This window comes from Micromonospora sicca (assembly GCF_003172935.1).
Classification (GTDB): Bacteria; Actinomycetota; Actinomycetes; order Mycobacteriales; family Micromonosporaceae; genus Micromonospora; species Micromonospora sicca.
The window spans coordinates 1-44,443 of the sequence record NZ_QGKS01000485.1; the positions used below are offsets into that span (position 1 = coordinate 1).

The following is a 44,443-nucleotide window of genomic DNA, read 5'->3' on the forward strand; positions in this document are numbered from 1 at the left end:
GGCCTGCGGCGGCGGGGCAGGCCGAGTGGTCCGGATCGGTGGTGCGGTGGACGGTCGGCTGCCGGGCGAGCGGCCGTACGCGGGAACGGGCGGGTGGATCGGCGGCGCGGTCGTGGCCGGCGCACCACTCCGGAGCGGTTCCGGGGCGGCCGGGAACTGCGGGGTGTCCACGGTGTCCTGCGGTTCCGGGACGACGCGCGGAGACGGACCGTCGAGCGGCGACGGTGCCGTGACCGGTTGGTCTCCGGTCCCGTCGCCCGGGGCGCCGCCGACGGAGAGCGGACGGGGCTGCTTCGGCGCGGACGGGCCGGGGAGCAGGGCGCCCGCGGCCATGGGGAGGTAGCTCAGCGAGGCGACTGCGACCAGCATGCCCGCGCGTCGGATCCGCCGGCGACGGTTGCCGGTGACGTCGACGAACACCGGTTGACCGGGTCGGGACAGGACGATCGGCGGTGTGCGCTGTGGGCGATCGGGCAACCTATCGAACGACATGTCAAGAGCCACCGGTCGTGGTTATGAGGAGCTTGTCCGGGTATGTCCTGATCCCAGACACAGGTGCTCGGCGAATGTCTCACCATTCGCATATCCGGAAAGATACCCCAGAGAGCACCAGACAGGACGACAAGGCGTTGAGTAATGAAACAGGATGAAGAGCGACAAGGGTTCGCCACGTCGGGATCTCAGGCGGATACCGACAGGCCGCGGCCGTGCGTCGCTCTCGCGGTGACGATCTCGGCGGCCCGATGTTCCCGCCAGCGCCGCTGGGCCTCCCGGTTGCACAGCCGGCACACCCGGCGGTAGCGCCCCGTCGCCTCGTCGATCTCCCGCTCGTGACCGTTGCGGCACCGCGGTTCCTGCCGCCGGCCCCGGCAGCTCTCCGCCCGGGTGGCCTGACGCAGGTGGGTGGGCTCGATGCAGTCCAGGCTGGCGCAGCGGTGGTCGACGTCCAGCGCCGGGTCGTAGCCGCCGACGAAGACCACGTACGCGGCGATGTGCGCCCACGCCCGGCCGGCGACCTTCTGGTGGACACCGCGGCGGGCGCCGTACCCGCGCACGATCAGGCAGCCGTCGTCGCGGCGTACCGAGCGGTCGACCAGGTGGGAGCGCAGGCTCTCCTCGGTGAAATGCCGGGACAGGCCGGGCACCCTCGACAGCATCGCGTCACTGTACGCGGCCTGCCGTCCGCCGCCCGGGTTCAGCCGCCCGCGGGGAGCCGCAGAGCGGGACCGGTCGAGTCGCGTACGACCAGGGTGTGGCCGGTGGGGCGACGGCGGGGGCGCACCGAGCGGGGTTTGAGGGCGAGGGTGAGCGCCATCCGGCCCATGTCGGTCATCGGCAGTCGTACGGTCGTCAGGCTCGGCGCGAGGTCGGCGGCCACGGACACGTCGTCGAAGCCGACGACGGAGATCCGGTCGGGTACGGGGATGCGGTGGGCTCGCAGCGTCGACAGCACCCCGATGGCCATCGCGTCGTTGAGCGCGATGATCGCGGTGGTCTCGGGGTGGTCGCGCAGGATCTGCTCGGCGGCCACTCGGCCGCCGTCGCGGGTGAAATCGCAGTGGACGACGGGGAGGCCGTCGAGGGAGAGGTCGCGCTGGCGCAGCGCGGCGGACACCCCGGCGAGCCGGTCGGCCACTGTGGTGAGTCCCGCGGTGCCCGCGGCGACTGCGATCCGCCGGTGGCCGAGCTCCAGCAGATGCGTGGCGAGCGCGCGTCCGCCGGCCTCGTTGTCCGGCATCACCGCGTCGACCCCGAGCGAGTGCCGTCCGATGACGGCGACCCGCCCCCCGAGCTTCTGGAAGGCCGACAGTTCGGTCCGCGCCTCGGCCTCGATGCGCGGGTCGTCGTAGCCGGAGCCGGCGATCAGGATGATCCCCACCCGCTGCGCGATGAGGTGCCGGAGCTGGCGGAGCTCGTAGTCGGGGTCGCGGCCGGAGTGCGAGATCTGGACGAGCAGGCCCTCCTCGGCGGCGACCTCGATGACGCCGCTGGCGATCTCCGAGAAGTACGGGTCGTCGACCTGGTGGACGATCAGGCCCACCGTGGAGCTGGCGCCGCCGGCGAGGGTGCGGGCGTAGGGGTTGGCGACGTATCCGAGTTCCCGGGAGATCTGCCGGACGCGGCGGGCGACCTCTTCGCTGACACCGTCGCGGCCGGACAGGGCTCGGGAGGCGGTGGCCAGCGACACGCCGGCACGCTCGGCCACGTCGATGAGGCGCAGCCGGGGACCGGGCTTGGGCATCCGCAACTCCTAGGGGACATCGATCCGCACCGCGCTCTTGCCTGTGGCGCAAGGCACAGCATAGGCTACGAAAGCGCTTACGTAAGCGCTTACGTACTCGTGGTGAAGCAGCTGCCCGGCCGGCACTCGCCGACCTGACCTCGGCCGTCCGCCGGTGTGGACAGCCATCCGTCCTGTCCAGACGTGATCCCAACTCCAGCGGCACGAACCCGGTTCGCACGCCGCACGCCAGCGCTTCCGAAAGTGCCCGCCACCGCGCACCGACGAAGGGAACACCTCCCATGAGAAGACCGAGACGGCTCGCCGTCGCCACCGCCGCCCTGCTGGCGGCCGGCCTGACGGCGGCCGCCGGGGCGAGTCCCGCCCAGGCGGACCGGGACCGCCCGCACGACGTCCACCCGGCCCTGCGCTCGCACCTGGTCGCCTTCTACGACTTCGACCACCCCGTGGAGGGCGACGTCGCGCTCGAGCGCGACCAGGGCCGCTCCGGCACCGAGATCGAGCTGATCAACGGTGGCTCGGCCATGCGGGTGCCCGACCAGGCGTACAAGGGCAGCGGCAACGCGTTGCAGACCCGGCAGGTCAACCCCGAGGTGACCGGCAACGACGACTGGAAGGCCGGGACCTGGTCGGCCAGCGGCGTACGGACGCTGCGCGCGTTCAGCGGCGCCGAGGGTACGACCGTGATGGGCTGGTTCAAGCGGGAGATGGACGGCCCGGCGCTCAACTCCACCACCGCCAACCCCACCGACCGGTTCAACGCCATCGGGTTGGCCGGCGTGCTGACCGGCGACTCCGACGGCCACGGCGTGCGGGCCCTGCTCGAGCTCATCGACGTCAACGGCGAGCTGCGACTGGTCGCCCTCGGCCGGCGCCTCGACGGCGGCAACTCGCAGACGTTCGCCGCGAGCGAGGACTGGCGGACCCTGCTGCCCAAGGGCGAGTGGGTGCACCTCGCCGCCACCTACGACTTCACCACCGGCACCATGGCGCTCTACCGCAACGGTGAGCCGGTCGACGGCTTCTACACGCGCAACGACGACCCGTGGCAGGTGTCGGGGCCCGGCCCGCACGTCACCACCGCCTCCGACCCGCGCGGCATCAAGATCGGCGGGAGCTTCCCGCAGAACACGCTGGAGCGGAACCCGTGCGACTGCCGCATGGACGCCCTCATGTTCCTCGACAGCGTGATCCCGGCGGGCGACATCGCCAAGCAGTACCGCTACATGGCCCGCTGACCATCCTCGGCACCGTCCCACCGAGAAGGAGAACCCGCGTGTTCATTCGCGCTGGCAGCACCGGCAGGCTCCGTAGAGCCGCGCTGACGGCCGGAGTCACTGCCGCCACCCTCGTCCTGTCCACCCTGGTCGCGGCGCCCGCCCGGGCCGCCGGGGCGATCTACGACCCGATTCCCGAGATGCCGACCCAGTCCCGGCTGGGCCTGGTCCTGCAGGGGTACGCCAGCTTCCCGCAGTCGTCGCCCAACCCGGCCCCGGTCGACCAGCGGCTGATGCGGAAGGCCCGGATCAACACCATCACCGAACTGCCCGACGGCTCCGGTCGCCGCGCGGTACCGGACCTCAACGGCAACCTCTACCTCGTCGAGAACGGCGTGCCGCACGTCTACCTGGACGTGGCCGCGACGTTCGCGCCGCAGTTCTTCTCCGGCCGCGGTCTCGGCCAAGGCTTCGGGTACGTCGCGTTCCACCCGGACTTCGGCCGCAACGGCCGGTTCTACACCATCCACACCGAGCAGGCGTCCCTCGCCACGAGGACCCCGGACTACGCCCAGCCGAACACCATCTACCAGGGCGTCATCACCGAGTGGACGGCGATCGACCCGGCCGCGGACACCTTCTCCGGCACTCACCGGGAGGTCCTGCGCATCGGGTTCGGCGGCCAGATCCACGGCATCCAGGAGATCAACTTCGACCCGACCGCGAAGCCGCACGAGAGCGACTACGGGCTGCTGTACCTGGCGGTCGGCGACGGCGGGCAGGGCGCGCGCAACACCGACCCGCAGAACATGGGCATGCCGTACGGCAAGCTGCTGCGTATCGACCCGCAGGGCAGCAACTCGCCCAACGGCCGGTACGGCATCCCGGCGGCCAACCCGTTCGTGGGGCAGGCCGGCGCGCTCGGCGAGATCTACGCCGTCGGCTTCCGCGACCCGCACCGGTTCAGCTGGGACCGGGCCACCGGCCGGATGTACCTGGGCCACATCGGCGAGCACGCCGTCGAGTCGATCTACGAGGTCCGGGCCGGCGACAACTTCGGCTGGAGCGAGCGTGAGGGCTCGTTCGTCTTCGACAAGACGGCCACGAACCCCTGCGACAAGCTCTACCCGCTGCCCGCCGACGACGAGAAGTACGGCTACACCTACCCGGTGGCCGCGTACGACCACGATCCCGCGCCCGGGTGGAACTGCACCTCGGACGTCGGTGTCGCGGTGGCCGGCGGGTTCGTCTACCGCGGGCACGAGCTGCCGGCCCTGCAGGGCAAGTACGTCTTCGGTGACCTCGTCGACGGCCGCATCCTCTACACCGAGGCGCACGAGATGCGCCGCGGTCAGGGGCTCGCCACGATCCACCGGCTGGCCCTGTTCACCGCGGCGGGTGCGCCGGTCCGGATGCAGGACCTCTCCGCGCCCGGCGCGCCGGGCGACCCCAACCGGGTCGACCTGCGCTTCGGCACCGACGCGGCGGGCGAGCTCTACATCCTCGCCAAGGCCAACGGGAAGATCTGGAAGGTGGTCGGCACCAGGACGGTGGCGGACGGCGACGTCGGCGACACCAAGCTGGTCCACACCGGCGGTGCGGAGAACTGGGCGCCGGTGACGCCGTCGAAGTGGCAGTTCGACGGCGACGAGGTGATCCTCGCCGAGGCCGGCGCCAGCCGGCCGGGTCCGCGCCGGCCGTTCGAGTACGCCGTGCTGACCGCCGGGCCGGTCTGGTCGTCGGTCGAGATCGAGGCCCGGGTCCGGCTCGACACGCCGGTGGAGGTCACCAACCGGGACGTCATCATCGTCTTCGGTTGGCAGTCGGACACGCAGTTCTACTACGCCCACCTGTCGACCGACAACACGATCTACCCGCACAACGGCATCTTCAAGGTGAACAACGCCGACCGGGAACGCATCGAGGTCCAGTGGAACGGGCGGTCGCGCGGGGCGAACCCGGCGATCACCGACGCCGACTGGCACAAGGTGCGGGTCGTGCACCTGCCGGCCACCGGGGAGATCGCGGTGTACGTCGACGGGAGCAACGATCCGCTGATGACCGCGAAGGACACCACGTTCGGCTCGGGTCGGGTGGGCTTCGGCTCCTTCGACAACGTCGGCCGCCTGCGTCACCTCACGGTGCAGGGGACGCCGGCCTGAACCACCCGGTGGGGGACGGCGCCGGCCAGGCGTCGTCCCCCACCGCCGTGTCGGAAGCCGCCCGGGTCCCCGAGAGCGGTTCCCCGACAGGGGCGGGCCGTCAGCTGCCGCCGAGGCGCTGTGCCATGACGCTGCCGGCCTCGATCAGCCAGGTCGTCGGATCGCCCAACGCGGCCGCCACCGATCCGGCCAGGTCGACGAGTGCGACAGCCTGGGCGACGGAGCCGGGCACCGGGCCGGTCACCTGGCCGGCGGCCACGCCGACCGGCACCCCGGCCGCGTCGGCCTGGTCCAGCAGCGAGCCCACGACCTTGCCGGTCAGTGAGGTCCGGTCGAAGTGCCCCTCGCCGGTGATGACGACATCGGCGCGGGCGAGGGCGTCCGCCAGTCCGACCAGGGCGGCGATCGTCCGGGCCCCCGGCATGATCCGGGCACCCCAGAGGGTGGCCAGGCCGTAGGAGGTGCCGCCGGCCGCGCCGGCGCCCGGCTGGTCGGGGTCGCCGCCGGTCAGCTCGGCGAACCGGAGCAGGGCCCGGTCCAGCAGCCCGATGTCGGTCGGCCGTGCGCCCTTCTGCGGGCCGTACGTGGCCGCGGCCCCGGTCGGCCCGGCCAGCGGCGCCGTCACGTCGACCAACAGTTGCGTCCCGCCGGGCGGCGGCGGGAGCAGGCCGCCGGTGTCGACGCGGGCCAGGTTGACCAGCGCCCCGCCGCCGAGCGGCAGGTCCCGGCCCCACGCGTCGCGCAGTCGCAGGCCCAGGGCACGCAGGGCGCCCGTCCCGGCGTCGGTCGACGCCGAGCCGCCGAGCCCGATGACGAGACGGCTGGCACCGGCGGCGAGGGCCGCGCGCGCGACCGCGCCGAGCCCGTACGTGTGCGCGCCCAGCGGATCCGGGGGGCGCAGCAGCGGCAGCCCGCTGGACTGGGCGAGTTCGAGCACGGCCGTCCCGTCGGGCAGCAGCAGCCACCCGGCGGCGACGGGCCGGCCGTCCGGGCCGGGCACGGTCACCGTCCTGCGTTCGCCGTCGGGCCGGGCGGCGGCGAACGCGTCGACGGTTCCCTCGCCGCCGTCGGCGAGGGGGAGCAGGCGTACCTCGTCGCCCGGCCGCCGGGCGAGCCAGCCCCGCGCCAGCGCGCGGGCGGCGTCGTCGGCGGCCAGGCTGCCCTTGAACGAGTCGGGCGCGACGAGGACGCGCATCAGTCCGCGAGGACGAGCTGGAGGTACCGGTCCTTCATCGTGGCCAGCACCTGGTCCGGGTCGGTGGCCCACACCTCGGCGTTGAAGATCTCCACCTCGGTGTCGCCGCAGTAGCCGGCCTCGGCGACCGCGCGGGTGAACGGCGGGAAGTCGATGTGCCCGTCGCCCATCATGCCCCGGCCGAGCAGCACGTCGGCCGGGAGCGGGGTGAGGAAGTCGCACACCTGGTAGCTGGCGATCCGCTCACCCGCCCGCTCGATCTGCCGCCACACGTCGGGGTCCCACCAGATGTGGAACGTGTCGACGACGACCCCGACCTGGTCGACCGGGAACTGCTCGGCGAGGTCGAGCGCCTGCCCCAGGGTCGACAGGACCGCCCGGTCGGCGCAGTACATGGGGTGCAGCGGTTCCAGGGCCAGCCGTACGCCGCGCTCCCCGGCGTACGGGGCCAGCTCAGCCAGCGCGTCGGCGACCCGCTGACGGGCGCCGCGCAGGTCGCGGGAGCCGGCCGGCAGGCCGCCGACCACCATGACGAGGCAGTCCGTGCCCAGGCCGGCCGCCTCGTCGACGGCGCGCCGGTTGTCGTCCAACGCCGCGCGGCCGGCCTCGCCGGTGGCGGTGAGGAACCCGCCGCGGCACAGCGAGGACACCCGCATCCCGGCGTCGGCGACGATCTTCGCGGCCCGGGCGACGCCGATCTCGGCCACCGGTTCGCGCCACAGCCCGATCGCCGGGATGCCGGCGCGGACGCAGCCCTCGACGGCCTCGCGTACCGACCACGACTTCGTGGTGCGCTGGTTGAGCGAGAGGTGCGCCAGGCGGGGGTCGACCGCCGGCGGCGCGGCGGTCACGCGGTCACCCCGGCGACCGACAGGTACCGGCGCATCCGCTCGACCGCCAGGTCGGGGTCGAGCAGCAGGCCGGCGGCGTCGGCGAGGCGGAACGCCTGCACCAGGTGCGGCACGCTGCGGCCGCTGTGCAGCCCGCCGACCATGGTGAACCCGGGCTGGAAGCCGTTGAGCCAGGACAGGAACGCGATGCCGGTCTTGTAGTACTGCGTCGGCGGGGCGAAGACGTGCCGCGACAGCGGCACGGTGGGGTCCAGGATCTCCCGGAAGCCCGCCCGGTCGCCGGCGTCGAGGCGCTGCAGCGCCGCCGACGCGGCCGGCGCGACCGCCGCGAACGCGCCGAGCAGCGCGTGGCTGAACCGCCGGTCGTCGCCCGCGATCAGCTCCGGATAGTGGTAGTCGTCGCCGGTGTAGACGCGGACGGCCGCCGGCAGCAGCTCGCGCAGCCGGACCTCGCGGTCGGCGTCGAGCAGCGACACCTTGACGCCGTCGACGACGTCGGCGTGGGTCTGCACCAGCGACACGAAGGTCTTGGTCGCCGCGTCGAGGTCGGCCGAGCCCCAGTACCCGGCGAGCGCTGGGTCGAACATGTCGCCGAGCCAGTGCAGCACCACGGGCGCCGTGGTCTGCGACAGCACCTGATCGTAGACGCGCAGGTAGTCGTCCGCGCCGGTGGCCAGGGCGGCGAGCTGCCGGCTGGCCATGACGACCGTGGTCGCGCCGCACTCCTGCACGAAGGCGACCTGCTCGGTGTACGCGGCGACCACCTCGTCCAGGCTGCGCGGCACGCCGGTCAGCTGGTCGGTGGCCGCCCCGGCGACGATCCGCCCGCCGCACGCGGCGGCCTCGGCGGCGCTGCGCCGGATCAGCTCCCGGGTGGCCGCCCAGTCGAGCCCCATCCCGCGCTGCGCGGTGTCCATCGCCTCGGCGACGCCGAGCCCCCACGACCAGAGGTTGCGCCGTACGCCGAGGGTGGCGTCCCAGTCCAGCCGGGCGGGCCGGCCGGGGGCGTTGTCGGCGTACGGGTCGGCGACGACGTGCGCGGCCGCGTACGCGATCCGGCTGCTCGCCGGCGCCGCGGGCCGCTGCCAACCGGCGGGCTCGCGCAGCGTCAGCCGCTCGGTGGCGCCGTCCGCGCCGGGCAGGGAGATGCTGGCGGTCACAGGCCGATCTCCTCGATCTCGACCCGCCGTCCCTCCCGGGCCGAGCGGAGGCCGGCCTCGGCGAGCTGCACGCCGCGGACGCCGGCGAGGAAGTTCCACGGGAACGGCTCGTCCTCGACGACGTGCCGCAGGAACGCCTCCCACTGCACCTTGAAGCCGTTGTCGAAGTCCTCGTTGTCGGGGACGGTCTGCCACTGGGACCGGAAGTCCTCGGTGGCCGGCAGGTCCGGGTTCCACACCGGCATCGGCGTGGCGCCGCGGTGCTGGATGCGGCAGTCGCGCAGGCCGGCGACCGCGCTGCCGTGGGTGCCGTCGACCTGGAACTCGACCAGCTCGTCCCGGTACACCCGCACCGCCCAGGAGGAGTTGATCTGCGCGGTGATGCCACCGGCCAGCTCGAAGATGCCGTACGCGGCGTCGTCGGCGGTCGCCCGGTAGGTCTGGCCGTTCTCGTCGACGCGCTCGGGGATGTGGGTGGCGATGTGCGCGGTCACGGCGGTCACCGGGGCGAAGATCTGCTCCAGCACGTAGTGCCAGTGCGGGAACATGTCGACGACGATGCCGCCGCCGTCCTCGGTCCGGTAGTTCCAGCTCGGCCGCTGGGCGGTCTGCCAGTCACCCTCGAACACCCAGTAGCCGAACTCGCCGCGTACCGACAGGATCCGGCCGAAGAACCCGCTGTCCACCAGCCGCTTGAGCTTGCGCAGCCCGGGGAGGAACAGCTTGTCCTGCACGACGCCGTTCTTGACGCCCTTCGCGGCGGCGAGCCGGGCGAGTTCCAGCGAACCGGTCAGCCCTTCGGCGAGGGGCTTCTCGGTGTAGATGTGCTTGCCGGCCTCGATGGCCGCCCGGATGGCCTTCTCCCGCTGCCCGGTGACCTGGGCGTCGAAGTAGATCTGGTGGGACTCGTCGGCGAGCGCGGCGTCCAGGTCCGTCGTGTACGAGGTCAGCCCGTGCCGGGCGGCGATCTCGGCGAGCCGGGCCTCGTTGCGGCCCACCAGGGTCAGCTCGGGCCAGATGCGGCTGCCGTCGCGGGCGGGCAGGCCGCCCTGCTCGCGGATGGCGAGCAGGGACCGGACGAGGTGCTGCCGGTATCCCATCCGTCCGGTCACGCCGTTGAGGATGATCCCGATAGACGTGCGCTCCACGTGTGTGTCCTTCCAGGTCCGGTGGTTATTCGGCGGTCGTCGTCGCTCCGAGCAGATCCCGGATGCGGCCCGTGGCGCGGGCGAACTCCGGCGCGGCCATGGTCTGCCCGTAGTCCCGCTCGACCGGCAGGTCGACGTTGATGACCTCGGCGACGGTGCCGGGGCGAGGGGTCATGACGATCACCCGGTCGGCCAGGTAGACGGCCTCCGCGATGGAGTGGGTGACCAGCAGCACGGTCGTGCCGGTCTCCCGCCAGATCCGGCGCAGCTCGACGTTCATCTGCTCGCGAGTGAGCGCGTCGAGCGCGCCGAACGGCTCGTCCATGAGCAGCACCGGGGGGCGGTGCAGCAGCGCGCGGCACAGGGCCACCCGCTGCTGCATCCCGCCGGACAGCTCGTTCGGGTACGCGTCCTCGAAGCCGGTCAGGCCGGTCATCGCGATCAGTTCCTCGACGCGCTGTCGTGCCTGGGTCTTCGGCATCCGGCGCATCTCGGCCTGGATCAGGATGTTGCGCCGCGCCGTGCGCCACTCCAGCAGGGCGGCCCGCTGGAAGACGTACCCGATGTCGCGCCGCGGCCCCCGGACCTCCTCGCCGTGCAGCCGCACCTGGCCGGACGAGGGCCGCAGCAGGCCGGACACCAGCTTCAGCAGGGTCGACTTGCCGCAGCCGGAGGCGCCGACGATCGAGACGAACTCGCCCGGTTCGATGCGCAGCGAGACGTCGGTGAGCGCCGTGACGTCCTTCTTCTTGGTGTGGAAGCGGACGGCGACCTGGTCGATGTCGACCGCGGCGCCGGTCGCCGTGGCGTCCGTGGGCCGCTGCATGGCGGTGTTTCCGACCGTCATCGAGGTCATCCCTTCGGCGCGAAGCTCGCGTCCCAGTAGGTCGCCGGCGACTCCGCCTTGGTGATGACACCGGCGTCGGCGAAGACGCCGATGGTCTTGTTCCAGTCGGACTCGTCGTTGACGCCCGGGGCCTGGCCCTTGGTGGCGTCGGTGTGCAGCAGCTGGAGCGTGGCGTTGAACTGGTCGGTGAGGACCTTCGTCGAGGGAAGCTGCTGCGAGGCGCCCTGCATGGCCTCCACCGCGCCGCTCGGGTTGCCCTGGGCGGCGGACCAGGCCTCGCTGCTGGCCGCGACCATCCGCTTGACCAGGTCCTTCTTGCCGTTGATCGTGTCGCCCGAGGCGAGCAGGCCGTTGCTGTAGAAGGTCAGGCCGTGCTCGGCGAACTTGAGGTAGGAGACCGGCTTGCCGGCCTTTTCCTGCATCGTCGGCCCCTGGTCGGTGGCGAAGCCGAGCAGCGCGTCGGTCTTGCCCGACATGACGGCGGCCATCTTCCCGGCGGGGTCGGTGTTCTGCAGGGTGACGTCGGTCGGGCTCATGCCGTTGGCCTTGAGGAAGGCCGGGAAGGTCTTGCTCAGCGCGTCGCCGGCGGTGGATGCGATGGTCTTGCCCTTGAGGTCGGCGGGCGAGCTGATGTTCTTGTCGCTGAAGAACTGCACCGACGACGGGGTCGTCTGGAGGAACACCCCGACGCTCTTGACGTTCATCCCCTGGCTCACGGCGGACAGCAGTGCGGGCGTGTCGGCCCAGCCGAAGTCGGTCTGACCGGCGGCGGTGGCCTGGACGGTCTTCTGCGAGCCCTGGCCGGCCTGGATGGTCAGGTCGATGCCGTGCTTGGCGAAAATGCCCTGCTTCTTGCCGAAGTAGAACGGCGCGTGTTCACCGTAGGGGTACCAGTTGAGAGTCAGGGTGACCTTGTCGAGGCCCTGGGCGTTCTTGGCCTGCTCGCCCGAGTCCGAGCCGCAGCCGGCGGCGACCAGCAACAGCGCCGGCATGAGCGCGGCGGCGAGGGTGCGCAACTTCATGCGAGGTTTCTCCTATTCAGAGCGACGTCGTAACGGCGTCGGTACGGCGGCTTGCGTGCCAGGGAAGGACGAAGTACTCGAGCAGTTCCACGACCACGAACAGGACCACGCCGAGCAGCGACATGATGAGCAGCCCGGCGAAGAGCATGGGGGTGTCGAGGTTGCCGTTGGCCTGGAGGATGACGTAGCCGAGGCCCTCGTTGGCGCCGACGAACTCGCCCACCACCGCGCCGGTGACGGCCATCGTCGCGGCGACCTTGAGGCCGGCGAACAGGTGCGGCAGCGCGGCGGGGAACCGGATCTTCCGGAAGGTCTGGGCGGGACCCGCGCCCATCGTGGCCGACAGTTGCAGCATCTCGGGGTCGATCGACTTCAGGCCGGTGACCGTCGAGATGACGATGGGGAAGAAGGCCATCAGGACCGCGACGACGATCTTCGGCGTGAGCCCGAAGCCCAGCCAGACGATGAACAGCGGCGCGATGGCGATCTTCGGGATGACCTGCGCGAACAGCAGAAGGGGGTAGAGACTCTTCTCGATCGTGGGGGAGTACACCATGACGACGGCGGACAGCACACCGACCGCGATCGCGATCGCGAAGCCCAGCACCGTCTCATAGCTGGTGATCCAGGTGTGGTGCGCGAAGTAGCCCGACTGGGCCAGGACGACGTCCAGCGTCCTGCCGGGCGAGGGAACCAGGTACGGCTTGACGAGGTTCGCGGCGGTCACCGCCCACCAGACGACGAAGATCGCCACGAGGACGGCGGCCGGGCGCCAGGTCTTGCGGACGAACCGGGCCACGGTCGTCCCCGCCCCGGCCGGGCGGCGCGCGGTCGACGTGGGACCGCTGGGGGAAGCCGGCCGCTCCCGTTGCTCGATGGTGCTCTGCGCGGCCATGACCCTCCGTTCTCCCTGGCTGGCCGGCGATCCCGGGTTCACAGCCGCTGGGTAGGCGCGTGCCGTCGGCGAGCCGGGGAGGGGGATCCGCCCGGCCCTGAATGCGCTTTCAGTAAGCGCTTTCAGGCTGCTACGGTAACCACGCCGAAATAATCCGGTCAAGAACTTCCGCAGGGGAGACTCGATGCAGCCACGGACGCACGTGACGTTGGAGGACGTGGCCAGAGCCGCCGACGTCTCGCTCGCCACGGCCTCCCGGGCACTCAACGGCACCCGGGTGACCCCGCACCTGCGCGACCGGGTGCTGGCGGCGGCCGAGCAGCTGGCGTACACGCCGAACGCGCACGCCCGGGCCCTCGCCGGCGCCTCCCACCGCACCGTCGGCGTCATCTGCCACGACGTCAGCGACCCCTACTTCGCCGCCGTGGCCGGCGGGGTCATGCGGGTCGCCGGGGACAACGACCTGCTGGTGATGCTGGCCAGCACGTTCCGCGACCCGGAACGCGAGATCGCATACGTGTCGATGCTGCGCGCCGAGCGGGCCCCCGCCATCCTGCTCATCGGTTCCGGCTTCGAGGACCCCCGGTGGGAACGGGCCCTCGAAGCCGAGCTGAAGCCCTACCTCGACGGCGGAGGCCGCGTCGCGGTGGTCAGCAGGCACCGCAGCCTGCGCGTCGACAGCGTCCTGCCGGAGAACCGGGCCGGGGCCGCCGCCATGGCCCGCGCGCTGCTCGAACTGGGACACCGCCGGTTCGCGGTCCTCACCGGCCCCCCGATGCTGACCACGGTCGCCGACCGGCTCGGCGGGTTCCGCGACGAGCTCAAGAAGGCCGGCGTGACCCTGGCCGTCACCGACATCGTCGAGGGCCCCTTCACCCGCGACGGCGGCTACGGCGCGATGAGCGAGCTGCTGGCCCGCGGGCTGGAGGCCACCTGCGTGTTCGCGCTGACCGACGTGATGGCCATCGGCGCCTGCGCCGCCCTGCGCGACCACGGCCTGTCCGTGCCGAACGACGTGTCCGTCGCCGGTTTCGACGACATCCCCGCCGTCCGCGACCTCACCCCGCCGCTGACTACGGTGGCGCTACCGCTGCAGCAGCTCGGCGAGAAGGCGATGGAACTCGCGCTCACCGAGAACACCGGGCGGCGCCGCCGGATCCACCGGATGGGCGGCGAGGTGGTCATCCGAGCCAGCACCGCCAAGCTCACCTGACGACGACCTCCGCACCGAAAGGCGGCTCCGTGACCCTTCCCGCCACCGTGCTGGCCGGACTGACGATCGACTCCGTCGAGACGTACGCCGTCGCCCTGCCCACCGTGCGCTCCTTCGGCGTGTCCGGCGGGTCGGTCGCGGTCGCCGGCACCCCCAGCATCCGCGTCCTGGTGAAGGTCAGCGCCGACGGCGTCACCGGCTGGGGTGAGGCGACACCCATCCCGGCCTGGACCTACGAGACCGCGGAATCCATCGTCACCACCATCGACCGTTACCTGGCGCCGGCGGTCCTCGGCCGCCCCTGCTGGGACCTCGACGGGGTGACCACCGCCTTCGACCGGGCCGTCAACCGCGGCTTCACCATCGGGGCGCCCCTGGCCAAGTGCGCCGTCGACGTCGCGCTGCACGACCTGCTCGGCCGGGCGCTCGGCGTGCCGGTCGGGATGCTGTGGGGCCAGCGCCGCCGGGAGACCATCGCGTTGGGCTGGATCGTCTCCGGGCAGACCGCCGGTGAGGTCGCCGACTGCGTGGCGGAGGGACACGCCCTCGGATACCGGGCCTTCAAGGTGAAGGTCGGGCTGCACACCGAGGCCGAGGACGTGGCCGTGGTGCGCGCGGTCCGGGCCGCCGCGCCGGACGCCGCGCTGTGGGTGGACGCCAACCAGGGGTACACCGTCGACGCCGCCCTGCGGGTGGCCCGCCGCCTGGCCGACCTGGACGTCACCACGTTCGAGCAGCCGTTGCCCGCCAACGACATCGCCGGGCTGCGGCGGCTGCGGGACGCGTCGCCGGTGCCGGTGGCGCTCGACGAGAGCCTGCGCCATCCCAGCGACCTGGCCACCTTCGTCAAGCTGGACGCGGTGGACGTCGCCATCGCGAAGGTGCAGCGCAGCGGCGGCCTGACCCTGTCGCGCCGGCTCTGCGCGCTCGCCGAGGACAGCGGGGTACGGCTGATGGGATCCGGGCTCACCGACTCCGACCTCGGCCTCGCCGCCTCGCTGCACCTGTTCTCGGCGTACGGCATCGACACGCCCGTGGACCTCAACGGACGCCAGTTCGTGACCTCGTCGTACGCCACGGGCGCGACCGTCGAGGTCGGCGACGGGGTCGCCCGGGTACCGACCGGCCCCGGACTCGGCGTGGACGTCGACGAGTCGGTGGTGCGGGACCTCGCCGTGAACGTGCTGAACAGGTAGCCGGCCGGTCAGCCGCGTGCGGCCCCGAGACCGAGCAGGACGGCGAGGCCGAGGGCGCTGCGCGGGGCGTACGGCACCCGCCACAGCCCACCGTGCGCCGCGGCGTACGCCTCGTCCTGCCACGGGTGGGCGTGCGCCGGGCCGCCGCCGGTGCGCAGGTCGTGCACCAGCAGCGCGGCCATCAGCGTGTTGCTGGTGGCGGGTTCGAACACCTCGATGCCGAACCGGTGCGCGCCGGCGTACGCGGCGGCGAGCGCCCGGTTGCGCAGCACCGACCGGGTCCGCGTCGGCGGGGCCACCTTGAACGACACCATGGTCCCGGCGTCCCGCGCCACCGTCGCCCGCCACCGCTGCAACCGCTTCGCCAGGGCGTAGTTCGGGCCCTGCTGCGGCACCAGGCTGTCGTTGATCCCGGGGTCGGCGCCCGGCGGGTAGTTGCGGTGCAGCAGCCGACCGCCGGAGAGCACCCGCAGGGACCGGCGGGCGACGCCGCGGGCGGCGTAGCCGTGTTCCGCGTGACGGACCGCGTCGGCGGGGACGGCGAACACGTCGGTGGGGGTGGCGAGGAACGCCAGCGCCACGTCGGCGCGCTGCTGCTGCAGGTGCCGGGTGAGCGCGTCGACGGCCATGGCGACCCGCACGTTGGTCGCCCCGTCGGCGTAGACGTAGTTGCCGAGCACGAGCCGGCCGTCGAGGCCGAGCAGCCACTCGGCGGCCTGCGGGAGGCGGTGCAGCAGGTCCGCGCCGGCGCCGGCGGCGAGCGCCTGGTCGTCGTCGGCGGTGCCGGGTCGAACCGGCAGGTGCAGGCGTCCGGCGTACCGGTGGGCGGTGCGCAGCAGCCGCCGCCAGATCTCCGGACGCGGCAGGTCCACCGCGACGACGTCACCACCCCAGCGCAGCACCGACGGCAGCGGGCCCATCTCCGCGCCCGCCCCGAGCACCACCACGCGTTGGTCACGCAGGTCGAGCCACTCGGGGTTGGCCAGGACGGCGCGTACCGCCTCGGCGCAGGACGGTTCGACGACGCCGGCGGTGACCCAGGCGTCGAGCCGGCGGCGCAGGTCGTCGCCGCGCAGCCGCTGCCCCCGGTAGGGCAGGGAGAGTTCCCGCTCGGCCGCGCCGGTGCCGGTGACGGTGGCCGTGTGCAACGCCGGCGCGGCGGGGGCGGTGAAGACCTCGTCCAGCGCGGTCTCCGGGCCGTCGTCCGGGACCACCCGCATCCGGGCGTGCAGGGAGGCGAGCCCGTCGCGGGCGACGGTCACCGCCGCCTCGCGGGAGAGCAGCCCCGCCTCGACCAGGCGGCGGAAGTGTCCGAGGTAGCCGTGCCGCCAGTTGGTCTCGTGTTCGGCCGACCGCGCGCCGACCGGGTCGACGGTGCGCAGGCCGTCGGCGACGACGGCGCGGCCGAGCGCGGACGTGCTGCGCGTGCCGTCGGCCATGGGGAACACCACCCCGGTCGTACGTTCCACGGCCACTGCCCTCCTCGTCCGGCGCCCGGCGCGGACGCCGGCTGCCACTCTGCCGCATCCGGTCGTGGTGTGCACCGTGGCGTCCCGCCGCGGCTCCCCGACGGCACCGTCGTCGACCGGTAACCTGCCCGCCGGCCGGCCGCTCACCCGGTCGACGTGGTCGCGCCGGTCGCCTCGTCGCTGGCGAGGCGGGCGTGCAGGTGCATGTCGTGCCAACCGTCGACGTGGTACCCCTCGCCGCGTTTCGTGCCTTCCGCGGCGAAGCCGGCGCGCTGCGCCACCCGGCACGACGGGAGGTTGGCCGTCGAGTGGCTCAGCTCCAAGCGGTGCAGCCGCAGCGTCCCGAAGCACCATTCGGCGAGCGCGGCCAGCGCCCGCGGGGCGACGCGCCGGCCGCGCGCGCCCGGCAGCACCCAGTACGACACCTCCGCCAGGCCCTCGGCGAGGACGACCCGGCGCAGGCTGAGCTGCCCGACCACCCGGTCGGCGTCGACGATCGCCCAACCCGCGCCGGTCTCGCCGCGCCACCGGCCCGGCCAGGCGGCTATCCAGTCCGCCGCCTCGCCGTCGGTCATCGATCGGCAGTGCCAGCGCTGGATGGCCGGGTCGGCGTAACCGGCCACCACGGTGGGGCGGTCCGCCGGTTGCCAGGGCCGCAGCAGCAGGCCCTCGGCGGCGATCCGGGGTTGCGGCGACGCGGCCATCCACCCGGGCGGCACGGCGGGTCCGACGAGCAGCGGCACGGGCCGACTCTAGGCTGCCGTCGGCGCCGCCCGGGACCCGCCTGCCGCGACCGTCGGCGGCCGGATCACCGACGCCGGGCGGGCACCCGGGTGGCCGGCCGGGTGCGTTCGGCGTCGACGCCGACCAACTCGGCGAACCGGGGGTCGACCGCGAGCAGCGGACGGGGTCCGAACAGCGCCATCCCGGTGAGCAGCTCGTCCGTGCCGCGCTCGCTCCACGCCGGCCGGCGCTCCGGGTTCAGGTCGGCGTGGGCGCGGCGGTGCCGGCGCAGCAGCCGCCGGGCGGCCGACCCGGTCTCGGGCACCTCACACAGCCACCAGCCGGCCAACGCCGTGGCCAGGCAGCAGAGCAGCAGGCCGGCCACCGACGCGGGGCCGCCGGCCGTACGCCCCTCGACCGCGCTGTCGAGCAGCCGGGTCACCCCGACCGCGGCCACCGCGAACACCGGCAGGGTGCCGAGCGCGATCCGCCGCCGCTGCGCCGGGGTCAGCAGCCAGCCGTCGCGCACCAGCCGGCCGACCAGCCGCCGCAGGGCCCGCCCCACGGCGGGGTCGGCGAGCACGGCCGCCCAGGTCTGTGGCCTGCGCAGCGCGGCGTGCAGGGCCCGGACCAGCGGGGCCGAGCCGGCCGGGGGTGGACCGTCGACCGACAGCGTCGACAGCTCACCCCGGCGTACCGCGCCGGCCCGGCGCAGCGCCGCCACGCCGACCTGGCAGGCCAGCCCGGCCCGGTGAGGTACGCCAGCTCGACGGTGGTCAGCGGCTCCCCCCGGGTACGCCAGCCGGTGAGCGTTCTGATCGACAGGGCGACGGCCAGCGCCCCGGCGACCGCCGCCACATAGTCGAGGAGGAAGAGTGGACCGCTGACACCCCAGAGCATGGCGACAAGTGTGACTCCTCTGACGATGGCCGGCCTCGTCGCCGGCACACTCGGGGCGCCTATGTGGCACGATCTGGCAGGTGACCAGCAGACCTGCTGCGGCGCAGCGACTGAGCGACCTCGCCCGGCTGCGCCGCGTCCGGGACCGGATCGACCGGGAGTACGCGCAGCCGCTGGACGTCGAGGCGCTCGCCCGCGGCGCGCACATGTCGGCCGGGCACCTCAGCCGCGAGTTCCGGCGCGCCTACGGCGAGTCGCCGTACGGCTATCTCATGACGAGACGCATCGAGCGCGCGATGGCGCTGCTGCGTCGTGGTGACCTCAGCGTCACCGAGGTCTGTTTTGCGGTCGGCTGCGCGTCGCTGGGCACCTTCAGCACTCGTTTCACCGAGTTGGTCGGTGTGCCGCCCAGCGTCTATCGGGACCAGGCGGCGCGTGCGACGGCGGGGATGCCGCCGTGCGTGGCGAAGCAGGTGACCAGACCGATCAGGAATCGAGAAGCGCCGGCCGCCGAGCCGCACCTAGCGTGACTGCCATGGACATCACCATTCACACCAGCTTCCTCCCGCACACCGACCCGGACGCCTCCCTGGCCTTCTACCGCGACACCCTCGGCTTCGAGGTCCGCAACGACGTCGGACAGGGCAAGATGCGCTGGATCACGGTCGGACCCGCCGACCAGCCCGACACGTCCATCCTCCTGGCGCCGCCGGCCGCCGACCCCGGCGTCACCGACGACGAGCGCCGCACCATCGCCGAGATGATGGCCAAGGGCACCTACGGCTGGATCCTGCTGGCCACCCGCGACCTCGACGGCACCTTCGACAAGCTGCAGGCCGGCGACGCCGAGGTCGTCCAGGAGCCGATCGAGCAGCCGTACGGCATCCGCGACTGCGCCTTCCGCGACCCCGCGGGCAACCTGATCCGCATCCAGGAGCTGCGCTGAGCCGTCCGGTCATCGCAGCCATGACCTGCGAGCTGATGCGTGACGGCCGCTGGTCGGTCTGCCGCCCCGGCCGGCGCGCCGCGTGGCCGAGGCCACAGGGGCTGCGCGGGCCGAAGCGGCGTGGATACTTGGTTCCTGCGCCGAGCGCGACCCCGGCCGGTGTCAGCCGGACGGGTGTCGGGCCACCCCGGCCGACACCGTCGATCAGATGAGCAACGACCGTTGCCGCGACCGCGCCGACCACCCAGAACCAGAGATACCGCTCGAAGCTGGTCAGATCGGGCCGGGCGACGTCGACGGACACCGCGACGGCGGTCCCGCGTAACAGATGGAGACACGATGAGCACGGCCACGAGGACGGACACGCAGTCACCCGCTCTGCACGTTGCCGACAGCCACGATCTGATCCGCGTGCACGGCGCGCGCGTGAACAACCTCAAGGACGTCAGCATCGAGATCCCGAAGCGCCGGCTGACGGTGTTCACCGGCGTCTCCGGCTCCGGAAAGAGCTCGCTGGTCTTCGGGACCATCGCCGCGGAGTCGCAGCGGCTGATCAACGAGACGTACAGCGCCTTCGTGCAGGGGTTCATGCCGACGCTGGCGCGGCCCGAGGTCGACGTGCTCGACGGGCTGACCACCGCGATCATCGTCGACCAGGAGCGGATGGGCGCCAACGCCCGTTCCACGGTCGGCACCGCCACCGACGCCAACGCGTTGCTGCGCATCCTCTTCAGCCGACTCGGGAAACCGCACATCGGCTCGCCCCAGGCGTTCTCCTTCAACGTCGCCTCGATCAGTGGCGCCGGTGCGGTCACCGTCGACCGCGGGGGCAGAACGACGAAGGAGCGGCGGAGCTTCAGCATCACGGGTGGCATGTGCCCGCGGTGCGAGGGCATGGGCAGGGTGAGTGACTTCGACCTGTCCGCGCTGTACGACGACTGCAAGTCGCTCAACGAGGGTGCGCTGACCATCCCCGGGTACAGCATGGACGGCTGGTACGGCCGCATCTTCAGCGGCTGCGGCTTCTTCGATCCGGACAAGCCGATCCGCAAGTTCACGAAGAAGGAGCTCCACGACCTCCTCTACAAGGAGCCGACCAAGGTCAAGGTCGAGGGCATCAACCTGACGTACGAGGGTCTGATCCCGAAGATCCAGAAGTCGTTTCTGTCCAAGGACCGCGAGGCGATGCAGCCGCACATCCGCGCGTTCGTGGACCGGGCGGTCGTCTTCTCCACCTGCCCCGACTGCGGCGGCACCCGACTCAGTGCGGCGGCCCGGTCGTCGAAGATCAACGGGATCAACATCGCCGACGCCTGCGCGATGCAGATCAGCGACCTCGCCGGGTGGGTGCGGGGTCTGGACGAACCGTCCGTCGCGCCGCTGCTGGCGGCGTTGCATCACACCCTCGACTCGTTCGTCGAGATCGGGCTCGGCTACCTCAGCCTCGACCGCCCGTCGGGGACGCTCTCGGGCGGTGAGGCGCAACGCACCAAGATGATCCGACACCTCGGGTCGTCGCTCACCGACGTGACCTACGTCTTCGACGAGCCGACCATCGGGCTGCACCCGCACGACATCCAGCGGATGAACGAGCTGCTGCTGCAACTGCGCGACAAGGGCAACACCGTGCTGGTCGTCGAGCACAAGCCGGAGGCGATCGCGATCGCCGACCACGTCGTGGACCTCGGCCCCCGCGCCGGCGCCGCCGGTGGCGAGGTGGTGTTCGAGGGAACCGTCGAGGGGCTGCGGCTCAGCGGCACGCTCACCGGGCGGCACCTGGACGACCGGGCCGCCGTGAAACCGTCGGTGCGGACATCGTCGGGGGTGCTGGAGGTGCGCGGCGCCAGCACCCACAACCTTCAGGACGTGGACGTCGACATCCCGCTCGGCGTGCTGGTCGTCGTCACCGGCGTGGCCGGGTCGGGCAAGAGCTCGCTGATCCACGGCTCGGTGGCCGGGCGGGACGGTGTGGTGTCGGTCGACCAGGGCGCGATCCGCGGCTCGCGACGGAGCAACCCGGCGACGTACACCGGTCTGCTCGACCCGATCCGCAAGGCGTTCGCGAAGGCCAACGGTGTGAAGCCGGCGTTGTTCAGCGCCAACTCCGAGGGGGCCTGCCCCACCTGCAACGGCGCCGGCGTCATCTACACCGACCTGGCGATGATGGCCGGCGTCGCCACCACCTGCGAGGAGTGCGAGGGGAAGCGGTTCCAGGCATCGGTGCTGGAATACCACCTCGGCGGCCGCGACATCAGTGAGGTGCTCGCGATGTCGGTGACCGAGGCCGAGGGATTCTTCGACGCCGGCGAGGCGCGGACCCCGGCGGCCCACGCGATCCTGCGGCGGCTCGTCGACGTCGGGCTCGGCTACCTCTTGCTGGGGCAGCCGCTGACCACGCTGTCCGGCGGTGAGCGGCAGCGGCTCAAGCTGGCCACCCGGATGGCCGAGAAGGGCGGCGTCTACGTCCTCGACGAGCCGACCACCGGCCTCCACCTCGCCGACGTCGAGCAACTGCTCGGCCTGCTCGACCGGCTCGTCGACTCAGGCAAGTCGGTCATCGTCATCGAGCACCACCAGGCGGTCATGGCGCACGCCGACTGGATCATCGACCTCGGCCCCGGCGCCGGCCACGACGGCGGCCGGATCGTCTTCGAGGGCACACCCGCCGACCTCGTCACCGCCCGCTCCACCCTCACCGGCGAGCACCTCGCGGCCTACGTCGCCACCTGACCGAGGCCCTCGCGGACACCGTGAGACGGTCCACCTCACGAGGCGTGGCGGACCTCGGTGTCCCAGAGCTGCGTCCACGGGCGCCGCAGTCCCCGGCAGACGAAGACCGGCAGACCGTTCTCGTCGTTGTCCACGTCGACCCGTGGGCGCGGCCGGCGGTCACGGTTCGGGCACGCGCGGGCGGATTACTGGTCGCCGTCGAGCGGGCCGTCCGACTAGCGTGCCTGGCATGCGCATCCGGGATTTCACCGAGGCCGACTGGGAGCAGGTCTGGCCGATCGTCGAGGACGTCGTCACCGCCGGGGACACCTTCCCGTACGACCCGACCTGGACGCCCGAAATCTGCCACGACGTCTGGGTGGAGGCGGCGCCCGGCCACACGGTGGTGGCGGAGGAGGACGGCAAGATCCTCGGCACCGCCAAGATGGGGCCGAACAAGCCCGGCCCCGGTGCGCACGTCGCCACCGCCAGTTTCATGGTGTCCGCCGCCGCCCGCGGCCGCGGCGTCGGCCGGGCCCTGTGCGAGTACGCGCTGGACTGGGCCGGCCGGCAGGGGTATGCGGCGATGCAGTTCAACGCGGTGGTGGAGGTCAACGAGGCGGCGGTGCGGCTGTACCGGCAGCTCGGGTTCACGGTGATCGGCACGGTGCCGGAGGCCTTCGCGCATCCCACCCTGGGGCGGGTGGGCCTGCACATCATGCACCGTCCCCTGTGAACGGCGCCGGTGGGCGACGATGACGGCATGAGAGATGAGCCGATCGAGCTGGCCGCCGCCCTGGCGGGTTTCGACCAGCTGTGGAGCCCGCGCATCGTCACGAGAGTCAACGACTACGACGTCCGGATCGCCAAGGTGGCCGGTGAGCACGTCTGGCACGTCCATGAGCACACCGACGAGTTCTTCCTGGTGCTCGACGGGGAGCTGCGCATCGCGCTGCGCGCCGGGGCGGAGGAGCGGGAGGTGGTGCTGCCGCGCGGCGCGGTGTTCGTCGTGCCGCGCGGCGTCGAGCACCGGCCGTCCAGCGCCGGGGGCGCGTCGATCCTGATGTTCGAGCCGTCCGGCACGTCCAGCGTCGGGGACCGGCACGAGACGGTCCCCGACCACGTGGACGCCACCACCGGGCACGCCCTCTGACAGCGCCTCAGCGCCCCGCCGGGACCTGCTCCGCCGGGGCGGGCGGGGCGCTGACCGGCCAGCCGAGCCGGCGTACCGCGGGGACGGCGGCGGTACCGGCGCAGGCGAGGGCGACCAGCGCCCCGGCGACGGCGAGCGGCACCGGCGGGCCCCAGGCCCGGGACGCCAGTGGGGCGAGGGCGTAGCCGAGCGGCATGGCGCCCAGTGACACCAGCCAGTCGTACGAGGTGACCCGGGCGAGCACCTGTGGCGGGAACTGGCCCTGCACCACGGTCTCCCAGATCGGGTTGAGGAAGCCCAGCGCGGCCAGCGCGAGGCAGTAGGCGGCGATGACCGCGCCGGCGGGCGCGCCGACGGCCAGCAGGAGCAGCGGCGCCGCGTACGTGGCGAGGCCCAGGTTGGCCACCAGTACGGGTCGGCGCGGTCGGGCTCGGGCGGCCAGCAGCGATCCGGCGAGCATGCCGACGGCGCCGCCCTGCTGCAGCAGCACCCAGACGCCCTCCCCGCCGAGGCGGTCCACCGCGATCACCGGCCCGAGGGTGAGCAGCACCGCGGCGGCGCCGTTCCAGACACCGTGGGCGAGCAGGCTGCTCCAGAACCAGTCGCGGGAGCGCACCTCCCGCCAGCCGAGCGCCAGGTCGGTCCGGATGGACCGGCGGGGCACGGGAACGTGGCGGACGCGGATGACCGACAGCAGCAGCGCGCTGAGGGCGAACGAGAGGGCGTCCAGGACGAACGCCCAGCCGGGGCCGGCGGTCCAGATCAGCAGCCCGGCCAGGGCGGGGCCGAGCAGCCGGCTGGCGTTGGCGGTCACGCCCATCAGCGCGTTGGCGCGCTGCCGGGCGTCGGGCTCGACGGTGCCGGCGACCAGCGGTGACGCGGTGGGCATGGCGAAGGCGGAGGCCACGCCGCCGAGCGCGGCGGCCACCGCGATGTGGGTCAGCGACGGGGTGCCGCCGAGCAGTTCGGCGCCGACGACCAGTTGGGCGACGCAGCGCGCCAGGTCGGTGCCGATGGCGACGCGCCGGGCGTCGAAGCGGTCGGCCACCACGCCGCCGAGGGGCAGCAGGAGCAGCCGGGGGAGCATCGCGCAGCCGAGGACGAGGGCCAGCGCCGCGGTGGAGCCGGTGGCGCGGAGCACGGCGAGGGCCAGCGCGGTGGGCACCACCGCGTCGCCGACGGCCGAGACGGTGCGGCCGAGGAAGAGCAGCCGGAAAGAGCGGAGCCGGAGGGGATGGGTCACCCCCGCAAGATAGTTCGACATCAAACATTTCGTCAACGAATATTTTGGTGTCGACGTATGCTGGTGCCGTGACCGACCGCGCAGACCTGCACGTACGGCGTTGGCTGCCCGTGCTGCCCGACCTGGACCCGGACGTCGAGGGCGCCGTCACCCGGATGCAGTTCCTCACCCGGCGCCTGCGTGCGGTCAAGGAACAGGCGCTGGCGGACCTCGACCTGCAGGAGAAGGAGTTCGGCACGCTGCACGCCCTGGCCGGGCGCGGCGGTCGGGCGGCGCCGTCGGAGATCGCCGCGGACCTCGGCATGGCTCCCGCCTCGATCACCGCTCGGGTGGACGGGCTGCTGCGGCGGGACTTCGTCCGCCGGATCCCCTCCGCCGTCGACCGGCGGCGGGTCGACGTGGAGCTGACCGACGCCGGCCGGGCCGCCTGGCTGCGCGCGATGGACGTCGTGGGCGGCGAGGAGCACCGCCTGCTCGGCGCGCTGGCCCCGGACGAGCGGCGGCTGCTGTCGGACCTGCTGCGCCGCGTCGTCCTGGTCGCCGACGGACCCGCCCGCTGAACGCCGCCACCACCCGGCCGCGGGCCGGCACCTGATCGGCCACGGTCCGGCGGAGACGGAAAGCCGTTCACCGCCCGGTGAGGATCGGGCGGTGACGACCTGGACGACGAGCCCCGCCCACCCGGACGAGCCCGAGGCGGCGATCCTGCTGCGGGAGTACCTGACGGAGATGGTCCGCCGCTACCACCGGCGCCCCGAGCGACCGGGCGAGGTGGACGCGGCCCTGGCCGAGTCCCCGAGCGACGACCTGACGCCACCGACCGGGCTGCTCCTGCTGGCCCACCACGACGGGGGACTGGCCGGCTGCGCGGGCCTACGGTGGCGGCTCGGCTGGGCCACCCGATCCGACCCGGTCGAGGCCCGCGCCCTGTACGCCCGCCACGGGTACGTCGAAATCCCCGCCTACAACAACGGCAGGTACGCCGAGCACTGGTTCGAGAAGGCGCTACCGGCCGGAGTTGACGACACCGACCCGGCGCGCTATATAAATTACCGAGGACTTGAGTCACTAAGACTCAACTTGACACCTTCGGCCAGGAGAACCGAGGAGGCACGACCATGCTGATGCGTACCGACCCGTTCCGTGAGATCGACCGGCTCGCCGAGCAGTTCTTCGGCACCACCGCCCGACCGGCGGTCATGCACCTCGACGCCTACCGCGACGGCGAGTGGTTCTACGCCGCCTTCGACCTGCCCGGCGTCGACCCGGACAGCATCGACTGCACTGTGGAGCGCAACGTGCTGACCGTCCGCGCCGAGCGGCGCCGCCCCACCGGGGACAAGGTCGAACTCGTCGCCGCCGAGCGGCCGATGGGCACCTTCACCCGCCAGCTGTTCCTCGGTGACACCCTCGACACCGACAAGCTGGAGGCGGGCTACGAGAACGGGGTGCTGACCCTGCGCATCCCGATCGCCGAGCGCGCCAAGCCGCGCCGGATCAGCATCACCGCGCCGGCGAACGGCAACGGGCGCAAGGAGATCAACGCCTGACCGTCGGACCGGCGGGGGCCTCCGACCCGGGCGCTCCCGCCGGTCGGGCAGGCGGCGGATACAGCCCGGCGAGGGCGTGCGCGGTGGCGCTGAACCGCTCCCGCAGCTCCGCCGGGGCGAGCACCTCCACCTCGGCGCCCAGCTTGAGCAGCTCCACGTGCCCGTGCCTGACCGACTCGATCGGCACGGTGGTCTCCAGCCAGCCGGATTCGTCGGGCGCACCGGCGGCGGCGCGGGCGGCCCGGCTCATCTCCGGCGGGAAGACGTACGCCATGAACTCCAGCGCGGCCACCGTCATCCGCACCCGGGCCTCGTCGCGGTAGACGCCGCGCTCGTACCGGTCGGACCACTCCCGCCAGAAGCCGGCCAGGTCGAAGTCGGCCGGCCGGTCGAACCCCTCGTCCAGCACCACCAGGTCGAGGACCGCGCCGACCCGGTAGGTGCGTACCTGCTCGCCCGAGCGGGCCACCAGGTACCAGCGGCCGGCCTTGAGCACCACGCCCAGCGGGGCGAGCACCCGGGTCACCTCCCGCGGGGCCTTCCACCGGCGGTAACGGACCTCGACCAGCCGGTCCTCCCACACCGCGCGGGCCAGCCCCGTCAGGTGCGGGGTGGGCTCCGGGTTCCGGAACCAGCCCGGCGCGTCCAGGTGGAACCGCTGCCGGGCCCGGCCGCCCCGATCGGCCAGTTCGTCGGGGAGCGCGGCGAGCAGCTTCAACTCCGCCGCCGCGAGCACCGGGCCGAGACCGAGGTCGGCGGCCGGACCGGGCATGCCGGCCAGGAAGAGCGCCTCGGCCTCCGGCGCGGTCAACCCGGTCAGCCGGGTCCGGTACCCCTCCAGCAGCCGGTACCCGCCGACCGGACCGCGGTCGGCGTACACCGGCACCCCGGCGGCGCCGAGCGACTCGACGTCGCGGTAGACGGTCCGCACCGACACCTCCAGGGCGTCGGCGAGCTCCTGGGCGGTCATCCGCCCCCGGGTCTGCAGGAGCAGCAGCAGGGAGACCAACCGGCTGGCACGCACCGGCCGACCGTAACGCCGGCTCCGACCGGTGCCGACGCCGGGACGGAAGATCGCTCGGGGACTGTGACCTTTGCCGGATTCTCGCCGGGCGCGCCTCGTCGCCATTCGCGGCGAAGGCTGAGAGCCTTTCTCACATGCTGCGCCCCGACGTCCTGCCCCGCGGGTCGGTGCGGTCCGCCCTGCCCGGCGGGCCGACCGATTTCACCGAGGCGTGGCTGCGCAACCGGCGGCTGTCGGAGCACACCCGCGACGCGTACCGGCGGGACGTCACCGGCTGGCTGACCTGGTGCGCCGGGCGCGGCCTGGACCCGCTGCGGGCCAACTTCCTCGACGTCAACGCCTACGGCCGTGAACTGGAGTCCACGCTGGGGGTCCGCAGCGGCCGGCCGCTCACCCCGGCCACCGTCGCCCGCCGACTGTCCGCGCTGTCCAGCTGGTACGACTTCCTGGTCAAGCTGCGCGCCGTCGACGCCAACCCGGTCTCCGGGGCGGACCGGCCACGCATCGACCGGGACCACTCGGCCACGGTCGGCCTCACCCCGGAGGAGGTCGACGCCCTGCTCGCCGCCGCCGAGGCGGACACCGGCTCGACCGCCGCCCGCAACCGGGCCGCCATCGCGCTCCTGGCCGACCTGGGGCTGCGGGTCGGCGAGCTGATCTCGCTCGACCTGGCCGACCTGGGCGCCGAGCGGGGACACCGCAGCGTGCGGTTCGTCGGCAAGGGCGGCAAGGTCCGCCGCCGCGCGCTGACCCCCGGCACCGCGTACGCGCTGGACGCCTACCTGGCCGCCCGGGCCGGCGCGCAGGGGGTTACCGTGCCGGAGCTGACCGGCCCGCTGCTGGTCACCGCGGCCGGCGCCCGGCTGGACCGGCACTCGGTGTTCCGGCTGGTGCGCCGGCTCGCCCGGGCGGCGGGGATCCCGGCCTGGGCGAAGCTGTCGCCGCACTCGCTGCGGCACGCGTTCGCCACCACCGCCCGCGCGGAGGGGGTGCCGCTGGAGGACGTGCAGGACGCGATGGGTCACGCGGACCCCCGCACCACCCGCCGGTACGACCGGGACCGGCACAACCTCGACCGCGACCCGGCGTACGTCATCTGGGCCGCGCGCGCCCGCCGGCGCGGCTGAACCCGGTAATTCCCTTGCCGGAGTGAGTGGTCACTCCGCACAGTGGGTGGCATGACCGACACCACTGATCGCCGGCGCCGCGCGCCGGGAATGACACCCGACCGGCGGCGCGCGATGATCGTGCAGGCGGCCCTGCCGCTGCTGGCCACGCACGGCGCGACGCTCACCACCGCTCAGGTCGCCCGGGCGGCCGGCATCGGCGAGGCGACCGTCTTCCGCGCCTTCGCCGACAAGGAGGCCCTGCTCGACGCCTGCGTGGTCGAGGTGCTGCGCCCCGACACGGTGCTCGACGAACTGGCCGCGATTCCGCTGACGCAGCCGCTCGGTGACCGACTCTCCGACGCGGCGAGCGCGCTGCTCGCCCATTTCGACCGCCTCGGCGCCGTGCTCGGCGCCCTGCACGCGGCCGGACGACCCGGGCGGGGCCGCCCCGGCGAGCAGACGGCGGCCGACGCCGAACGGGGGGCGGCTCCGGATGGGCCGGCCACGCCGGCGCGGCCCAAACCGGTCGGGGCCGACCGACCGTCCGCGTCGGCGCGCGAGGAGTCGGCCCTGGCCGTCCGGGAGGCCGTCGCCGCCCTGTTCGCCCCCGAACGGGACCGGCTGCGGCTGCCCGCCGACCGGCTGGCCGGGCTGTTCCTCGCCCTGCTGCTGCCGGCCCGCCCGCCACTCGCCCTCGCCGCGCCGACCCCGGCCGAGCTGGTCGACCTGTTCCTGCACGGCGCGCTGAGCCGCGATCCGCTGCCCGGGGCGGACCGATGACCGTCACGCTCAACCACACGATCGTCCCCGCGGTCGACCACCGGGCCGCGGCCCGGTTCTTCGCCGACGTGATGGGCCTACCGATCCTGCCGCCGGCCGGCCGCGACGGCCACTTCGCCCCGGTACGCGTCAACGACCAGCTCACCCTCGACTTCGTCAGCGTGCCCGCCCCGGACGGGGCATCACCTCGCCTTCGACGTGGACCCGGACACCTTCGACGCGATCCTGACCCGGTTGCGCGACGGCGGCGTGCCGTACGGCAACGACCCGCGTACGCCCGACAACGGGCGCGTGGACCATCCACTGTGCGCCCGCGGGCTCTTCTTCCGCGACGACTCCGGCAACCTGTACGAGGTGATGTCCCCGGCCTGACCGTCACATCTGCGGATTACGGTGCGGCGATGCGACACGGACTGGAGATCTGCTGCGGCGGACCGTCGGTGACGGCGTCCCTCCTGGTCGAGTTGGGGGAACTGGCCGAGCGGGCCGGCTGGGACGGGGTGTTCTTCGAGGACTACCTCATCTACTACGACGGTGACGACCCGCCCACGTACGACCCGTGGCTGCTGCTGGCCGCGATCGCCGGGCGCACCGGCCGCATCCGGCTCGGCACCACGGTGACCTCGTTGCCGCGCCGACGGCCGGCGAAGCTGGCCCGGGAGGTGTTGACCCTGGATCATCTCTCCGCCGGCCGCGCCACCGTCGCGGTCGGCGTGGGCGACCCGAAGGATCGCGGCGTCGCGGGGTTCGGGGAGCAGACCGACCTGAAGACCCGGGCGGCGATGCTCGACGAGGGTCTCGACCTGCTGGTCGGTCTGGTCGGCGGCGAGCGGGTCACACACCAGGGCACCCACTACCGGGCCGACGGGGTGACGCTCCGGCCGGCGCCGGTGCAGACGCCCCGGGTACCGGTCTGGGTGGGTGGCAGCACCCAGGCGAAGGCGGTGCTGCGCCGCGCCGCGCCCGCCGACGGGATCGTGCCGTACAAGCTCGCCGACACCGACGGCTGGTCGGACTTCAGCCCGGACGAGGTGCACGACCTGGTGGGCGCGCTGCCGGCAACCCGCGCCGACGGGGAGCCGTTCGACGTGGCGGTCGGCGGCCGCCGTCGCCGGCCGGACGAGCACGCCGAGCGGGCGTACGTGGGCGAGCTGGCGGCGGCAGGGGCGACCTGGTGGCTGGAGTTCATCCCAGCCGGCGACCCGGAAATGATGCGGGCGGCGGTGGCGCGCAGGCCGCTACGCTGACCGGTCGAGCCCGACCGGGATCAGAGCCGGCGGGCGCCGGGCCGCTCGCGGGCGTCGTAGTCCTCTCGGGCCCGGTCGACCTTGTCGAGGTTGGCGGTGGACCACTCGGCGAGCGTGGCGAACAGCGGCGCGAGGCTGCGCCCCAGGTCGCTGATCTCGTACTCCACCCTGGGCGGGACCTCCGGGTGGTAGGTGCGCACGACAAGGCCGTCGCGTTCCAGTTGCCGCAGCCGCTGGGTGAGCACCTTCGGGGTGATGGTGCCGAGGCGGCGGTCCAGCTCGACGAACCGCTGCCGGCCGTACTCGTGCAGCGCCCAGAGGATGGGCGTGGTCCAGCGGCTGAACACGATGTCGACCACCGGGGCGATCGGGCAGGCCTGCTCCGGGTCGACGTCCACTCGGGACGCCGGGGTGGTGCTGGTCACATTCACTCCCTCGGGCCATTACTTTCCTCTAGGTACCTACTATACGCAGGAAGGTACCGTCCTCTCAGTCCACAGCGAACTGGGAGGAATTGTCATGATCGTGGTGACGGGAGCGACGGGGAACGTGGGACGGCCGCTGGTGCGGGCGCTGGCGGCGGCCGGCGAGCAGGTGACGGCCGTGTCGCGGCAGGTGTCTGCGGCGGACGTACCAGAACGGGTGCGCCCGGTGGCGGCCGACCTGGCCCACCCGCCGGGCCTGAAGGCGACGCTCGACGGCGCGGAGGCGCTGTTCCTGCTGCTCACCGGTGACCTGCTGGCCGGCGGCGCCGACCTCGGCGGCATCCTCGACGCCGCCCGGGACGCCGGCGTACGGCGGGTCGTCCTGCTGTCCTCGCAGGGCGTCGCGACCGGGCGGCACCCCGCCGGACCGGAGGAGGCGGTGACCGGGTCCGGTCTGGACTGGACGGTGCTGCGCCCCGGCGGGTTCCACTCCAACGCGCTGCAGTGGGCCGGGACGGTCCGGGCGCAGCGGCTGGTCGCCGCGCCGTTCGGCGACGTTGCGCTGCCGACCGTCGACCCGGCCGACATCGCGGCGGTCGCCGCCGTCGCGCTGCGGGAGCCCGGCCACGGCGGTGCGACGTACGAGCTGACCGGGCCGGAGCCGATCTCGCCGCGGCAGCAGGCGGCGGCGATCGGGCGGGCGCTGGACGAGCCGGTGCGCTTCGTCGAGCAGACCGCCGCGCAGGCCCGGGCGCAGCTGCTGCGCTTCATGCCCGAACCCGTCGTGGCGGCGACCCTGGGCATCCTGGGCACTCCCTCGCCGGCCGAGCAGCGGGTGAGCCCCGACGTCGAGCGGGTCCTCGGCCGCCCGCCGCGCCCCTTCGCCGAGTGGGCGCTGGGCAGCGTCGACGCCTTCCGCTGACGACCCGGCCACCGGCCCGCCGGGCGGCGCACGGCCGCCCGGCGAGGCGCGGTGCTCAGCCCTGCGGGCGGGGGCAGATGCAGAACGGCTGGCCGATCGGGTCGATCAGCACCACCCAGCGTTCGCCGCCGGGCTGGAACTCCGGCTTCGCCGCGCCGGCCGCCACGAACTCCTTCTCCGCCACCGTGAGATCGTCGACGTAGAGGTCGAGGTGGTAGCGCTTGCCGGCGGTCTCGTCGGGCCAGGCGGGCGGCGCGTAGCCGGGCACCAGCCCGAACCCGATCGAGACCCCGTCCTTGCTGATCATGGCGTATTCGGCCTGGCTGTGGGTGATCTCCCAGCCCAGCACGCGGGAGTAGAACCCGGCGTGGGCGGCCGGGTCGGAGCTGTCGAGGTTGACCATGGCGAGGTCGGCGGTCACTGTCATGCCGGCCAGTCTCCCCGCCGTACCTGACACCTTGTGGCAGGTACGGCGGGGCGTTCTCAGCAGAGCAGGCCAGGTGCCGGTGCGCGTCGGCGGCGATGTCCCCGCGCCGGCGCCGGCGCGCGCCCACAGCCGGGCGGGCGCCTCGGTCTGCGTTGCGCCGACGGTAGACGATGCCGTGGCCGGCGTGACACGGGCGGAGTTCCTGCGCGGGGACGTATCGGGCGCTTACGGTCGAAGCTGATGGGCGGCAGGGAGACGTGGAGCAGGCCGGCCCGGGGGCGCCGACCGGTGCGGACCGGCTTGGTCCTGGGCGGCTTCGGGGTGGGCCTGTGCCTGATCGGGGTGGCCGGCCTCGCCGTGTGGAACGTGCAGGTGGTGATGCAGGCCACCGGGCCGGTGCGGGAGACGGCCGACGGGTTCTTTCACGAGGTGTCCGCCGGCGACACCGACAAGGCGTACGAGCGGTTGTGCAAGGACACCCGCAGCCGGTGGAGCGCGGTCGGTTTCGGCAGTTGGGTGCGGACCCCGCCGCAGGTCAGCGGCTACGAGATAACCGACCTGTCGATCTCCACCCTGCGCGGGCGCCCGCGTGCCACGGTGACGGTGCGGGTGACCCGCGACGGGGGGGCCAGCGAGGAGCGCAAGCTCCCCGTGATCCAGGAGAACGGGAAGTGGCGGGTCTGCGGGGACCCGTTCTGACGTCTCAGCCGCGCGGGCCGAGGTCGCCGGAGCGGTAGTGGCGGCGGCAGAGCACCTGGTAGCGCACGTCGGCGCTGTCCATGGTGTCGCCGATGACGACCTGCTCGCCCTCGCGGACCACCCGCCCGTCGACCACCCGGGCGTTGAGCAGCCCTTCCCGGCCGCACCAGCAGAGCACCTCGACCTGGATGCGGGCCACCTCGTCGGCGAGCTCGAACAGTCGCTGCGCGGCCGGGAACAGGCAGGAGCGGAAGTCGGTGGCCAGGCCGAAGGCGTACACGTCGACGTCGAAGTTGTCGACCAGTTCGGCCATCTGCTCGACGTGCTCCAGGTTGTAGAAGGAGGCCTCGTCGCAGATCAGGTAGTCCACGCGTACCCCCTCGGCCCAGGCGTCGCGGACCAGGTCGCGCAGGTCGAGGGCGTCGTTGACCTCGATGGCGGAGTGGGCCAGGCCGATGCGGGTGGTGACCTGCGGGCCGAGCGACCGGTCGATGCGGGTGGTGACCAGCCCGCGCCGGCCCTGCCGGGCGTGGTTGTAGTTCATCTGCAGGGCCATGGTGGACTTGCCGCAGTCCATCGGCCCCCAGAAGAACTTCAGCGCGGCGGCGTGCAGCGGCCGCCCGTCGACGCCGCGGGCGGCGGCGCAGCCGGTGCGGGTGTCGTCCGGTCCGGGGAGGGGCCGGGCCAGGCAGATCGGGGCGGCAGCGGCGTCGTCGGTCACGTCGGGGCAGCCTAGTCGATCGATCCGCGCCGATCAGGACGGTGCGCGACGGTCGCTACAGCACCCGGGGCGGGGTGTTGCCCGCAGCGACGATCGCCCGCCGGATCGGCACGGCGGCCAGCAGCGCGAACCCGACCACGAAGAAGATCAGCAGTGAGACCAGGCCCACCCGGTAGGAGGCGGTGAGCTGGAACACCAGGCCGAAGGCGAGCGGCCCGAGCCAGCTGGTGCCCTTGTCGCTGATCTCGTAGAAGCCGTAGTACTCGCCCTCCTTGCCGGCGGGGATGAGCTGGCTGAACAGCGACCGGCTCAGCGCCTGGCTGCCGCCCAGGACCAGGCCGATCGCCCCGCCGAGGACCATGAACGGCAGCGGCGCCTCGGCGGGCAGCCGGAACGCGGCGATGATCACACCGGTCCAGAGCACCAGGCTGATCAGCACGGTCTTCCACGCGCCGATCCGCCCGGCGAGCGCGCCGAGCGCCAGCGCACCGCCGAAGGCGAGGAACTGCACCAGCAGGATCGTCGTGATCAGCGTGCTCTGCCCCAGCCGCAGCTCCTTGGTGCCGTACTGGCTGGCCAGGGTGATCACGGTCTGGATGCCGTCGTTGTAGACCAGGAAGGCGAGCAGGAAGAACAGCGTCAGCGGGTACGCCTTGATGTTCCGCAGGGTGTGGCCGAGCTGCCGGAACCCGTCGGTGAGCACGTTGCCGCCGCCGACCCGGGCCGCCGCGGCGGCGGCGGGATGTTCGCGCAGCCAACGCAGCGGCACCAGGGTGAACGCCGCCCACCACACGCCCGCGGACACGATCGACCAGCGGGCCAGGTCGAGGGTGCGCTGCGGGTTGCCCTCCTCGCTGAGCATCGTCACCGCGACCAGGTTCAGCGCGAGCAGCAGGCCGCCACCGAGGTAGCCGATGGCCCAACCGCGGCTGGAGATGCCATCGCGCTCGTCGGGCCCGCCGAGCTGCGGAAGGAACGAGTTGTAGACGACCACGGCCGCGCCGAAGGAGATGTTCGCGACCAGGAACAGCGCCCCGCCGAGCAGGTAGCGCTCGCCGGTGACGAAGGCGAAGGCGGTGGTGGCGCCGGCGCCGGTGAACGCGGCGATGGCCAGCAGCCGCTTCTTGTGCATCGACCGGTCGGCGATCGCGCCCATCACCGGCAGCACGAACACGGTGAGGAAGACCGACAGCGAGATCAGGTACGGGTAGTAGGAGCCGGCGGCGACCCGGATGCCGAGCGGGTGCACGTACCCCTCGCAGCTGTCCGCGCCGAGTTCACAGCCGGCGGCCAGTTCGGTGACGGTGGTGAGGAACGGGCCGAGGAAGACGGTGATGACCGTGGTCTGGAAGGCCGAGTTGGCCCAGTCGTAGAGGTACCAGCCGCGCCGTTCCCGGCGGGTGCTCGACGGGGGCTCGTGCAGGGTCGGGCTGACCGTCTCGGCCATCGGGGTCCTCGTGAGTTCAGGCGGCCCAGTGGCCGCGGCTGCGGTAGACGTCGCGCAGCACGCCGACGTGATCGGTCATGATGCCATCCACGCCGAGATCAAGTAAGTCGTGCATCTCGGCAGGTTCGTCGATCGTCCAGACGTGCACCTGCAACCCGATCCGGTGGCAGTACGCCAGGAATCGCCGGTCGACCACGGGGATGCGCCCGTAGCGGACCGGGACCTGGGCGGCGACCACGGACGGCGGCAGCCGCAGCGACCGTCCGTGCAGGGAGGCCATCCGCAGCCGGGCCACGCCGCGCATGCCGAGGCTGGTGGCGACCTTCGGCCCGGCCAGGGCGCGCAGCCGGGTCAGCCGGGCGTCGCTGAAGGAGGCCAGCAGCACCCGCTCGCCGGCGCCGGTCCGGGTGACGGTGGCGACGGTGGGTTCGACGCCGCCGTCGGCCTTGACGTCGATGTTGAAGTGGATCTCCGGCCAGGCGCCGAGGACCTCGTCGAGGCGGGGCACCACGGCGGCGCCGCCGACGCGTACCGAGGCCAGGTCGGCCCAGCGCAGGTCGGCGATGCGCCCCGGCTCGCCGGTGAGCCGGCGCAGGGTGGCGTCGTGGAAGACCACCGCCACGCCGTCGGCGGTGGCGTGCACGTCGGTTTCGACGTACCGGTAGCCCAGGGCGATGGCGCGGGCGAACGCGGCGGCGGTGTTCTCGTCGCCGTCGGCCGCGCCGCCGCGGTGGGCGAACGCCAGGGGCGCGGGGGCGTCGAGGTAGCCGGAGCGGGGCTGCACGTCCGGCAGTATGACCGCCCGTGGTGGCGCCCGGGTGACCGGCCGGCGATCACCTCGGGCCGGAAGCGCGACGCGACGGACAACCCCCGCTCCCTATCGTTACCTATCCCGCCTATGATGTGGCCTGATGAGTGAAGATATGTACTCGGTGGAGCAGGTGGCCGAGCGGCTCGGCCTGCACCCGCGCACCGTGCGCGGCTACATCCGCGCCGGCCGGCTCCGGGCGGTGCGGATCGGCAAGCAGTACCGGATCGCCCGCGCCGACCTCGACGCGCTGACCGGCCGGCCGCCGGCGGCCCGGCCCGCCGCGGTTCCCGCGGTGGAGGTGTCGAGCATCGTGCAGGTCGACGGCGTCGACCGGGCCGCGGCCGACCGGCTGGGCACCCTCGTCCTGGCCGGGGTGAACACCGTCCACGACCCCGCGCACCCGCTGCGCGTCCAGACCGTCCACGACGAGGAGCGCCGGCGCATGAAGATCGTCATCCTGGGTGGCGCCGCGGCCACCGCCGACGTGCTGCACCTGCTCGACGCCGTCCTCGACGGCGGCAACGGCCTGCTCGCCGGGGAGGCCGCCCATGCCTGACGTGGTGCAGCAGTGGGGGTGCCGGTGCTGGTGTGCGACCCGGCCGGCCCGCCGGTGGCCACCGTGGCGGACGCGTTGGACCTGATCGGCGCGGCGTTCCTCGGCGCCGAGGTGGTGGCCGTGCCGGCGAGCCGGCTCGACCCGGACTTCTTCTCCCTGGGCACCCACTTCGCCGGGGAGATCATGCAGAAGTTCGTCAACTACCGGCTGCGGCTGGCCGTCGTCGGTGACATCTCGCGGCACCTCGCGGCCAGCGCGGCCCTGCGCGCCCTGGTCCACGAGTCCAACCGGGCCGAGCACGTCTGGTTCGTCCCGGACCTCGACGCACTCGACGCGCGGCTGGCCGGGGCGCCGTCGCACCGAGGTTGATCAGGCCAGCCAGCCGGCGGTGATCGTGGCGACGGCGCGGCCGTCGAGGTCGGCGAGCTTCGCCCCGACGAACTGCCGGGCGGTGGTGGAGGTCTGCACGCGCGGCGCCGGCTCCGGGTCGGTCAGGGTGGCGACCACCGCCGCGGCCGCGTCCGCCGGGGACTGGGCGGCCGCGAACGCGCCGGCGGTGCGGTCCAGGTACGCCCGCAGCGCCGGCGCGTACACCCCGGCCTGGGCGACGGCGGCGTCCCGGTCGACGCCGACGTTGGCGACGAACTCGCTGGCCACCGCGCCGGGCTCGACCACGGTGACGAGGACGCCGACGGTCGCGGCGACCGGGGCGAGGGCCTCCATGAAGCCCTCGACGGCGAACTTCGCCGCGCAGTACGCCTCGTTGAACGGCTGCCCGACCACTCCGCCGACGCTGGTGACCGTGACGAGCCGTCCCCGACTGGCACGCAGGTGCGGCAGCGCGGCCCGGCTGACGTGCAGGATGCCGAAGAAGTTGACCTCCATGACGGCCCGTACGTCGTCGACGGTCTCCTGCTCCAGGGTGCCCACGTGCCCAGCGCCGGCGTTGTTGACCACCGCGTCGAGGCGCCCGTGGTCGGCGATCACGCCGGCCACGCAGGCGGTCACCGAGGCCGGGTCGACGACGTCGAGCCGGCGTACCTCGACCAGGTCGGCGACCCCGGCGGCGTCGGCGGCGCGGCGCAGCGCGTCAGCGCGCGACACGTCGCGCATGGTGGCCACGGCGCGCCAGCCGGCCCGGGCCGCGCCCACGGCGATCTCCAGGCCGATGCCGCTGGACGTGCCGGTGATCAGCGCGGTCGGTGCGCTCATGGCTGCCTCCTCCGCGGGACGTGGTGTCCCGGCCCGAAGAGTCTCACCCTTCGCGTTGACTCGAAGGCAAATCAGCCGGCCGTGTGCCGCCGGTGCGATCGGGTGGTCTCGCTGGGGCGGCCGGGGTCGACGTGCCGGGGGCGGTCCGGCTCGTCGGGGCGCAGCGGCCCCAGGTCGTCGGTGATCGCGTCGATGATCCGGTCGGTGGCCCGCCGGGCCGCCCCCGGGGCGCCGGGGGGCAGGTCGGGCAGCACCACCGGGGCGCCGAAGTGCACCCGGATCGTCGGCCGGCGCAGCAGGGCCCGGGCGAGGCCGCGCAGCGCCCCCTTGGGCGCGCGGTACGGCAGCACCTCGTGGGAGCCCCACTGGGCGACGGGGATGACGGGGGCGCCGCTGGCCAGGGCGAGCCGGGCGGCGCCGGTCTTGCCGCGTTCGGGCCACATGCCCGGGTCCAGTCCGATCCGCCCCTCGGGGTAGAGCAGGATCACCGAGCCGCCGGCGACGGCCGCCACGGCGGTGTCGAGGGCCTGGTGGACGGAGGCGCTGCCCCGCTCGACGCGGATGTGTCCGGCCCGGCGCATCAGCGACCCGATGACCGGGGTGCGGAACAGCCCCGCGGTGGCCATGATCCGCGGGGCGACGCCCCGGGCGCGGCAGGCGGCCGCGAGGACCACCGGGTCGAACGGGCTGATGTGGTTGGCGGCCAGGATCAGCGGCCCTCGGCGCAGTTCGGCCGGCACGTCGCCGGTGACCTCGAGGTGGGCCAGCGCGCCGACGATGGCGCGGGCGAGCAGTTGGGCGGCGCGCCAGAGCAGCGGCGGTCGCCACGGGGTCGGGGTGTTCATCAGTGCTGGATGGTCGCACGCGTCGGGGTGAGCGGGGGACCCGATCCCGGTGGCCGGCCGGCAGAGGTGATCAGGGTCATTGGTCCCGGGTGGGGTCGGGACCCCCGGCCCTGCCCAATTCTCTACGACGCCCGGTAGTATTTACTACGTATCGTAGTATGCGCAGCTGGGGGTTTCAGGTGGACGCGTTGGACGTCGCCCGCTGGCAGTTCGGTGTCACCACCGTCTACCACTTTCTCTTCGTGCCGTTGACCATCGGGCTGTCGGTCCTGGTGGCCATCCTCCAGACCCTGTGGCATCGCACCGACGACGAGCGGTACCTCAAGCTCACCAAGTTCTACGGCAAGCTGTTCCTGATCAACTTCGCGATGGGTGTGGTCACCGGCATCGTGCAGGAGTTCCAGTTCGGCATGAACTGGAGCGACTACTCGCGCTTCGTCGGCGACATCTTCGGCGCCCCGCTGGCCATCGAGGCCCTGGTCGCGTTCTTCCTCGAATCCACCTTCATCGGCCTGTGGATCTTCGGCTGGGACCGGCTGCCCAAGCGGGCGCACCTGGCCAGCATCTGGGTCGCCGCGATCGGCACCAACCTCAGCGCGTACTTCATCCTCGCCGCGAACTCGTTCATGCAGAACCCGGTCGGCTACCGGATCAACCCGGACACCGGCCGCGCGGAGCTGACCGACTTCGTCGCCGTGCTCACCAACAAGGTCGCCCTGATCACCTTCCCGCACACCCTGGCAGGCTCGTTCCTGGTCGCCGGGTCACTGATCGTCGCCGTCGGCCTGTGGCACGTGATCCGCAACCGGGACAGCGCGGACACCGGCGCCTACCGCTTCGCCACCAAGTTCGGCTCCTGGGTGGTGCTGGTCTCCTCGGCGCTGGTGCTGTTCACCGGCGACATCCAGGGCAAGATCATGACCGAGGTGCAGCCGATGAAGATGGCCGCCGCCGAGGGCCTCTACACCACCGAGAGCCCCGCCTCGTTCTCCGTGCTCACCGTCGGCAGCCTCGACGGCAGCCGCGAGGTCTTCGCCATCAAGATCCCGTACCTGCTGTCGTACCTCGGCACCGGCGACCCCAACGGCACCGTCCACGGCATCGACGACCTGCAGGCCCAGTACGCCAGCCAGTACGGCGCCGGCAGCTACACCCCGATCATCCCGGTCACCTACTGGAGCTTCCGCTTCATGATTACCTTCGGGATGGCCGCCGCCGCGATCGCCCTGCTGGTGCTCTGGAGCCAGCGCAAGGGTCGCACCCCGACCAGCAGGTGGCTGCTGCGCGCCGGCCTGGTGATGCCCGTGCTGCCGCTGCTGGCCAACTCCTTCGGCTGGATCTTCACCGAGATGGGCCGCCAGCCGTGGATCGTCTTCGGCGAGATGCTCACCCGCAACGGCGTGTCCCGCAGTGTCTCGCTGACCGAGGTGCTCGCCTCCTTCACCGCCTTCACCCTGATCTACGCCACCCTCGCCGTGATCGAGTTCAAGCTGCTGGTCCGCTACGCCAAGGCCGGCGTACCCGACCTCACCCCGGCGCCTGTCGACGACACCACCGACGACGCCGAGCGTCCGCTCGCCTTCGCCTACTGATCCCCGGAGCCCATCGTGGAACTGACGACCGTCTGGTTTCTCCTCGTCGCCGTGCTCTTCACCGGCTACTTCATCCTCGAAGGCTTCGACTTCGGTGTCGGCATGCTGCTGCCCGTCCTCGGCCGCGACGACCGGGAACGCCGCGTCCTGATCAACACCATCGGCCCGGTCTGGGACGGCAACGAGGTCTGGCTGATCACCGCCGGCGGCGCCATGTTCGCCGCCTTCCCCGAGTGGTACGCCACCCTCTTCTCCGGCTTCTACCTGCCGCTGCTGCTCATCCTGCTCGCGCTGATCGCCCGCGGCGTCGCCTTCGAGTACCGGCACAAGCGCCCCGAGGCGTCCTGGAAGCGTCGCTGGGACCGGGCGATCTTCTTCGGCTCGCTGCTGCCGGCGATCCTGTGGGGCGTCGCGTTCGCCAACATCCTGCGCGGGGTGCCGCTCGACGCCGACCACGAGTACGTCGGCGGCCTGCTCGACCTGCTCCACCCGTACGCCCTGCTCGGCGGCCTGACCACCCTCGCGCTGTTCCTCACCCACGGCGCGGTGTTCATCGCTCTGAAGACCACCGGCGAGATCCGCGAGCGGGCCGGCGCTCTGGCCGTGCGGCTCGGCGTCGGCGCCGCCGTGGTCGCGGTGGCCTTCCTGGCCTGGACGCTGACCATCCGCTCCAGCGCCGCCGCCGTCGTGCTCGCCGTCGCCGCGGCCCTCGCCCTGCTCGGTGGTCTGGCCGCCGCCCGGGTACGCCGGGAGGGCTGGGCGTTCGCCGGCACCGCGGTGGCGATCGCCCTGGCGGTGGCGACCCTGTTCGCGGCGCTGTTCCCGAACGTGCTGCCGTCGACCCTGGACGCCGCCGGGACGCTCACCGCGACGAACGCCTCCTCCACCCCGTACACCCTGAAGATCATGACCTGGGTGGCCGTGGTGTTCACCCCGATCGTGCTGGCCTACCAGGGGTGGACGTACTGGGTTTTCCGCAAGCGGATCGGGGTAGTGCACATTCCGCAGCACTGACGAGTCTGCGGGTGCGGGAGGCGGGGCCGGTGCGAGGGGGTCGCACCGGCCCCGCGGGGTGTTCAGGCCATCGCCAGTTCGGCGTCGGCTCGCTGCTTGAGCAGGGTGAGGACGCGTCCGGCGACCTCCATCTCGGCGGCGGGGATGTCCGCGTACAGCCGGGCGGTGATGCCGGCGACCGCGTCGGCGATCCGGCCCTGCCGGGCCCGGCCGACGTCGGTGAGCGCGAGACCGGACCCGCCGGCGGGCAGCGCCCGGAGCAGCCCGGCGTCGGTCAGCTCGGCGAGTGTCGTCCGCACCGCCGACTCGTCGACCTTCAGGGCGCCGGTCATCCGCTGGACGAGGGCCCCGCGCTCGACGGCCCCGCGCTCGACGGCCCCGCCCTCGGCGGCGACGGCGTTGAGCGCGACGGACTGGGCGAAGGTGATCCCCATGGTGGCCAGCTCGCGTTCGAGCACCGCCCGGGTGGCGTAGTGGGCCTGGCCGATGACCTGGCCGGTGAGGACGGGCGTGCGGGACATGGCTGCTCCTTTGTTGGTAGCTCCAACGTTGGTTCGGCCAACATATCAGGAATCGTGGGTAGAGCCAACGGTTGCTGATATGGTCCCCACCATGGAGCCCACCACCGGCCCGGCGGCCCCCGCCCGGCTGCGGACGACCCCGAGCTGGCTGCTCACCCAGACCGCCGCCCACGCCGCCCGCCTGGTCGCCGGCGCGCTCGACGCGCTCGACGCGCGCGGCTACCACTACCGGCTGCTCGCCGCCCTCGACGAGCTCGGCCCGGCCAGCCAGGCCGAGCTGGGACGGCGCTGCGGCATCGACCGCAGCGACGTGGTCGCCGTGCTCAACGAACTCGCCGCGAAGGACCTGGTCCGCCGCGCACCCGACCCCGCCGACCGGCGGCGCAACGTGGTCACCCTCACCACCGCCGGCCGCCGCGAGCTACGCCGGATGGCCGACACCCTCGACCGGGTCCAGGACACCCTGCTCGCCCCCCTGTCGCCGACCGACCGCGGCGAGCTGACCCGGCTGCTCACCACCCTGCTCGACCACCACAGCGGCCGGTAAATCACGGGCCCCGCAAGGAATCCCCTCGCTAGGGTGTGCCGGTGCCCGTCACCGTCCGCGAACTCACCCCCGACGAGCTGACCGACGCCTGGCAGCTCGGCCGGCTCGCGTTCGGCTCCGACCCGCAACCCGCCCCGCACGCCACCGCACCGGTGCCCGGCCTGACCCGCTACGGCGCCTTCGACTCCGCCGGTCGCCTGGTCGGCAAGGCCGTGGACCTGCACCACGAGCAGTGGTGGGACGGTTGCCGGGTCAGCGCCGCCGACGTCGGCGGGGTCGCCGTCGCCCCGGAGGCGCGCGGCCGGGGCGTCGCCCGCGCACTGCTCGGCGGCCTGTTGCGCGGCGCCCACGAGCGCGGCGCGGCGGTCAGCGCACTGTTCCCCACGGTCACCGCCCCGTACCGGGCCTGCGGCTGGGACGTCGCCGGTGTGCTGCGCACCGTCACCCTGCCCACTGCGGCGCTGCCCCGGCACCAACCCGCGCCGCACCTGACGATGCGCGCCGGCGAACCGGCCGACCTGCCGGCCGTGACCGCCCTGTACGAGCGGGTGGCCCGGCACCGCCGCGGCCTGCTCACCCGCGTCGGCGAGCTGTTCACCCGTCCCGCCGACCGTCTCCCGTGCGACGGCCTCACCCTCGTCGAGCACGACGGCAACCTAATCGGCTACGCCGGCTGGAACCGGGGCCGCGGCTACGGCCCCGACGCCGCCCTCACCGTCGAGGACATCGTCGCCGGCACCGCCGACGCCGCCCGCGCACTGATCGGCTCCCTCGCCAGCTGGCACAGCGTCACCCCGACCCTGCGGATCTGCCCGCTGCCCGGCGACGCGGTCAGCGCCCACCTGCCCCTGGAAGCCGCCAGGGAACACGAACGGGACCTGTGGATGCACCGTCCCGTCGACGTGGCCCGCGCCGTCGCCGACCGTGGCTGGGCCACGCACCTGCGTGGCAGCGTCGAGTTCAGCCTCGACGACGACCTCGCCGAGTGGAACGCCGGCACCTGGCGCCTCGAGGTCGCCGACGGCGACGCCCGGCTCACCCGGGTCCCCACCGACGCCGACCTGCGGCTCACCGTCCGCGGCTTCGCCCTGCTCTACTGCGGCGCCACCGATGCCCCGGCCGCCGCCGAGGCGGGCCTGCTCCACCTTCCCGCCGGCGCGGACCCCCGCCCGCTTAACCTGCTCGCCGCCGGGGGAGCAGCCCACCTGCACGACTACTTCTGACCGGCGGCCACCAGCTCCACTCGACGGCGAGCACCGACGGCTGACCCGCCGGGGTCCCGTGCGGCGGCCATGACAAGCCGCCGCACGGGACAACCGTCAGCGGGCCTCGCGCAGCTCCGCCAGCCGCGCCTCGATCTCCGCCAGCTCCGCGCGCAGCTTCTCCGCCTGCTGCTCCGCCTCCGCCCGCTCCGCAGCCATGATCTGTTCCACCGCCTCCTGCACCCCCGGCACGTCCACCAGCGCCACCATCCGCAGCGCCTCCGCCGGCTTCACCACGTACGGCTTCGCGAGCGCCTTCGCGCCCTGCTGCGCCGCCACCGTCCACTCACCCTCGGCGTACGCCAACGTCACCGTCAGCCCGGCCGGGCCCTTCGGCTTCGCCGCCTTCACCGGCCGGCGCGCCGGCTTCGCCTCCACCTGCTGCTCCACCTTCGGCTCCTCCTGACGCGGCGCCGGCACCCGCGGCGTGTCCAACACGAACTCCGGCTCCGCCGGCGCGGCCGGCTCCTCGACCTCCGGCTTCGGCTCCGCCGCCACCTTCCGCCCCGCACCCCGCGGCGCGACCGCCACGTCGGTGGGGGAGAAGGGCAACTCGTCGCGGCCGAACCGCACCACCACGAACTCCTCCGACACCGCCGGATCGGTCAGCTCCACCACCTGGCCGACCTGGCCCGCCATCTGACCCGCCGCCGCCGTGAACACCACCCTCGGCTTACGGCCCGCGGCCAACGCCTCCCGGATGCCTTGCACCTCGTCAGTGGACAAACCCTGGCCCGCCATCACAGCCCTCTTCCGTACATACGTTTGATTGCAGCCTTGATACCAGCCGGCTGCGACACCGCGAAGATCAGGCCCCCAACGCCCGCAACGCCGCGTCCGCGTGCTCGTTCATGCTCAGCTCGCTGTGCACCACCGCCAGCACCCGCCGGTCCCGGCCGATCACGAACGTCATCCGCCGCGTGCTCAACGCCCCCAACGGCAGCCGCCGCCGCATCCCGAACGCCTCCGCCACCACGCCGTCGACGTCCGACAGCAGCGGATAGTCGAACCCGTGCCGCCGGGAGAACTCCGCCTGCTTCTCCACCGGATCCCGGCTGATTCCCACCCGCTGGGCGCCCACCGCCGCGAACTCCGCCGCCAGATCCCGGAAATGACAGCTCTCCGCCGTGCACCCCCGCGTCATCGCCGCCGGGTAGAAGAACAACACCGCCGGCCCCGCCGCCAGGAACTCCGACAACCGCCGCACCGACCCCGTCTCGTCCGGCAGCGCGAAATCGTCCACCAGATCCCCGACACCCACACCCACCGCGCACCTCCGCTGATCGATCCGACGCGGGGAGCCTAGGCGATCATCCGTTGCTGATCCCATCGTCAGGTCTCAGCAATCCGTGCGTTTTCGCATGGAAGGTCCGTAACGGTGTCACCGCAATGTGAGGGTCGCGGTGTCCTGATGACGGTCTCTCGCTTCCGCCTGCCGCTG

General features: G+C 73.0%; 47 protein-coding genes and 2 pseudogenes. 24 read left to right on the plus strand and 25 right to left on the minus strand.

What is annotated here, in order from left to right:
- The 3 genes and pseudogenes from DKT69_RS40455 to DKT69_RS35010 form a co-directional block, all read right to left on the minus strand.
- Positions 1-420, minus strand: a pseudogene (locus DKT69_RS40455) (hypothetical protein); the annotation flags it as partial.
- A 260-nt stretch (positions 421-680) separates the two neighbouring features.
- A complete protein-coding gene (locus tag DKT69_RS35005; RefSeq protein WP_109805655.1) occupies positions 681-1,157 on the minus strand; it encodes an HNH endonuclease in 477 nt (158 codons plus the stop codon).
- A 38-nt stretch (positions 1,158-1,195) separates the two neighbouring features.
- The gene (locus DKT69_RS35010; RefSeq protein WP_109805656.1) at positions 1,196-2,242 is read right to left on the minus strand and encodes a LacI family DNA-binding transcriptional regulator; all 1,047 of its coding nucleotides are present in this window, start codon (positions 2,240-2,242) and stop codon (positions 1,196-1,198) included.
- Between the two features lie 281 nt (positions 2,243-2,523).
- Between DKT69_RS35010 and DKT69_RS35015 the strand changes: the two genes are divergently transcribed.
- Complete coding sequence (locus DKT69_RS35015; RefSeq protein ID WP_109805657.1) at positions 2,524-3,480, plus strand: LamG-like jellyroll fold domain-containing protein; 957 nt, start codon at positions 2,524-2,526, stop codon at positions 3,478-3,480.
- Between the two features lie 38 nt (positions 3,481-3,518).
- A complete protein-coding gene (locus DKT69_RS35020; RefSeq protein ID WP_236648581.1) occupies positions 3,519-5,621 on the plus strand; it encodes a PQQ-dependent sugar dehydrogenase in 2,103 nt (700 codons plus the stop codon).
- 100 nt (positions 5,622-5,721) lie between these two features.
- On the opposite strand, the gene DKT69_RS35025 is transcribed toward DKT69_RS35020, so the two are convergent.
- The 7 genes from DKT69_RS35025 to DKT69_RS35055 are packed head-to-tail and all read right to left on the minus strand — an operon-like array spanning position 5,722 to position 12,739.
- Complete coding sequence (locus DKT69_RS35025) at positions 5,722-6,816, minus strand: glycerate kinase (RefSeq protein ID WP_109805658.1); 1,095 nt, start codon at positions 6,814-6,816, stop codon at positions 5,722-5,724.
- Positions 6,816-7,667, minus strand: a complete 852-nt coding sequence (locus tag DKT69_RS35030) for a sugar phosphate isomerase/epimerase family protein (RefSeq protein ID WP_109805659.1) — start codon at positions 7,665-7,667, stop codon at positions 6,816-6,818. Before DKT69_RS35030 ends, DKT69_RS35025 begins: the two co-directional genes overlap by 1 nt.
- Positions 7,664-8,827 carry a dihydrodipicolinate synthase family protein gene (locus DKT69_RS35035; RefSeq protein WP_109805660.1) on the minus strand — a complete coding sequence of 388 codons (1,164 nt, stop codon included), beginning with the start codon at positions 8,825-8,827 and terminating at the stop codon, positions 7,664-7,666. The genes DKT69_RS35030 and DKT69_RS35035 overlap by 4 nt, the downstream gene beginning before the upstream one ends.
- Complete coding sequence (locus DKT69_RS35040) at positions 8,824-9,975, minus strand: Gfo/Idh/MocA family protein (protein ID WP_109805661.1); 1,152 nt, start codon at positions 9,973-9,975, stop codon at positions 8,824-8,826. The genes DKT69_RS35035 and DKT69_RS35040 overlap by 4 nt, the downstream gene beginning before the upstream one ends.
- Positions 9,976-10,000: 25 nt before the next feature.
- The gene (locus tag DKT69_RS35045) at positions 10,001-10,822 is read right to left on the minus strand and encodes an ABC transporter ATP-binding protein (RefSeq protein ID WP_236648587.1); all 822 of its coding nucleotides are present in this window, start codon (positions 10,820-10,822) and stop codon (positions 10,001-10,003) included.
- A gap of 5 nt (positions 10,823-10,827) precedes the next feature.
- Complete coding sequence (locus DKT69_RS35050) at positions 10,828-11,844, minus strand: ABC transporter substrate-binding protein (protein ID WP_109805663.1); 1,017 nt, start codon at positions 11,842-11,844, stop codon at positions 10,828-10,830.
- A gap of 16 nt (positions 11,845-11,860) precedes the next feature.
- Positions 11,861-12,739: an ABC transporter permease gene (locus DKT69_RS35055; protein ID WP_109805664.1), complete on the minus strand. Its 879-nt coding sequence runs from the start codon at positions 12,737-12,739 to the stop codon at positions 11,861-11,863.
- A gap of 184 nt (positions 12,740-12,923) precedes the next feature.
- On the opposite strand from DKT69_RS35055, the gene DKT69_RS35060 reads away from it, so the two are divergent.
- The gene (locus tag DKT69_RS35060) at positions 12,924-13,952 is read left to right on the plus strand and encodes a LacI family DNA-binding transcriptional regulator (RefSeq protein WP_109805665.1); all 1,029 of its coding nucleotides are present in this window, start codon (positions 12,924-12,926) and stop codon (positions 13,950-13,952) included.
- Between the two features lie 29 nt (positions 13,953-13,981).
- Entirely contained in the window at positions 13,982-15,148 is a 1,167-nt protein-coding gene (locus DKT69_RS35065; protein ID WP_201750014.1) for a mandelate racemase/muconate lactonizing enzyme family protein, read from the plus strand.
- An 8-nt stretch (positions 15,149-15,156) separates the two neighbouring features.
- Here DKT69_RS35065 and DKT69_RS35070 read toward each other — a convergent pair whose 3' ends face one another.
- The 3 genes from DKT69_RS35070 to DKT69_RS35080 all read right to left on the minus strand — a co-directional run bounded on the left by DKT69_RS35070 (position 15,157) and on the right by DKT69_RS35080 (position 18,064).
- Positions 15,157-16,617 (minus strand): hypothetical protein, encoded by a 1,461-nt coding sequence (locus DKT69_RS35070; protein ID WP_236648588.1) that lies wholly within the window; start codon positions 16,615-16,617, stop codon positions 15,157-15,159.
- A 143-nt stretch (positions 16,618-16,760) separates the two neighbouring features.
- The gene (locus DKT69_RS35075) at positions 16,761-17,360 is read right to left on the minus strand and encodes a GNAT family N-acetyltransferase (RefSeq protein WP_236648589.1); all 600 of its coding nucleotides are present in this window, start codon (positions 17,358-17,360) and stop codon (positions 16,761-16,763) included.
- A gap of 65 nt (positions 17,361-17,425) precedes the next feature.
- A complete protein-coding gene (locus DKT69_RS35080; protein WP_236648590.1) occupies positions 17,426-18,064 on the minus strand; it encodes a TIGR04222 domain-containing membrane protein in 639 nt (212 codons plus the stop codon).
- Positions 18,065-18,320: 256 nt separating this feature from the next.
- On the opposite strand from DKT69_RS35080, the gene DKT69_RS35085 reads away from it, so the two are divergent.
- The 5 genes from DKT69_RS35085 (at position 18,321) to DKT69_RS35105 (ending at position 23,048) form a co-directional block, all read left to right on the plus strand.
- A complete protein-coding gene (locus DKT69_RS35085; protein WP_109805666.1) occupies positions 18,321-18,770 on the plus strand; it encodes a helix-turn-helix transcriptional regulator in 450 nt (149 codons plus the stop codon).
- A gap of 5 nt (positions 18,771-18,775) precedes the next feature.
- Entirely contained in the window at positions 18,776-19,186 is a 411-nt protein-coding gene (locus tag DKT69_RS35090; protein ID WP_109805667.1) for a VOC family protein, read from the plus strand.
- A gap of 339 nt (positions 19,187-19,525) precedes the next feature.
- The gene (locus tag DKT69_RS35095) at positions 19,526-21,916 is read left to right on the plus strand and encodes an ATP-binding cassette domain-containing protein (protein ID WP_109805668.1); all 2,391 of its coding nucleotides are present in this window, start codon (positions 19,526-19,528) and stop codon (positions 21,914-21,916) included.
- 229 nt (positions 21,917-22,145) lie between these two features.
- Positions 22,146-22,631 (plus strand): GNAT family N-acetyltransferase, encoded by a 486-nt coding sequence (locus DKT69_RS35100; RefSeq protein ID WP_109805669.1) that lies wholly within the window; start codon positions 22,146-22,148, stop codon positions 22,629-22,631.
- Between the two features lie 27 nt (positions 22,632-22,658).
- Positions 22,659-23,048, plus strand: coding sequence for a cupin domain-containing protein (locus DKT69_RS35105; RefSeq protein WP_109805670.1), 390 nt, complete (start codon positions 22,659-22,661; stop codon positions 23,046-23,048).
- A gap of 7 nt (positions 23,049-23,055) precedes the next feature.
- Here DKT69_RS35105 and DKT69_RS35110 read toward each other — a convergent pair whose 3' ends face one another.
- Complete coding sequence (locus tag DKT69_RS35110) at positions 23,056-24,291, minus strand: MFS transporter (protein ID WP_201750015.1); 1,236 nt, start codon at positions 24,289-24,291, stop codon at positions 23,056-23,058.
- Between the two features lie 68 nt (positions 24,292-24,359).
- Here DKT69_RS35110 and DKT69_RS35115 point away from each other — a divergent pair, with 68 nt between their 5' ends.
- The 3 genes from DKT69_RS35115 to DKT69_RS35125 all read left to right on the plus strand — a co-directional run bounded on the left by DKT69_RS35115 (position 24,360) and on the right by DKT69_RS35125 (position 25,841).
- The gene (locus DKT69_RS35115; protein WP_201750016.1) at positions 24,360-24,851 is read left to right on the plus strand and encodes a MarR family winged helix-turn-helix transcriptional regulator; all 492 of its coding nucleotides are present in this window, start codon (positions 24,360-24,362) and stop codon (positions 24,849-24,851) included.
- Positions 24,852-24,942: 91 nt separating this feature from the next.
- The gene (locus DKT69_RS35120; protein WP_236648592.1) at positions 24,943-25,416 is read left to right on the plus strand and encodes a GNAT family N-acetyltransferase; all 474 of its coding nucleotides are present in this window, start codon (positions 24,943-24,945) and stop codon (positions 25,414-25,416) included.
- Positions 25,410-25,841 (plus strand): Hsp20/alpha crystallin family protein, encoded by a 432-nt coding sequence (locus DKT69_RS35125; RefSeq protein WP_109805672.1) that lies wholly within the window; start codon positions 25,410-25,412, stop codon positions 25,839-25,841. Before DKT69_RS35120 ends, DKT69_RS35125 begins: the two co-directional genes overlap by 7 nt.
- On the opposite strand, the gene DKT69_RS35130 is transcribed toward DKT69_RS35125, so the two are convergent.
- Positions 25,831-26,865: a helix-turn-helix transcriptional regulator gene (locus DKT69_RS35130; protein WP_109805673.1), complete on the minus strand. Its 1,035-nt coding sequence runs from the start codon at positions 26,863-26,865 to the stop codon at positions 25,831-25,833. The two genes, DKT69_RS35125 and DKT69_RS35130, sit on opposite strands and share 11 nt — an antisense overlap.
- A 134-nt stretch (positions 26,866-26,999) precedes the next feature.
- On the opposite strand from DKT69_RS35130, the gene DKT69_RS35135 reads away from it, so the two are divergent.
- The 4 genes and pseudogenes from DKT69_RS35135 (at position 27,000) to DKT69_RS35150 (ending at position 30,001) form a co-directional block, all read left to right on the plus strand.
- Positions 27,000-27,992 (plus strand): tyrosine-type recombinase/integrase, encoded by a 993-nt coding sequence (locus tag DKT69_RS35135; RefSeq protein ID WP_109805674.1) that lies wholly within the window; start codon positions 27,000-27,002, stop codon positions 27,990-27,992.
- 51 nt (positions 27,993-28,043) lie between these two features.
- On the plus strand, positions 28,044-28,754 hold the full coding sequence (locus DKT69_RS35140; RefSeq protein ID WP_201750017.1) for a TetR/AcrR family transcriptional regulator: 711 nt from the start codon (positions 28,044-28,046) through the stop codon (positions 28,752-28,754).
- 135 nt (positions 28,755-28,889) lie between these two features.
- Positions 28,890-29,126: pseudogene (locus DKT69_RS39290) on the plus strand (VOC family protein); the annotation flags it as partial.
- A 29-nt stretch (positions 29,127-29,155) separates the two neighbouring features.
- A complete protein-coding gene (locus tag DKT69_RS35150) occupies positions 29,156-30,001 on the plus strand; it encodes an LLM class flavin-dependent oxidoreductase (protein WP_109805676.1) in 846 nt (281 codons plus the stop codon).
- A gap of 20 nt (positions 30,002-30,021) precedes the next feature.
- On the opposite strand, the gene DKT69_RS35155 is transcribed toward DKT69_RS35150, so the two are convergent.
- Positions 30,022-30,426 (minus strand): winged helix-turn-helix transcriptional regulator, encoded by a 405-nt coding sequence (locus DKT69_RS35155; protein WP_236648594.1) that lies wholly within the window; start codon positions 30,424-30,426, stop codon positions 30,022-30,024.
- A gap of 94 nt (positions 30,427-30,520) precedes the next feature.
- Between DKT69_RS35155 and DKT69_RS35160 the strand changes: the two genes are divergently transcribed.
- The gene (locus tag DKT69_RS35160; RefSeq protein ID WP_109805677.1) at positions 30,521-31,348 is read left to right on the plus strand and encodes an NAD(P)H-binding protein; all 828 of its coding nucleotides are present in this window, start codon (positions 30,521-30,523) and stop codon (positions 31,346-31,348) included.
- Positions 31,349-31,403: 55 nt separating this feature from the next.
- Here the strand turns inward: DKT69_RS35160 and DKT69_RS35165 are convergent, their stop codons facing one another.
- Entirely contained in the window at positions 31,404-31,775 is a 372-nt protein-coding gene (locus DKT69_RS35165; RefSeq protein WP_109805678.1) for a VOC family protein, read from the minus strand.
- A gap of 240 nt (positions 31,776-32,015) precedes the next feature.
- Here DKT69_RS35165 and DKT69_RS35170 point away from each other — a divergent pair, with 240 nt between their 5' ends.
- Positions 32,016-32,474 (plus strand): Rv0361 family membrane protein, encoded by a 459-nt coding sequence (locus DKT69_RS35170; RefSeq protein WP_109805679.1) that lies wholly within the window; start codon positions 32,016-32,018, stop codon positions 32,472-32,474.
- Between the two features lie 4 nt (positions 32,475-32,478).
- Here DKT69_RS35170 and DKT69_RS35175 read toward each other — a convergent pair whose 3' ends face one another.
- From DKT69_RS35175 to DKT69_RS35185, 3 genes are read right to left on the minus strand one after another with little or no spacing between them, the layout of a single operon-like run.
- A complete protein-coding gene (locus DKT69_RS35175; RefSeq protein ID WP_109805680.1) occupies positions 32,479-33,195 on the minus strand; it encodes a thymidine kinase in 717 nt (238 codons plus the stop codon).
- A 55-nt stretch (positions 33,196-33,250) separates the two neighbouring features.
- A complete protein-coding gene (locus DKT69_RS35180) occupies positions 33,251-34,642 on the minus strand; it encodes an MFS transporter (protein WP_109805681.1) in 1,392 nt (463 codons plus the stop codon).
- Between the two features lie 16 nt (positions 34,643-34,658).
- Complete coding sequence (locus DKT69_RS35185) at positions 34,659-35,426, minus strand: glycerophosphodiester phosphodiesterase family protein (protein ID WP_109805682.1); 768 nt, start codon at positions 35,424-35,426, stop codon at positions 34,659-34,661.
- A gap of 127 nt (positions 35,427-35,553) precedes the next feature.
- Here DKT69_RS35185 and DKT69_RS35190 point away from each other — a divergent pair, with 127 nt between their 5' ends.
- Positions 35,554-36,009, plus strand: coding sequence for a helix-turn-helix domain-containing protein (locus tag DKT69_RS35190; protein ID WP_236648596.1), 456 nt, complete (start codon positions 35,554-35,556; stop codon positions 36,007-36,009).
- A 12-nt stretch (positions 36,010-36,021) separates the two neighbouring features.
- Positions 36,022-36,378: a DUF4180 domain-containing protein gene (locus DKT69_RS35195; protein WP_109805684.1), complete on the plus strand. Its 357-nt coding sequence runs from the start codon at positions 36,022-36,024 to the stop codon at positions 36,376-36,378.
- Here DKT69_RS35195 and DKT69_RS35200 read toward each other — a convergent pair whose 3' ends face one another.
- Together DKT69_RS35200 and DKT69_RS35205 are read right to left on the minus strand one after the other, a co-directional pair.
- Positions 36,379-37,221, minus strand: a complete 843-nt coding sequence (locus DKT69_RS35200) for an SDR family NAD(P)-dependent oxidoreductase (RefSeq protein ID WP_109805685.1) — start codon at positions 37,219-37,221, stop codon at positions 36,379-36,381.
- 71 nt (positions 37,222-37,292) lie between these two features.
- Positions 37,293-38,066 (minus strand): lysophospholipid acyltransferase family protein, encoded by a 774-nt coding sequence (locus DKT69_RS35205; protein ID WP_109805686.1) that lies wholly within the window; start codon positions 38,064-38,066, stop codon positions 37,293-37,295.
- 179 nt (positions 38,067-38,245) lie between these two features.
- Here DKT69_RS35205 and DKT69_RS35210 point away from each other — a divergent pair, with 179 nt between their 5' ends.
- The gene (locus DKT69_RS35210; protein WP_201750022.1) at positions 38,246-39,658 is read left to right on the plus strand and encodes a cytochrome ubiquinol oxidase subunit I; all 1,413 of its coding nucleotides are present in this window, start codon (positions 38,246-38,248) and stop codon (positions 39,656-39,658) included.
- Positions 39,659-39,673: 15 nt separating this feature from the next.
- Entirely contained in the window at positions 39,674-40,672 is a 999-nt protein-coding gene (gene cydB, locus DKT69_RS35215; RefSeq protein ID WP_109805688.1) for a cytochrome d ubiquinol oxidase subunit II, read from the plus strand.
- Between the two features lie 62 nt (positions 40,673-40,734).
- Here cydB and DKT69_RS35220 read toward each other — a convergent pair whose 3' ends face one another.
- On the minus strand, positions 40,735-41,193 hold the full coding sequence (locus DKT69_RS35220) for a winged helix DNA-binding protein (RefSeq protein WP_109805689.1): 459 nt from the start codon (positions 41,191-41,193) through the stop codon (positions 40,735-40,737).
- Between the two features lie 91 nt (positions 41,194-41,284).
- On the opposite strand from DKT69_RS35220, the gene DKT69_RS35225 reads away from it, so the two are divergent.
- Positions 41,285-41,740: a MarR family winged helix-turn-helix transcriptional regulator gene (locus DKT69_RS35225; RefSeq protein ID WP_109805698.1), complete on the plus strand. Its 456-nt coding sequence runs from the start codon at positions 41,285-41,287 to the stop codon at positions 41,738-41,740.
- Positions 41,741-41,775: 35 nt separating this feature from the next.
- Positions 41,776-42,963 carry a GNAT family N-acetyltransferase gene (locus DKT69_RS35230; RefSeq protein ID WP_109805690.1) on the plus strand — a complete coding sequence of 396 codons (1,188 nt, stop codon included), beginning with the start codon at positions 41,776-41,778 and terminating at the stop codon, positions 42,961-42,963.
- A 96-nt stretch (positions 42,964-43,059) separates the two neighbouring features.
- Here the strand turns inward: DKT69_RS35230 and DKT69_RS35235 are convergent, their stop codons facing one another.
- Both DKT69_RS35235 and DKT69_RS35240 read right to left on the minus strand, forming a co-directional pair.
- Positions 43,060-43,743, minus strand: a complete 684-nt coding sequence (locus tag DKT69_RS35235) for a hypothetical protein (RefSeq protein WP_109805691.1) — start codon at positions 43,741-43,743, stop codon at positions 43,060-43,062.
- 67 nt (positions 43,744-43,810) lie between these two features.
- The gene (locus DKT69_RS35240; protein ID WP_304598706.1) at positions 43,811-44,269 is read right to left on the minus strand and encodes a peroxiredoxin; all 459 of its coding nucleotides are present in this window, start codon (positions 44,267-44,269) and stop codon (positions 43,811-43,813) included.
- Positions 44,270-44,443: the final 174 nt, after the last annotated feature.

Excerpts from the sequence above, each read along its gene's own strand:
- DKT69_RS35125 (WP_109805672.1), top strand. The coding sequence starts at position 25,410 with ATGCTGATGCGTACCGACCCGTTCCGTGAGATCGACCGGCTCGCCGAG.
- DKT69_RS35220 (WP_109805689.1), bottom strand. The coding sequence starts at position 41,193 with ATGTCCCGCACGCCCGTCCTCACCGGCCAGGTCATCGGCCAGGCCCAC.
- DKT69_RS35045 (WP_236648587.1), bottom strand. The coding sequence starts at position 10,822 with ATGACGGTCGGAAACACCGCCATGCAGCGGCCCACGGACGCCACGGCG.
- DKT69_RS35150 (WP_109805676.1), top strand. The coding sequence starts at position 29,156 with ATGCGACACGGACTGGAGATCTGCTGCGGCGGACCGTCGGTGACGGCG.
- DKT69_RS35015 (WP_109805657.1), top strand. The coding sequence starts at position 2,524 with ATGAGAAGACCGAGACGGCTCGCCGTCGCCACCGCCGCCCTGCTGGCG.
- DKT69_RS35165 (WP_109805678.1), bottom strand. The coding sequence starts at position 31,775 with ATGACAGTGACCGCCGACCTCGCCATGGTCAACCTCGACAGCTCCGAC.
- DKT69_RS35170 (WP_109805679.1), top strand. The coding sequence starts at position 32,016 with ATGGGCGGCAGGGAGACGTGGAGCAGGCCGGCCCGGGGGCGCCGACCG.
- DKT69_RS35100 (WP_109805669.1), top strand. The coding sequence starts at position 22,146 with ATGCGCATCCGGGATTTCACCGAGGCCGACTGGGAGCAGGTCTGGCCG.
- DKT69_RS35090 (WP_109805667.1), top strand. The coding sequence starts at position 18,776 with ATGGACATCACCATTCACACCAGCTTCCTCCCGCACACCGACCCGGAC.
- DKT69_RS35135 (WP_109805674.1), top strand. The coding sequence starts at position 27,000 with ATGCTGCGCCCCGACGTCCTGCCCCGCGGGTCGGTGCGGTCCGCCCTG.
- DKT69_RS35140 (WP_201750017.1), top strand. The coding sequence starts at position 28,044 with ATGACCGACACCACTGATCGCCGGCGCCGCGCGCCGGGAATGACACCC.
- DKT69_RS35190 (WP_236648596.1), top strand. The coding sequence starts at position 35,554 with ATGAGTGAAGATATGTACTCGGTGGAGCAGGTGGCCGAGCGGCTCGGC.
- DKT69_RS35160 (WP_109805677.1), top strand. The coding sequence starts at position 30,521 with ATGATCGTGGTGACGGGAGCGACGGGGAACGTGGGACGGCCGCTGGTG.
- DKT69_RS35055 (WP_109805664.1), bottom strand. The coding sequence starts at position 12,739 with ATGGCCGCGCAGAGCACCATCGAGCAACGGGAGCGGCCGGCTTCCCCC.
- DKT69_RS35060 (WP_109805665.1), top strand. The coding sequence starts at position 12,924 with ATGCAGCCACGGACGCACGTGACGTTGGAGGACGTGGCCAGAGCCGCC.
- DKT69_RS35050 (WP_109805663.1), bottom strand. The coding sequence starts at position 11,844 with ATGAAGTTGCGCACCCTCGCCGCCGCGCTCATGCCGGCGCTGTTGCTG.
- DKT69_RS35180 (WP_109805681.1), bottom strand. The coding sequence starts at position 34,642 with ATGGCCGAGACGGTCAGCCCGACCCTGCACGAGCCCCCGTCGAGCACC.
- DKT69_RS35005 (WP_109805655.1), bottom strand. The coding sequence starts at position 1,157 with ATGCTGTCGAGGGTGCCCGGCCTGTCCCGGCATTTCACCGAGGAGAGC.
- DKT69_RS35095 (WP_109805668.1), top strand. The coding sequence starts at position 19,526 with ATGAGCACGGCCACGAGGACGGACACGCAGTCACCCGCTCTGCACGTT.
- DKT69_RS35025 (WP_109805658.1), bottom strand. The coding sequence starts at position 6,816 with ATGCGCGTCCTCGTCGCGCCCGACTCGTTCAAGGGCAGCCTGGCCGCC.
- DKT69_RS35225 (WP_109805698.1), top strand. The coding sequence starts at position 41,285 with ATGGAGCCCACCACCGGCCCGGCGGCCCCCGCCCGGCTGCGGACGACC.
- DKT69_RS35205 (WP_109805686.1), bottom strand. The coding sequence starts at position 38,066 with ATGAACACCCCGACCCCGTGGCGACCGCCGCTGCTCTGGCGCGCCGCC.
- DKT69_RS35105 (WP_109805670.1), top strand. The coding sequence starts at position 22,659 with ATGAGAGATGAGCCGATCGAGCTGGCCGCCGCCCTGGCGGGTTTCGAC.
- DKT69_RS35200 (WP_109805685.1), bottom strand. The coding sequence starts at position 37,221 with ATGAGCGCACCGACCGCGCTGATCACCGGCACGTCCAGCGGCATCGGC.
- DKT69_RS35010 (WP_109805656.1), bottom strand. The coding sequence starts at position 2,242 with ATGCCCAAGCCCGGTCCCCGGCTGCGCCTCATCGACGTGGCCGAGCGT.
- DKT69_RS35235 (WP_109805691.1), bottom strand. The coding sequence starts at position 43,743 with ATGGCGGGCCAGGGTTTGTCCACTGACGAGGTGCAAGGCATCCGGGAG.